Origin of the sequence: Vibrio sp. 1CM8B, from assembly GCF_023161685.1 — a bacterium.
GTDB classification, from domain to species: Bacteria; Pseudomonadota; Gammaproteobacteria; order Enterobacterales; family Vibrionaceae; genus Vibrio; species Vibrio coralliirubri.
On the sequence record NZ_JALNTU010000005.1, the window covers coordinates 344,517 to 402,187 of the forward strand.

The 57,671-nt window shown below is 44.7% G+C and carries 39 protein-coding genes (2 of these 39 cut by a window edge); 12 read left to right on the top strand and 27 right to left on the bottom strand.

What is annotated here, in order from left to right; translation table 11 throughout:
• The 3 genes from MSG36_RS12960 to MSG36_RS12970 all read right to left on the bottom strand — a co-directional run.
• A protein-coding gene (locus tag MSG36_RS12960; RefSeq protein ID WP_193842244.1) for an acyl-CoA dehydrogenase crosses the window boundary here: on the bottom strand, positions 1-1,439 show its 5' portion. Its footprint begins 844 nt before the window's first position; 1,439 of the gene's 2,283 nt are visible here — the first part of the coding sequence; it begins with the start codon at positions 1,437-1,439; the stop codon falls past the left edge of the window.
• A 55-nt stretch (positions 1,440-1,494) separates the two neighbouring features.
• On the bottom strand, positions 1,495-2,124 hold the full coding sequence (locus tag MSG36_RS12965; RefSeq protein WP_017065403.1) for a TetR/AcrR family transcriptional regulator: 630 nt from the start codon (positions 2,122-2,124) through the stop codon (positions 1,495-1,497).
• 445 nt (positions 2,125-2,569) lie between these two features.
• Positions 2,570-6,379 carry a VCBS domain-containing protein gene (locus MSG36_RS12970; RefSeq protein ID WP_248368359.1) on the bottom strand — a complete coding sequence of 1,270 codons (3,810 nt, stop codon included), beginning with the start codon at positions 6,377-6,379 and terminating at the stop codon, positions 2,570-2,572.
• Positions 6,380-6,680: 301 nt separating this feature from the next.
• Between MSG36_RS12970 and MSG36_RS12975 the strand changes: the two genes are divergently transcribed.
• Complete coding sequence (locus tag MSG36_RS12975) at positions 6,681-7,988, top strand: TolC family outer membrane protein (RefSeq protein WP_048609222.1); 1,308 nt, start codon at positions 6,681-6,683, stop codon at positions 7,986-7,988.
• Positions 7,988-8,599 carry an OmpA family protein gene (locus tag MSG36_RS12980; protein WP_248368215.1) on the top strand — a complete coding sequence of 204 codons (612 nt, stop codon included), beginning with the start codon at positions 7,988-7,990 and terminating at the stop codon, positions 8,597-8,599. Before MSG36_RS12975 ends, MSG36_RS12980 begins: the two co-directional genes overlap by 1 nt.
• 220 nt (positions 8,600-8,819) lie before the next feature.
• Here MSG36_RS12980 and nhaA read toward each other — a convergent pair whose 3' ends face one another.
• From nhaA to MSG36_RS13005, 5 genes are all read right to left on the bottom strand, one after another.
• On the bottom strand, positions 8,820-9,983 hold the full coding sequence (gene nhaA / locus MSG36_RS12985; protein ID WP_048609224.1) for a Na+/H+ antiporter NhaA: 1,164 nt from the start codon (positions 9,981-9,983) through the stop codon (positions 8,820-8,822).
• A gap of 274 nt (positions 9,984-10,257) precedes the next feature.
• On the bottom strand, positions 10,258-11,406 hold the full coding sequence (locus MSG36_RS12990) for a lipocalin-like domain-containing protein (protein WP_248368216.1): 1,149 nt from the start codon (positions 11,404-11,406) through the stop codon (positions 10,258-10,260).
• Complete coding sequence (locus tag MSG36_RS12995) at positions 11,396-13,849, bottom strand: ABC transporter permease (protein WP_248368217.1); 2,454 nt, start codon at positions 13,847-13,849, stop codon at positions 11,396-11,398. The genes MSG36_RS12990 and MSG36_RS12995 overlap by 11 nt, the downstream gene beginning before the upstream one ends.
• Positions 13,830-14,501 carry an ABC transporter ATP-binding protein gene (locus tag MSG36_RS13000; protein WP_017060385.1) on the bottom strand — a complete coding sequence of 224 codons (672 nt, stop codon included), beginning with the start codon at positions 14,499-14,501 and terminating at the stop codon, positions 13,830-13,832. Before MSG36_RS13000 ends, MSG36_RS12995 begins: the two co-directional genes overlap by 20 nt.
• 122 nt (positions 14,502-14,623) lie before the next feature.
• Positions 14,624-15,997 (bottom strand): MATE family efflux transporter, encoded by a 1,374-nt coding sequence (locus MSG36_RS13005; protein WP_059019298.1) that lies wholly within the window; start codon positions 15,995-15,997, stop codon positions 14,624-14,626.
• Positions 15,998-16,095: 98 nt separating this feature from the next.
• On the opposite strand from MSG36_RS13005, the gene MSG36_RS13010 reads away from it, so the two are divergent.
• Positions 16,096-17,526 carry a DUF2867 domain-containing protein gene (locus MSG36_RS13010; protein WP_050052985.1) on the top strand — a complete coding sequence of 477 codons (1,431 nt, stop codon included), beginning with the start codon at positions 16,096-16,098 and terminating at the stop codon, positions 17,524-17,526.
• Positions 17,527-17,812: 286 nt separating this feature from the next.
• Here MSG36_RS13010 and MSG36_RS13015 read toward each other — a convergent pair whose 3' ends face one another.
• The 3 genes from MSG36_RS13015 to rsuA all read right to left on the bottom strand — a co-directional run bounded on the left by MSG36_RS13015 (position 17,813) and on the right by rsuA (position 20,585).
• Positions 17,813-18,472: a DUF2913 family protein gene (locus MSG36_RS13015; protein WP_010441495.1), complete on the bottom strand. Its 660-nt coding sequence runs from the start codon at positions 18,470-18,472 to the stop codon at positions 17,813-17,815.
• Positions 18,472-19,689, bottom strand: coding sequence for a Bcr/CflA family multidrug efflux MFS transporter (locus MSG36_RS13020; protein ID WP_050645746.1), 1,218 nt, complete (start codon positions 19,687-19,689; stop codon positions 18,472-18,474). The genes MSG36_RS13015 and MSG36_RS13020 overlap by 1 nt, the downstream gene beginning before the upstream one ends.
• 200 nt (positions 19,690-19,889) lie before the next feature.
• Complete coding sequence (gene rsuA, locus MSG36_RS13025) at positions 19,890-20,585, bottom strand: 16S rRNA pseudouridine(516) synthase RsuA (RefSeq protein ID WP_017060380.1); 696 nt, start codon at positions 20,583-20,585, stop codon at positions 19,890-19,892.
• A 97-nt stretch (positions 20,586-20,682) separates the two neighbouring features.
• On the opposite strand from rsuA, the gene MSG36_RS13030 reads away from it, so the two are divergent.
• The 4 genes from MSG36_RS13030 to MSG36_RS13045 all read left to right on the top strand — a co-directional run bounded on the left by MSG36_RS13030 (position 20,683) and on the right by MSG36_RS13045 (position 25,176).
• Positions 20,683-22,425 carry a DEAD/DEAH box helicase gene (locus MSG36_RS13030; protein ID WP_050052987.1) on the top strand — a complete coding sequence of 581 codons (1,743 nt, stop codon included), beginning with the start codon at positions 20,683-20,685 and terminating at the stop codon, positions 22,423-22,425.
• 180 nt (positions 22,426-22,605) lie between these two features.
• A complete protein-coding gene (locus MSG36_RS13035) occupies positions 22,606-23,004 on the top strand; it encodes a hypothetical protein (protein WP_122082466.1) in 399 nt (132 codons plus the stop codon).
• A 61-nt stretch (positions 23,005-23,065) separates the two neighbouring features.
• Positions 23,066-23,725, top strand: coding sequence for a response regulator transcription factor (locus MSG36_RS13040; protein WP_017060377.1), 660 nt, complete (start codon positions 23,066-23,068; stop codon positions 23,723-23,725).
• A 104-nt stretch (positions 23,726-23,829) separates the two neighbouring features.
• On the top strand, positions 23,830-25,176 hold the full coding sequence (locus MSG36_RS13045; RefSeq protein WP_248368218.1) for an ATP-binding protein: 1,347 nt from the start codon (positions 23,830-23,832) through the stop codon (positions 25,174-25,176).
• A gap of 122 nt (positions 25,177-25,298) precedes the next feature.
• On the opposite strand, the gene MSG36_RS13050 is transcribed toward MSG36_RS13045, so the two are convergent.
• Positions 25,299-26,336 (bottom strand): alkene reductase, encoded by a 1,038-nt coding sequence (locus MSG36_RS13050; protein ID WP_248368219.1) that lies wholly within the window; start codon positions 26,334-26,336, stop codon positions 25,299-25,301.
• Between the two features lie 156 nt (positions 26,337-26,492).
• On the opposite strand from MSG36_RS13050, the gene MSG36_RS13055 reads away from it, so the two are divergent.
• Positions 26,493-27,389, top strand: a complete 897-nt coding sequence (locus tag MSG36_RS13055) for a LysR family transcriptional regulator (RefSeq protein WP_248368221.1) — start codon at positions 26,493-26,495, stop codon at positions 27,387-27,389.
• Positions 27,390-27,446: 57 nt separating this feature from the next.
• On the opposite strand, the gene MSG36_RS13060 is transcribed toward MSG36_RS13055, so the two are convergent.
• Both MSG36_RS13060 and MSG36_RS13065 read right to left on the bottom strand, forming a co-directional pair.
• Positions 27,447-28,703: an LssY C-terminal domain-containing protein gene (locus tag MSG36_RS13060; protein WP_248368223.1), complete on the bottom strand. Its 1,257-nt coding sequence runs from the start codon at positions 28,701-28,703 to the stop codon at positions 27,447-27,449.
• A gap of 14 nt (positions 28,704-28,717) precedes the next feature.
• Complete coding sequence (locus tag MSG36_RS13065) at positions 28,718-29,446, bottom strand: glycosyltransferase (RefSeq protein ID WP_017079049.1); 729 nt, start codon at positions 29,444-29,446, stop codon at positions 28,718-28,720.
• Positions 29,447-29,813: 367 nt separating this feature from the next.
• On the opposite strand from MSG36_RS13065, the gene rplY reads away from it, so the two are divergent.
• Positions 29,814-30,092 (top strand): 50S ribosomal protein L25, encoded by a 279-nt coding sequence (rplY, locus tag MSG36_RS13070; RefSeq protein ID WP_017060373.1) that lies wholly within the window; start codon positions 29,814-29,816, stop codon positions 30,090-30,092.
• 274 nt (positions 30,093-30,366) lie between these two features.
• Here the strand turns inward: rplY and MSG36_RS13075 are convergent, their stop codons facing one another.
• The 6 genes from MSG36_RS13075 to MSG36_RS13100 form a co-directional block, all read right to left on the bottom strand.
• Positions 30,367-31,128, bottom strand: a complete 762-nt coding sequence (locus MSG36_RS13075) for a nucleotidyltransferase domain-containing protein (RefSeq protein WP_248368361.1) — start codon at positions 31,126-31,128, stop codon at positions 30,367-30,369.
• A 14-nt stretch (positions 31,129-31,142) separates the two neighbouring features.
• Positions 31,143-31,679, bottom strand: coding sequence for a GNAT family protein (locus MSG36_RS13080; RefSeq protein WP_248368225.1), 537 nt, complete (start codon positions 31,677-31,679; stop codon positions 31,143-31,145).
• Between the two features lie 40 nt (positions 31,680-31,719).
• Positions 31,720-32,115 (bottom strand): DUF3465 domain-containing protein, encoded by a 396-nt coding sequence (locus MSG36_RS13085; protein ID WP_248368228.1) that lies wholly within the window; start codon positions 32,113-32,115, stop codon positions 31,720-31,722.
• A gap of 67 nt (positions 32,116-32,182) precedes the next feature.
• Positions 32,183-32,431, bottom strand: a complete 249-nt coding sequence (locus MSG36_RS13090) for a TIGR03643 family protein (RefSeq protein ID WP_172380205.1) — start codon at positions 32,429-32,431, stop codon at positions 32,183-32,185.
• 126 nt (positions 32,432-32,557) lie between these two features.
• Entirely contained in the window at positions 32,558-33,370 is an 813-nt protein-coding gene (locus MSG36_RS13095; RefSeq protein WP_248368231.1) for a hypothetical protein, read from the bottom strand.
• A gap of 218 nt (positions 33,371-33,588) precedes the next feature.
• Complete coding sequence (locus MSG36_RS13100) at positions 33,589-34,014, bottom strand: hypothetical protein (protein WP_248368234.1); 426 nt, start codon at positions 34,012-34,014, stop codon at positions 33,589-33,591.
• A gap of 527 nt (positions 34,015-34,541) precedes the next feature.
• Here MSG36_RS13100 and MSG36_RS13105 point away from each other — a divergent pair.
• Positions 34,542-34,733 carry a hypothetical protein gene (locus tag MSG36_RS13105; RefSeq protein WP_231624734.1) on the top strand — a complete coding sequence of 64 codons (192 nt, stop codon included), beginning with the start codon at positions 34,542-34,544 and terminating at the stop codon, positions 34,731-34,733.
• A 337-nt stretch (positions 34,734-35,070) separates the two neighbouring features.
• Complete coding sequence (locus MSG36_RS13110; protein WP_048614428.1) at positions 35,071-35,490, top strand: BLUF domain-containing protein; 420 nt, start codon at positions 35,071-35,073, stop codon at positions 35,488-35,490.
• 99 nt (positions 35,491-35,589) lie between these two features.
• On the opposite strand, the gene MSG36_RS13115 is transcribed toward MSG36_RS13110, so the two are convergent.
• The 3 genes from MSG36_RS13115 to MSG36_RS13125 all read right to left on the bottom strand — a co-directional run bounded on the left by MSG36_RS13115 (position 35,590) and on the right by MSG36_RS13125 (position 50,543).
• Positions 35,590-36,540 carry an OmpA family protein gene (locus tag MSG36_RS13115; protein ID WP_248368237.1) on the bottom strand — a complete coding sequence of 317 codons (951 nt, stop codon included), beginning with the start codon at positions 36,538-36,540 and terminating at the stop codon, positions 35,590-35,592.
• 62 nt (positions 36,541-36,602) lie between these two features.
• Positions 36,603-40,118, bottom strand: coding sequence for a hypothetical protein (locus MSG36_RS13120; RefSeq protein WP_248368239.1), 3,516 nt, complete (start codon positions 40,116-40,118; stop codon positions 36,603-36,605).
• A gap of 27 nt (positions 40,119-40,145) precedes the next feature.
• Positions 40,146-50,543, bottom strand: a complete 10,398-nt coding sequence (locus MSG36_RS13125) for a DUF11 domain-containing protein (protein ID WP_248368242.1) — start codon at positions 50,541-50,543, stop codon at positions 40,146-40,148.
• 306 nt (positions 50,544-50,849) lie between these two features.
• Here MSG36_RS13125 and MSG36_RS13130 point away from each other — a divergent pair, with 306 nt between their 5' ends.
• On the top strand, positions 50,850-52,709 hold the full coding sequence (locus MSG36_RS13130) for a helix-turn-helix transcriptional regulator (protein WP_248368243.1): 1,860 nt from the start codon (positions 50,850-50,852) through the stop codon (positions 52,707-52,709).
• A gap of 136 nt (positions 52,710-52,845) precedes the next feature.
• Here MSG36_RS13130 and MSG36_RS13135 read toward each other — a convergent pair whose 3' ends face one another.
• From MSG36_RS13135 to MSG36_RS13150, 4 genes are all read right to left on the bottom strand, one after another.
• Positions 52,846-53,349, bottom strand: a complete 504-nt coding sequence (locus MSG36_RS13135) for an ABC-type transport auxiliary lipoprotein family protein (protein ID WP_248368244.1) — start codon at positions 53,347-53,349, stop codon at positions 52,846-52,848.
• On the bottom strand, positions 53,349-54,974 hold the full coding sequence (gene pqiB / locus MSG36_RS13140; protein WP_248368245.1) for an intermembrane transport protein PqiB: 1,626 nt from the start codon (positions 54,972-54,974) through the stop codon (positions 53,349-53,351). The genes MSG36_RS13135 and pqiB overlap by 1 nt, the downstream gene beginning before the upstream one ends.
• Before the next feature lie 24 nt (positions 54,975-54,998).
• On the bottom strand, positions 54,999-56,246 hold the full coding sequence (locus tag MSG36_RS13145) for a paraquat-inducible protein A (RefSeq protein WP_248368246.1): 1,248 nt from the start codon (positions 56,244-56,246) through the stop codon (positions 54,999-55,001).
• Between the two features lie 227 nt (positions 56,247-56,473).
• Positions 56,474-57,671 carry the 3' portion of a polysaccharide lyase family 7 protein gene (locus tag MSG36_RS13150; RefSeq protein WP_248368247.1) on the bottom strand. Its footprint extends 197 nt past the window's final position, so the window shows 1,198 of its 1,395 coding nt (coding positions 198-1,395); its start codon lies off the right edge, out of view — the gene reads right to left on this strand; its stop codon occupies positions 56,474-56,476.

Below are 57,671 nucleotides of genomic sequence, written 5' to 3' on the forward strand. Positions count from 1 at the left end.
AAGTCTTTCGCACCTTGCTTCTCATCTGGGTTTGCTGCCGCTTCCATTTCGCTTAACACGTATGGGTGACAACGTGTCGCACCTTGGCCAAAGATCATCAGGTTACGAGTCAGTATGTTCGCACCTTCTACTGTGATAGCAACCGGAATACCTAGGTAAGGCGCAGCCAAGTAGTTCATTGGACCATCTTGAATTGCACGACCAGAGTGGATATCCATTGAATCATTAAGGATAGTACGTGCCATCTCTGTCATGTGATATTTCGCGATAGCCGTAACGATACCCGGCTTCTCTTTCATATCAAGTGAGGTAGTTGTCAGTGTACGAGTCGCTTCTAGTAGATACGTTAAGCCACCAATACGGCCTAAACTCTCAGCAACACCTTCAAACTTACCAATAGACATACCAAACTGCTTACGAACATACGCGTATGCCCCAGTTGTTCTCGCAGTTAGGTGGCCCATTGCTGTACCTAGTGCTGGTAGTGAAATACCACGACCTGCAGACAGACATTCCACCAGCATACGCCAGCCTTTACCTGCGTAATCTGCGCCACCGATTAGCCATTCCATTGGGATAAACACATCGTGACCGCGTGTTGGGCCATTCATGAATGCAAGACCAAGTGGGTCATGACGTTCGCCAATCACAACACCTTCGTGATCAGCCGGGATTAGCGCACAGGTGATACCGATGTCTTCTTTGTCACCCAGTAGCTTTTCTGGATCGTGCAGTTTGAAAGCCAGACCAAGTACCGTCGCTACTGGTGCTAGTGTAATGTAGCGTTTGTTCCAGTTAAGCTTGATACCTAGTGTCTCTTTACCTTCGTGCATTCCCATACACACAGTACCGACATCAGGGATACCACCCGCATCGGAACCCGCTTCTGGGCCTGTTAGTGCGAAACATGGGATATCTGTACCGTCAGCAAGGCGAGGCAGCCAGTAGTCTTTCTGGTCTTGAGTTCCGTAGTGAGACAGCAGCTCACCAGGACCAAGAGAGTTTGGAACCATTACTGAAACCGCAGTACTGATACTACGCGTCGCAATCTTAGTTACGATAGTTGAGTTGGCGTGTGCTGAGAATTCACGACCACCATACTCCTTCGCAATAATTAGCGAAAAGAAACGCTCTTTACGTAAGAAGTTCCACACCTCTTCAGGAAGGTCTCGATCTTCTTTTACAATTTGGTGGTCATCAAGCATAGCGAGCAAGGTTTCAAGCTCATTATCCATGAACGATTGCTCTTCTGCTGTCAGCTGAGGTTTTGGGTATTGGTGCAGCTTAGTGAAATCTGGTTTACCAGAAAACAGCTCTCCGTCCCACCACACGCTACCCGCTTCCATCGCTTCTTTCTCGGTGCTAGATAGTGGTGGTAGTACTTTTTTAAAGAGTTTAAAAGCTGGGTCACTTACCCATTTTTGTCTTAGAGAGCTCATAGTTCAGATCCTTTTGTTCACTATATTGGTTGTGAATGTTTCGCTTTTTATTGTTTTATTCTTCTGCTGACATGCCAGCGGCTAAATATGGAATAAGAATATCGACCACTGCTTTAGCATCTATCTTTCTGTCATAGTCATTCTCTGCAATTTCTACCAGAGCCTGACTTGATGCCATGGTGAATACACAAGTCCCTAGGGTGAAGTGTAATCGCCAAAATAACTGTTCTTGAGTGAGGTTCGGATTCGCCTTCATTACTGACGTCGTAAACAAAGAAAGTACTTCGCTATAACGAGTGGTAATGAACCAACGCAAGTGCCCTTGTACATCCGTATAGCCTCTGCCGATAAGTAACATGAATCGGCTGGTACCATTTGGCCTAACATCATTAAGTGCTCTTAGTGGCTGTCTCAACGACTCAAACACGTCACTCATAGAATACGTTTCGTTCAAGTTTAAGTTCACTAATGCATCTTGCAGTGCTGGCATAAATGCTTCTAAGTAACGATTGAGTACCGCACGAACCAGAGTCTTCTTATCGCCAAAGTGATAGTTCACTGAAGCTAAGTTGACATTCGCTTTACTCGTAATCGTACGTAAAGAGGTGTCATTAAAACCGTGCTCAGCAAATAAGCCTTCAGCCACATCTAAGATTTTGTCTTTGGTTGTACTTCTTGGTGCCATTTCAATCACTCGTATTAAACAACTGTTTGAAATATACGCTTAGTACATTTATTTAACAAGCAAGCAACATCACATTTTCACAAATTGGTCGTACCAGTTAATAAAACTCAGCACTAACCGATTGAATCACTGTGTGTTTACAAAAAAAGAAAAAAATAATGAATTTTCTTGGAACTGAAATAGAAATGGAGAGTCATAAATTAGGTAGAAAACAGCGTATTTAGAAGTTTAACAGGCCGTCAAACTTGTTCTTCTCACTGCTTTCTTAATTACTGCATTTTCCTTATTAACTCCTATACTTGTATCCGCCCTAACCACGTTGGTTTGGGCTTTTTTTTTGTGTGTTGTTCCGATACCTTTTCTTTAGCGGGTACTCGACACAAAAAAGCCCCCGAAATCGAGGGCTTTTCTTACGTTAAGCGTTAGAACCTTTCACATTATCTAATTAAGCAGCATCATTTTTTATCAGCTCTCCCAGCACGGCTAGGTCATTACCTAGGTCAACCGAACCACCCAGTTCAGTCGCAATCCCCTCAACAACGATAGTTTGGACATCATCCCCTCCATTGATTGGAATGGACAACGCGATATCTTCTCCGTCGACAGAGACCTCAATCGCATCAAGTAGCTCGGCCATTTGAGTCTCATCTTGAGGGTCTTCGACCAAATCATTGAGGTCAATCAGATCCCCAGAACCACCTGTATAAAGCTCGAAATCTTTAATAATATCAGTACCGTTGTCGAGCGCAGAGTCTAGCCAAGTGAAGATGTTGTCTCCGCTATCTCCAATAAGCAGATCGTTGCCTGACTCGGCATACAAAGGTTCATTACTCGCAGCACTAATAACGTTATATTGCTGCGGTTCTTCGATATCTATGGTGACCGTCTCTACCGCGCTTTCTGCACCATTAGAGTCGACCGCGACATAATCAAACTGCGGGTCTTCAGTTACCGCCTCGTTACCTTGGACATAGCGTAACTCCCAACTGCCCCCTGTCGATGACAGCTCCATCCCAACAATCGGATTGTCTGGTGAAGAATAACTAAAATCATACAGAATTTGGCTATTCCCTGTATCTCCTGGATCTTTTTGATATTGCTCCGTCTGAGTAGTGCCATCAGCAAAGGTATAGAGCACTTCAACATAAACATTACTATCAGTGTTAAATGAACCACCCAACCCATCTAAACCAAAATCAACAACCTCTAATGGATTATTAGTAAAGTCGAGGACCAAGGTCTCCTGTTTGTTCATACCTCTACCATCAGTATCACCAATACCAAAGCCAACATGAGGTTGTTCACCTTGATACTGTTTCAACGGTTTATTATTGTTATCTTCGATCGTTAGTGTAATCGTATTACCGTTATCTAGCGTAATAAGTCTCTCTGTTGGTGAAACTTCCACACCCCAATTATAGAAACCATCAACAAGCTCTGGCATGTCCTCAGGATCGCCACTAAAGCCCATTTCAAACATTTCTCCAGGCCCAGCTACAAAACTGATATTGTTCGGAACAAACAACTCACCGTTATCAACATCAGACTGCACAATTTCTCTCGTGACGCCATTTTCATCGGTATACAAAAGGCTGCCGTTGGTTGGCAAACTTTCGATTCGAATATTAAGTGGAATGTCGTCATGGTCATCTTCTATATCCGAGATATAATCTGGCATGCCGCCATCTTCAGAATCGAAGAGAATAGGTATAATCGCGTCCTCATCATTAACGACCGTAAAGCTGGTCGCTTCAGGTGCGTCATTGACACCATTGATTGTTATCTCGATAACATGCTCTACACCATCGATCGCGGTTACCACATATCTTTCAATAACCGTGTCATCATCATTCAAGTATTGAACCGCATCGTTATCAACGACATAACTCCATGCGCCCTCTGGAGTAATCGTTAACATCCCCAAAGCAAATGCATAAGTAGACCCAATAGGGGTAAACACACCATTAGGTTTAAAGGCGGGCATGTCACTCGTGTCGACATCAGTAATCGTTAAAGTACCTGACGCTGAAAGTTCGTTGGTATCAGGATCGACATTAACATCTTCCGTCACCTCACCCAGGTCAGAATCACCTTCACCAACGGTAATCTCAGATGGATCATCGGCACCATTGATGGTGATGGTCACTTCGCTTGTAGTTCCGTCAATCGCAGTAACTGTGTAAACCTCAGTAACGAACTCATCGTCATCAAGATATTGCACATCATCGTTATCTACAACGTACGTCCATTCGCCATCATCGGTTATGGTCAACATACCTAACGCGGTATCATTGGTCGAACCTTCTGGATTAAACGTTCCGTTGGGTTCAAAAGCAGCGACATCGTTAGCATCAACATCAGTAATCGTCAGTGTTCCCGTCGCCATCAAGTCGTTGCTTTCTGGATCGACATCGACATCTTCCGTCACCTCACCCATATCAGAGTCACCTTCACCAACGGTAATCTCGGATGGATCATCGGCACCGTTGATGGTGATGGTCACTTCACTTGTGGTTCCGTCAATAGCAGTAACCGTGTAAACCTCAGTGACGACCTCATCGTCGTCAAGGTATTGCACATCATCGTTGTCCACGACGTAAGTCCATGCTCCATCATCGGTTATGGTCAACATACCCAACGCGGTATCATTGGTCGAACCTTCCGGATTAAACGTTCCGTTGGGTTCAAAAGCAGCGACATCATTGGCATCAACATCAGTGATCGTCAATGTTCCTGTCGCCATCAAGTCATTGCTTTCAGGATCGACATCGACATCTTCCGTCACTTCACCCATGTCAGAATCACCTTCACCAACAGTAATCTCTGACGGATCATCGGCACCGTTGATGGTGATGGTCACTTCACTTGTGGTTCCGTCAATCGCAGTAACTGTATAAACCTCGGTAACGAACTCATCGTCATCAAGATATTGCACTTCATCGTTATCTACAACGTACGTCCATTCACCATCGTCGGTAATGGTCAACATACCCAACGCGGTATCATTGGTTGATCCTTCAGGATTAAACACACCGTTTGGTTGAAAAGCAGCGACATCGTTATCGTCGACATCGGTGATCGTTAGTGTCCCAGAAGTAATTAAGTTGTTGCTCTCTAGGTCTACATCCACATCTTCAGTCACTTCACCAGTATCTGAATCACCTTCACCTACGGTTATATCAGATGGGTCATCGGCACCGTTAATAGTGATGATCACCTCACTCGTAGTACCGTCACTTGCTGTCACAGTATAAACTTCAGTAACGAACTCATCGTCATCCAAGTACTGAACGTCATCGTTGTTAACTACGTAAGTCCAAGCACCATCAGGGTCGATGCTCAATACACCTAGCTGTGATTCGTTTGTTGAACCTACGAGGTTAAACTCACCGTCAGCTAAAAAGGTAGGAGTGTCGCTGTCTACATCTGTAATCACAATCTGACCAGACGTCACTAATTGATTGGTGATTTCATCTACATCAATGTCCTCAGTCACACTGCCCGAGTCATCAGTAGCCACAGCCGCATCATCAGTACCAATTATCGTTACTGTAATGACTTGTTCGCCTCCATCGGAGGTTTGTACTGTCGTCGAATCTTGAATTTGCTCACCATCCGCAAGCTCATCATAAGGACTGTTGGCCACGAAGGTCCAAGTACCATCGTCGTTTATAACAAAAGTACCGAGATCATTATCCCCAGCGACCTCTTTAACAATAAAGGTAACGTCTGGGTCTTCACTCGTTAAAGCTCCCCCAGTTTCAATAGGTTCATCCTGCTCAAACTCAATAACATTAGTTTCACCTGAAATAAGCGCAAAAGCGATGATATCAAAAAGAGCAAGACTTTGAGTTTCGGACAAACCTTGAGACTCAAACCCATCAGTTTCAAAATTTGTGGCAGCTTGAGTTTCGGCGCCGGTACGTTCAATCCTACCGCTGTTGGTCAAACTAGAGCCTTGCTCACCAGCTGCAGTATCAAACTCATCTCCTAATTCCGTTGGATCAAATCCTTCTTCAATAGCACGCTGAACTTGAGCGATCGCATCATCAGTATCTAGTGCATTTTGTTGGCCTTGGTTATCTACAAAACGTGCAGATACGCTTGGCACGCTCTCTTCACTAGTCCCAAAACTGATAATTACGTCACTAGCAGCTGGTTGTTCGCCCGGAGACAAACGTCTAACTTGCCCTTGAGCGTCGAGTACTACACTCCCGCTAACAAGGCCTAGTATACTTAGGTTGATATTTCCCATATCCATATTCCCACTTCTGCCCAGAACACGCCAAACGCGGAACCAATCCCACCCTGCGCTGTGGCTATTTCCTACAATAAATCTAGTAGTGGCGCTATTGATAATCAACTCACTAAAAGTTGGTAAATCTGGTGCTTTTTAAATTAGTCAATAGCAATAGCGACTTACATTCAAAAAAAAACCTACAAACTTCGCATTTTTTTGCAAATGTCCTAAGCTTCGTTTAATACCCTTCTCTCAATTCAGCGATAAACGTAGGTTGGGAAACGGATGAGACATTGAAAGTAGAAGGAGAGCTACTTTGAAATTGTTTAAATTATCCATCTTATGCTGCTTAGTTGCTGCAACACCACTCGCCGCTCAGACTCTGGAACAGTCTGTTGCTATTACCTTGGCAACGAATCCAGAGATAAAAAGCATCTTCAACGAATATGTGAGCGTGCGAAAACGTAACGATGCCTCAGGAGGAGCATACAAGCCAAGTATCGACCTTGACGCCGGTATTGGTTACGAAGGTATAAACCCTGCACCAAACAACGGTCCCGATACCGATCTAACAAGAAAGGAAGCGACGATTTCCCTCACTCAATTGCTGTGGGATGGTTCCGCGACTCTGTACGACATTGATCGTACCGCCGCAGAAGCTGAGTCGGTTCGCTTGCAATTGATCGCAGACGCCGAAGACAAAGCCTTGGAGGTGACCCAAATCTATCTAGATGCAGTGAAGGCCACTGAAGTGCTGGCACTGTCTGAAAGTAACCTTTCAATACACAAAAAAATCTATAAAGACATTAAGAAACGGGCTAACTCCGGAATAGGTTCAACTGCGGATGTGTCGCAAGTTGAAGCTAGGATAGCAAAAGCTCACGGTAACTTATTGGCCGCACAGAATAATTTGATCGATACACACACCCAATTTAGACGAGTGGTTGGTCAAGAACCTTTAGGCTTGATTTACCCAAGAGCCGATATTTCTCAAATTCCTTTGTCGTTAACGGACGCCATTGTTGATGCATTAGACCAACACCCAGTGATCAAAGTTGCAAACGCAGATGTCGATTCAGCCCACTTCCAATACAAACAGTCAAAGGGCGTGAACTACCCTACCTTCTCTATTGAAGCATCTCAGTCATGGCGTGATGATGCAGGTGGCGATGAAGGCTCTAGTCAAGAGACCCTCGCGATGCTTCGCATGAGATATAACTTGTACAACGGCGGAACAGACAGTGCTAATTCAGAAGCTGCGGCATACCAACTGAACAAAGCAAAAGATCTGAGAGATCGAGCTTATCGTCAGGTGGAAGAAGGTCTTCGCCTCTCGTGGAGTGCATTGGATCTAACGTTACAACAAAAGAACTTTCTATCCGACCATGTTGACTCAGCTTCGGAAACTGTTATCGCATATGAAAAACAATACCGAATAGGCAAACGTACTTTGCTTGACTTACTCAACACTGAGAACGAACTATTTGAAGCCCGTAAAGATTACCTAGATGCCCACTATTCAGAGCAGTACGCTAAGTACCGTGTGATGAACGCTACAGGTTCTTTATTGAACGCTCTACTGGTCGACATTCCAGAAGAGTGGACTACGCCCGTGGAGTATTAATGATGAAAATACCTTACTTATTACTTCCCGTGTTAACGATGACTTTATTTGCCTGTTCAAACCAGCAGGAAGAGGCCTATATCGAGACACCTGAAGCAGAACAGATTGCAGACCTGCAAGACGATGATAGAGATGGTGTGGTGAACGCTCGTGATATCTGTCCAGGTACGCCTGAGACATCACAAGTCGACAATGATGGTTGTGGAGAAACGATTCGTGCGGAAGAAGTCAGACAGCTAAAAATACTCTTTGCTCATGACTCATTTGAAGTGAACCCGATCTTCTCAGACCAGATCAGCACGATGGCAGAGTTTCTTGAAACCTACAAAAGTGCCTCGATTGAAATACAAGGCTACGCGAGTAAAGTGGGTTCTAACGAGTACAACTTAGACCTATCAAAGAGACGAGCAAACAATGTTCAAGACGAGTTACTGTCGAATGGTATCGAACCAGAGCGAGTGCGAATTGTCGGCTATGGTGAAGAGCGCCTAGAAAGCGATGGCGACGACCCTACTTCACACGCATTGAACCGTAAGGTAACAGCGACTGTGGTAGGGTTAAGTGAACAAATCGTCGAGGAGTGGACCATATTTACCACGCTTGAAAAATAGCGTGACATTGTCACTGTGGTTCTAGGTGTGACGTAGAGCGAGTGTCGAAAAACAGCAGCTTAGTTATAAGATCAGTAAAGCCGTGATAGGGTTGCCCATCACGGCTTTTTTGTTCTTTGTCGTCACATGAGTCGAGGGAGACTCTGTGACTCTTCTTGCTACTCAGAAGTTGACTTGTTACTCAGTGAGTAGGCTCCCTATTAAGCGAGCCTACTACCGATTATAGTTTTACTTCTTGATGCTTAGTTTTCGGTAGAGAAATACTTAGCAGGAAGTAACCTAAGATAGCTGCCGTCGTTGAGCCCATCAGGATACCTAATCGAGCAAGCGTATCAAAATCTGCGTTCGTTGGACCAAATGCCAATGACGAGATAAAAATAGACATCGTAAAGCCAATACCACACAACACAGATACCGCGAAGATGTTCATGAAGTTCACACCTTCAGGAAGCTTAGCTACGCCGGTTTTCACAGCACCCCAGCTGAATAGGAAGATACCCAGTGGCTTACCAACCAATAGACCCATAGCAATACCAAGCGGTAGCATACCTGTAAGGTTTGAAATTGAGATGCCTTCTAGTGAGATACCTGCGTTTGCAAATGCGAAGATTGGCAAAATTGCAAAAGCGACGTATGGGTGCAGAGCATGCTCTAGGTGTTTCAGCGGAGAACGCTCCCCTTTATTGCCTTTCAGTGGGATAGCAAAACCGATTACTACACCTGCTAATGTTGCGTGAACACCAGACTTCAATACTGCGAACCACAGAATTGCACCAACAATGAGATAAACGCTCAGCTTAGTCACATGCTTGTTGTTTAGCATGAACAACACACCAGTCGCGATGAAGCCAACTGTAAGTGCAAGCGTTGATAGGTCGCCTGAGTAGAACAGAGCAATGATAACAACAACACCTAGGTCATCGATAATTGCCAGTGCTAGCAGGAATACCTTCAAGCTTACCGGTACACGGTTACCAAGAAGAGCCATGATACCCAATGCGAATGCGATATCAGTCGCAGCTGGGATAGCCCAACCTTGAAGCGCTTCAGGGTTACTTGAGTTAAATAGCACGTAAATAAGTGCAGGAGCTAGCATACCACCCACAGCTGCGATAGCTGGGAAGATTGCTGTCTCTTTGGACTTTAATGCGCCTTCTAAAAGTTCGCGCTTAACTTCTAAGCCGATTAGAAGGAAGAAGACAGCCATTAAGCCATCGTTAATCCAGTGAGACACAGACATACCAAGAACGTAACTATGTAGTACACCTTGGTACATTTCGTTCAGTGGTGAGTTTGCTACAAACATTGCGATCGCCGCAGCGATGACTAGTATGATGCCGCCAGCAGATTCCATTTTAAAGAAGTCACGGATGACGTCGGTCATGATTTCGCCCTTATATTTATTATTTAAATAAACGAATAACAAAGAATAACCACGAGTTTATATCCAAGTTTAATTGATAGATAATCACTTCTTCAGATGTTTAACTTCGGTTTTTCCTACAAATACTAAACAATACGTCGTATATTCCATAATGTTGTTATGCTCCATGAATTAAGTATAGATGAGATCATAGAACCTGTATGCACAATTCATTGGGGGGGCTAAAAGTCGCAGGCATAAAAAAAGGCTATCAAATGATAGCCTTAGGTGTTTTTTAGTAGCCAGTTAACTGCATAAAGCCTGTCGCTTCATGGCTGCCGCTCGCCTTAATCGGCCCTTCCCAATATGGTATGACAAAAGGAAGCCACATATCCCTGCGTATAATACGCGTTGTGAGGTTGATATCATGCTTAGGGACGTTAATGATCCACTGCAAAGGCATCCGTCTTCCATTCATCAACGTTGTATTTTGCAATGGTTGAATGGAAATATCGGATTCCGTTAAATGGTAAACTTTGCCTGAGCGTGTTGCTAATGTACCGAATACGTAAGGCAGTTGTTGGTTATGACGATAACGGTTAATGCTCAGCGCAGTGCCGTCATCGAGGTTAAATACAAACCAATCCCAACCTTGTTGGCCCACTCCAAGTAAGCCACTGCCCCACTCTTTATGTACCCACGCTGTGCCTTCCACTTCCTTGGTAACGCCGTCTAGGTTCAACACACCACTCAACGATAAAAATGGAGCGCTGAAGTTATAAGACGCGACAGGTAATAAGTCGTGCTTTTTCTGATAACCGTTATCGCCGTTGAGCACATAGGGCCCTTTTGCAATGGTGTCGAGTTCAAGTCCAAACGTGTCTGTTTGCACTTGAAGGCGTCCTGGGAATGGGGTGTTGCCGAGTGCACGCCAGTTCCAGTTATCAATCCAAAGCCTGAATGGACGATTAGTCATTCCCGCTTGGCCAATGCCGCCACGAGCCATGCGCTGTTCTTTCCATACTTTGGACTTAGAAGAGACCACTACATTTGAGATATAGACTTGAGGGCTTTGCCACCCTGGTGTTTCACGTTCGTCCGTTGCGATACGGAAAAAGCTCCACTGGACCGAATAGTCTTTACCATCATCACCTTTCAAAGATGCAAAGTAATGCCACCACTCGTGCTGAAACTCTGGGTGGAACTTAAAATCTTGTGGTAGCGAAACATTACGGTCTGGCAAAACAGGTTCGAACACATTGAAGTGTTCATTGACCAATATTGAGTTAACTTCATTCACGCCCTTTTCACCAGGATCGATGAAATAGGAGTAATAACCCCAAACACTTAAAAAGATGCCGAAGAAACTGATTAATAGCAGAGAAGACAGAATTCGTTGTCTTAACTTAGTTGAAGTATTCCGTAAAAACATACTAAAGCGCATCCCTCAGTGACTTCATCGGAGTGTTCCGAATCATTCTCATCACTGGTAAAGCACCAGCTAGCATCAATGCTGCCATGGCCCATGCAAATGTCTGCAAATAGTCCCAAGGAATCACTTGTAACTCGAGTGACCACCCAAAAGACTGCTTTATCACGATATCAACAATTAGGCTCGCTAACGCCAATCCGAGCGGAATCGCAATTAAGGAGGAAATAAGCCCAAACACAAACAACTGCAAACTACCTGTCAGGATCAGCTCTTTCGCCGAGACACCCAAACAGCGCTGCAAGGAAATATGCCTTTGGCGAGACACTTCTCCCGCAACCGTCGCGAAGAAGATACCGAAGACGGCGATAACCAAGGTGATGTTCCCTAGTGTATCTGCAATCGCGAACGTCCTATCGAACACCCGCATTGCTTGACTGTGAATATTGTTGTTATCGAACACACGCTCAGAACCAAGTCTAAATACGCTTTCCAATCGACTGCGAAGCCCTAATGAATTCACATCGTCTTTGAGTATTACGCCAAGTCCGACATTACCCCGCCCTGCAAACCCATACAGCCAGTTTCGATGCGACATCATGACTTGATGGTAAGGGTTACCATAATCGTAATAAACACCGACAACCTGCCAACCAGAGCCGAGACTGTCATAGAGGTCGATGTAATCGCCAGGGCGAATCCCCAGCTTGAGAGACATCGATTCACTGATCAACACACCTTTAGAGTGATGCAAGTGATACCAGTAATTCGGAATACCTAATTTAATTGTCAGCGCTTCTAGCTCACCTTCAGAAGGACCTGTACTGACCACCTGAATGCTACCAACTGGAGACGCAACATCTTTCTCCCAACGCCACCAAACCGAATCCACTTCAGGTTGGTCAGATAACCAATTACTCATACGAGCAGCGGCATTGTTGGTTGGGTAGATATAAAGATCGGCAGCCAAACGCTGCGTTAGCCATTTATCAGTGGTATCTCTAAAGCTGCCCACCATGGTTTCTACACCAATATTGGCTGTTAAGGCCAACATAAAGGCCATGGTCGCTACGCCACGGTAACTCATACTTGACGCTGCATCAGCAAAGAACCAGCGAGCACGAACCCAGCGCAATGAATAAGAGAGGCCGTTAAATAACTTCCACATCAAAAACGGGGTAAATAGAGCCACACTGATCAGCATTAGCGCGATAATCGCAAAACCCGTTTCTTGAGTCTGAGGGGCTTGATACACAGCGACAGCGGCAACCAAGAAACCACAGCCAATCAATGCTTGCCAAGTAAACTCAGTACCCGCAAAGCGCATCAAAGATAAGCGAGAAGTCAAACGAATCGGTTGTGATCTAAGCAAACGCACCAATGGCCAAGCACACGCTAAGAACGCACCAAGTAACGCCATCAATAAGCTGTAGCCGCTCCATCGCCAATTCCAGTCGATCGTTAAGCCAACGTTGGCGTCGTATAAGTCGCCTAAGCTTGAAGATACCGCTGGTAATAATTGGTTGGCTAACATGACCCCAAATACATTACCGCAGATCCAGCTCAGTACGACCAATATCAGCAATTCTAAGCACAGCGCTTTAGCCAGCTGCCAGCCAGATACACCTGTTTGTCTTAAGATTCCGACTAACGGTTGGCGCTGAATAAATGACAACGACATCGCTTGATAGAAAATGAATAAGCCAACCACAAACGACAGCATACCCATCGCTTTTAGGTTTAAGTGGAACGCACTGGTTAGCGACTCAAGCTCTGCCTTAGAGCTACGAGAGATCGTCAAACCATTAGGTAGCATGTTTTTGAGACGTTCAAACTTCTCAGTGGACATGTCTGAACACGCAATTACAGAAAGCCCCGCACTGCGTTTAAGCATCCTAAGCAAGGATATATCCGCAATCAGCCTTGTACCATTAATCAGGTTATTTTGATCAACAACCACAGGGCCAAGCTCAGAACCATCCATCAAAGGGATGTAATCACCGTTGTGCCATTCCATGTGTTCAGCAAGATCATCACTGACAAGAATTGGATATGGTGGCTTCATGAGATTCAAAGCGGTGAGATCTTTTAACGCAATACCAGGTTGTAGCTGAAGCATAGAAACAGGGTCTATGCCGACAAGCATGAAGTTTGCGCCATTTTCATCAGTGATACGATGGTGATCAAGAGGAGAACACTGTTGAAAGCCTTCACGGCGAAGGTGGATATAAAAGCCTTGCGGGATTTTATTGGCGTTGTGTTTTGGTCGAATACGGTAAGGGAGAGGATTCGAAAAGAGTTTTTCGCCATGCGCGTAGCTTTGCTTGGCGTGTTGGTTGATAGCAGTAACACCAACCAAAAGTGATACGCCGAGGGTTAAACCAAGCCATACCAAAATAATCTGCAGTGGGTAACGTCGATAGTGACCGAGTAGCGCCTTAACTACGGGCCATAACATGCAGTTGCCCTCCTTGTAGACGGATCCTGCCATCCATATGCAGAGCTACTTTTTCACTGTGCGTTACCAACAGCAACGTACATTCTAATTGACGAGCCAAAGAGGTCAGCAAACGCATTACCGCTTCTGCATTACGCTCATCTAAACTTCCGGTCGGCTCATCGGCCAACAAGATTTTTGGTTCCATATACAGCGCACGCGCTATTGCCGCACGTTGTTGTTGGCCACCAGACGCTTCTTCAGGGTAACGGCCAAGTAAAGGCATAAGGTCTAAAGCAGAGAGAATCTGCCTCCAGAGACCTTTGTCTTCAGGCAAGCCTTTTAACTGACGGCAAAAGCGGATGTTATCGGCAATATTTAGCGTTGGCAGTAAGTTGAACTGCTGAAAAATATGGCCAATGTTGTTTCTGCGATAAGCGGTACGATCACGCTCGGTTGAGTCGTGCATATTGAAGTGAGGGAAAGCAATTTCACCTGAATCCGCTAGGTCTAAGCCCGCGATAAGATTCAGTAACGTACTTTTACCTGAACCGCTTTCTCCCATTAATGCCAGCTGGTCACCTTGGTTTAATGTTAATTCAGCACCTTGCAAAACAGGGTGAAACTCCCCCCCATCGACATAGCCTTTACATAGGTCTGACAGCTTTAACATTAAACAGCTCGCATTAGTTAGAATTTGGAAGGAGAATCTACACTAATTCCCTGTTAGGAGGAAGTATTTTGAAAGATAGATCACACGCCAACGATAAAGTGATGCGATTGGTGCGCCCTACTTCAACTTCCTATCAAGTTTTTAATCCATTTTCTTGTTTTCATGCGATAGAGCGACCCGCCCCACTTGAGAACTTCTTCCGTTAGGAAAAGCAGATATACCCACTCCGGTGGGAACTTTAAATAAATAGCCGCGATGGCTGCCAATGGTATACCGATCACCCACTGAGCAATCAAATCTTGATAGAGGCAGAACTTCACATCACCACCCGCTCTCAACACCCCAACGATCACAGTCAATGGCACCGAGCGAATGACAATACCCACACTGAGTATCAGAATGAATTTCTCTGAGAGGGCTCTGGTTTCTTCCGTCAATGCGCTGAAGGCATTGAGTATTGGCGTTTGAACGAAATAGAGAAAAACGGCCACAACGATACTGGTTAAGAAACACAGAATTGTTAAGCCAAGTGCTTGATAGTAAACCGCTTCATTATTTTTCGCGCCAAGCTGGTTACCCACTAGAACCGCTGCCGCATTCGATAGACCAATCAATAAACTCAATGAGATAGATTCAACCGGCGTCATTACTGAAAGCGCAGCCAGCCCCTGAACGCCCGATTGCCCCATGATCGCGTGATAAGCAAACAAGCCACCTGCCCATGCTAAGAAATTAAACGTGGTCGGCAGAGACAGCTTCAAGAAGCGAATCACTTTATCGATCGAAGCTGCTGCTTTAATATCGCAGAACTTAAAAGCTAATAAATGCTTAGAGAAATAGAGATAACCAAACAAAGTCGCGACTTCAATCGCACCACTCAGTACCGTCGCAATCGCCGCACCTTTGATTCCAAGCGCAGGAAAGCCTAAGTTACCGAAGATCAGCACCCAGTTTAAGAACACATTAGACAGGATGCCGATACCGCTAAAGAAGGTACTTAGCCCAGGTTTATGCATCGCTCTCAAACCTACAGCCATACTGCTGACGCACGATACCGCTAGCATGCTAAAAGAGGTAATTACGATGTATTCAACGCCTAAGTTGATGACCTCTTGAGAGTCGGTCGTCACGCCCATGATTTGTGCAGGAAATGAAACAAAAAACGCAATGGTCAGTAACGCAAACAGTGTCGAAACTAGCCATGTCAGCGCGGTACTTTCTCTCACACCTTGTCTGTTACCCGCGCCCCAATATTGAGCAGTCAGAAGAGCACCGCCCGTGGTAACACCCACCAGCATAATAGTCGTCACGAACATCGCTCGGCTCGCCACACCCACAGCTGCAATGTCTGCTTCGCCAAGTTGGCCCAACATCAACACATCCACCAAGCCTCGGCTTGAAAACATAATGCTCTGCAAGGTGATAGGCAGTGCAATCGCAATAAGCCTGCGAACAAAATCACCTCGTGTGTGATGAATAATTGAAGAGAGCAACATAGAGAGAGACCTAAACGGAACGTATTGATGAATAAAGATAAATATCGCGCTATTATATCAATGTTCGGTTTTTAACCACAGATATAAATGGAGTAACAATGAAGAAAGTACTGGTTTTAGGCGCTTCTGGATATGTTGGTTCGCAACTCCTCCCTCTCCTGCTTGAGCAAGGATATCAAGTCACGGCAGCAGCAAGGCATATCGACTATTTAAAGGCACGAACCGAGCCTCACGAAAACTTATCACTTGAGTATCTTGATCTGGCCGATCAAGCTGCGACACAAGCCTTAGTCCCCGACTTTGATCTTATCTTCTTTCTCGTCCATGGCATGGCAGAAGGCCACGACTTTATCGATTATGAGCTGAACTTAGCCCGTAACTTTGTTTCTGCTCTTGGTCCAAAGAATCAACACGTCATCTACCTGAGCTCTTTACAGCCTCAGACAGGTGATTCGGAGCACCTTCAAGCGAGAAAGAAAACCGGCGAACTGCTTCGTAAAGGACCCGTTCCAGTTACCGAGCTTCAAGCGGGCGTGATCATTGGCCCAGGATCTGCGGCATTCGAGATCATGCGAGATTTCGTGTACAACTTACCTATCATGATTGCGCCAAAGTGGGTTGACTCTAAAGCCAACCCAATTGCCTTGCAGAACCTAAACCACTACCTACTGAAACTTGCACAAGACACGCCAAACGAAAGCCAAACCTTTGAGGTTGGTGGGCCGGATATTGTCTCTTACCGAAACCAGTTTGCTCATATTGCCAAAACTGCCGATCGTCCACTCAGGCTGTGGGCGACATCGCTACTGACACCAAAGATTGCTTCATATTGGTTAGGCGTGGTGACTTCTGTACCGTCCAACATAGGCAGAGCACTGCTTGCAGGCTTAAAGCACGACTTCATCGCCAGTTCGACCACCATCAGAGAAAAGTACCCTCAGAAGCTCGTCTCGTTTGAGAGCATGGTTGAACAAGCCATTCACGCTGAAGGAAACTTTGTCAAAAGCAATGTGTGGGGCTTTGATAAAACCGCATTCAAACGCTGGCAAGCGGGATACGGTTATTACCCGAAGAAAACAGGCGCAAGTATCACTTCAAGCGCTTCACTTGAATCGCTCTGGCACGTGGCTCAACAAATCGGAAGCCCGAAGCAAGGTTACTTCTTCGCCAACGCTTTATGGCGCACACGCGAATGGTTGGATGTTCTTTTCGGTGGCGGTGTACCAGTTCGACAAATGCCAGAAGGACCCAATCTAAAAGTCGGTGACAAAATCGATTCGTGGAAAGTCATTCGTTGTGAAGAAAACCAGTTTTTATCTCTGCTTTTCGGTATGAAAGGCCCCGGTTTAGGGCGACTCGAGATTACCGTCTCTGACCACGGTGACTCTCGCGAGCTGAATATCTCGGCTTGGTGGCATCCAAAGGGGTTTCTAGGGTTACTGTATTGGTTTGCGATGATGCCAGCTCACCTGTTTATCTTTAAAGGCATGGTAAAGGCGATTGAGAAGCAAGCTAAAGAACAGGATTAAAAGCAGATACGAGATTCGAGTGTCGAGATGCGAAAAGATTAAAAGCAGATGCGGGATTCGAGTAACAAGATGCGAAAAGACTAAAAGCAGATGCGAGATTCGGGTGACAGGATGCGGAAAGATTAAAAGCGGATGCGGGATTCGAGTGTCGAGATGAGAAAAGATTAAAAGCAGATGCGGGATTCGAGTAACGGGATGCGAAAAGACTTAACAGCAAATTAGCGACACGCGCTATGAGAGGCAAAAAAGAGCGGATAATTCCGCTCTTCGTATCTCGAATCCGCTATTAGCCGATAACGCTAATCGGGATCTCAGCCAGTTGGTTGCCTTGGTTAGCAGGGTAAACGATGTATTCACCGTGATACTTCACTGCAGACTTATAGTCCGTTACTTTGTGAAGCATGAAACCCGCTTCCATCGCCGCTTGGATGAACTCAGCGTGGTTACCACGAACAAACCAGTTCATTGGCTTAACCATCAACTCACCGTCGAAAGAGTCGTCACACTGTTTGCCACACAAAGCAAAAGAGTGCTCGCCATCGGTGAAGAATTGAATCTTGCCGCCAGTCGTTAGCTCGTCTTCACTCGATACGCTCCAACCCATCTCGTACATTTTGTCCATGAACGCTTCAACATCACTGTCTTTTAGCGCTTTAGGCTCTTCGCCTTCAGGGAAAAAACGTCCGTAAAACGCAGAAATGCGTTTAAAGGTAAAAGTTAAATCAGAGTTGTTGCCTTTTGAGCGACCCTGTTTCTGCCAGCGAACTAAGTCAGGCACAATCACGCGATCATAAGCTTGAGATTTAATCGCTTTTGTTACCCAACGAACAAGATAAAGGTTGTTCGCGATAGGTGCGTCGATCGCTTTACCAGACTTATGTAGAGCATACAACTCGCCCAACGCATCGTTCACTAACTTCTGAATTTCAATATAGTATTTTGACATTATGCCTTCTTTCCTAATGTCCAATATAGTAATGCTGACAGTATTGCACATGCTGCCATCATCATAGCCATTGGCCCTGCAGTGTCACTCGGTAGCATGGCAACAATTGCCCCCACTACAGAACCAGTACCAAATCTTAACGTGCCCGCAAGCGAAGAAGCTGTGCCGGCCATATTCGGGTATCCGCTTAAAAGCAGCGCCATTGAGTTACTACCAATGGTAGACAGTGTGCCGATAAACAGCATCACGAATGGCACAATACCCCACAAACCGATATCTAACATCCAACCAACTAACAGGCCTAAGCCCGCAAACAGTTGAATGGTTAAGCCGACTCTAAGCATAGCGTGAGAGCCCACTTTCTTAACGATTCGGCCATTGATGCTCGTCATCAAGATCATAGCAACAATATTCAAGCCGAACAGGTAGCCAAACAGATCAGGGCGAACGCCATAGATATCGATGTAAACGAATGAACCTGCCGTTAAGAACGCAAACATCCCTGAAAAAGAGAATGCACCAGAGAAAATCAGGCCCATCGCTGTTGGGTTCTTACACAGTCGAGCGTAGTTACGAATCGTTGTTTTAAAGCGCAGTGGTTGTCGGTTTTCTGCAGGTAGCGTTTCTGGGATCTTCATCGATACCGCTAGAATCACGATCACCGCAAAGATAGCCAAAACCCAGAAAATTGAGCGCCAACCGAACCACAACGCTAAGTAGCCGCCAATCATCGGAGCAACCAATGGCGCAACTGTCATCACCAAAGTAACGAAAGACATGGTTCTTGCGAAATCTTCACGATCGAACATGTCTCTTACCACCGCTTGGATGATAACGGCCGCCGCAGCACCTGCAAAACCTTGAGCGGTACGGATGTAAGTCAGCGCTTCAATACCGTGTGTTGTCGCACTCACCATCGAAGCGATAGCAAACAAGAACACACCAATAAGCAGTACAGGCTTGCGACCATAGCTATCCGCCAACGGGCCATGCAGCAACTGCCCCAACGCGAAACCTGCGGTATAAGCTGTTAGCGTGATTTGTACTTCACCCGCCGTCACACCAAGATCTTTAGCAATGGTCGGCATCGCTGGCAGATACATATCAATGGCTAGCGGAGTAAGTGCACCAATCGCGCCTAGAATCAAAAACAGCACTAAGCCTAATTGAGGGGTTTCTGGTTGGGAGCTTGGGCTCTGTGAGGTCGATGTTTGCATGGTTCTCCGAATGTTCAACTGATAGAGCTAGGGACTAGCGTGAGTACGCGAGTCAAAGATTGGCTGAGACTTTCCTAGTACCAGTCAACATCATCAGCCGACGCTATCCATGGTCGGCTTTACAACGAAAGGGTTATTTCCAGCAAAAGTTGTTTCTTGCTAAGAACAATTTCTTGTTAAGAGCAACTTCTAGCTAAGGACTACTTCCAGATTGAATCGACTTCTTCTTGCGTTAGGTAACGGTATTCACCTAACTCTAAAGATTCGTCCATCTCAATTTCGCCAATACGTTCACGGTGTAGTGCTTCTACCTTGTTACCAAGTGCAGCAAACATACGTTTAACTTGGTGGTATTTGCCTTCGTGAATCGTTAGCAGCACTTCACGCTCTGCTCGAACTTCTAGGTGTGCAGGAAGTGTTAGGCCATCTTCGCTCTTAAGCTGGATGCCCTCTTTGAATTTTTCAACGTAATCGTCTTCAACAGGTTCAACCAACCACACACGGTACGTCTTCTCGCACTTGTGCTTTGGCGAAGTGATACGGTGAGACCACTTACCATCGTCGGTAATCAACACAAGACCTGTTGTATCAATATCTAGACGGCCAGCAAAGTGCAGCTTGTCCATTTTGATTTCATCAAGTAATTCAAACGCGATACGATTTGCGCCATCTTCATGCGAACAAACAAAGCCTTCTGGCTTATAAAGCATGATGTAACGTGGGCCGTGAACATTCAGTTCATTGCCTTGCCATTCCACAACGCACTCTTCAGTTACCTTGAGTGAACCGCTTTTTTGAATGACATCATTTACTGTCACTGCCTTGGATTTTAATAAGTGTGTTGCTTCTCTTCGAGTGACGCCTAATGCATCGCACAGAAATTTATCTAAACGCATGAATACCTCAACTAATCTAAGTCGGGTATTATAGTCACCTTTGCTCAATTAGTTGAGCTATTTCACACTATTTGTTTTCTACCCTACAAGACGCGATATGTATACACTCCGCCCGTACCAAGCTGATTCTGTAAAATCAGTGATTCATTACTTCAGAAAACACCAAACTCCGGCTGTGCTTGTGCTTCCAACAGGTGCAGGAAAAAGCCTTGTGATTGCAGAATTAGCAAGGCTTGCGAAAGGTCGAGTGTTGGTACTTGCTCACGTAAAAGAGTTGGTTGAACAGAACCATGAAAAGTATGAAGGTTACGGGCTGAAAGGCTCGATTTTCTCTGCGGGTTTAGGACGCAAAGAAACCGACCAACAAGTCGTGTTTGCTTCGGTGCAATCTGTGGTGCGAAATCTCGATTCATTCTCTAACCAGTTTTCGCTGTTGGTTATCGACGAATGCCACCGTGTTCCCGATGAAAAGACCAGTAGCTATCAGAAAGTCATCACTCACTTACGCGAGAATAATTCGGGCATCAAGGTGCTTGGATTAACAGCGACCCCATATCGTCTTGGGATGGGTTGGATTTATCAATACCACACTCGCGGTCAAGTGCGTTCAGATGAGCCACGCTTCTTCCGCGACTGTATTTTTGAGCTGCCGATTCGTTATCTGCTCGACGAAGGCTTCTTAACTCCTGCACGCATGATCGATGCTCCTGTACTGAGCTATGACTTTTCGCAGTTAAAGCCAGCGAGCACCGGTCGCTACAAAGAAGCAGAACTCGACATGGTTATCGAGCAATCGAAACGCGCAACCCCGCAAATTGTCGACCAGATTATTCATCTAGCCCAAGACAAACTCGGCATCATGGTATTCGCTGCCACTGTTCGACACGCGCAAGAGATCCTCGGCTTATTGCCAGCAGGTGAAGCTTCAATTGTGATTGGTGATACACCAACTCTCGAACGTGACCAAATTATCAGCGACTTCAAAGAGCGTAAAATCAAGTTCTTGGTTAACGTATCGGTTTTAACCACAGGTTTTGATGCGCCACACGTCGATTTAATCGCGATTTTGCGCCCAACAGAGTCCATCAGTTTGTATCAACAAATCGTTGGCCGTGGCTTACGCCTATCGCCGGGTAAGAAAGAGTGTTTGGTGCTCGACTATGCGGGCAACAGTTACGACCTTTACCAACCTGAGGTCGGCGACCCTAAACCCGATTCAGACAGTGAAATCATCACCATCCCTTGCCCGGCGTGCGGCTTCAACAATAACTTTTGGGGTAAGCTAGACAGCAATGGCTTCTTACTTGAGCACTTTGGTCGTAAATGCCAAGGCTACTTTACCGATGAAGACACGGGCGAACGCGAACACTGTAATTATCGCTTCCGAGCGAAATATTGCGGTGAATGTGGTGCGGACAACGACATTGCCGCACGCATTTGCCATGAGTGCGATGCCACCTTAGTTGACCCAGACAAAAAACTAAAAGAAGCACTGAATCTAAAAGATGCCTTGGTATTTGAATGTTTAGAAATGGACCTCAACGTGCTTAAAGACGAGAAGGGGAAATCGCAACTTAAGGTCACCTATCGTGGTGAAAACCAAGCGCAAGTGCATGAGTTTTGGTCATTAACCACCAAAAAGCAGAAGCAAAACTTCAAAGACCAGTTTGTTCGCCCTCACCTTGCAGACAGACATCGCCCTTTTGAAGAAGCCTCACCGACGAAAGTGGTTGCTCACCAACACAGATTCCGCCCACCTCAATTCGTGATTGCACGTAAGGTCGGACGCTTTTGGAAAATGAGAGACAAGATATTCGAAGACGAACTACAGCAGCGTTAAGGTTAAGAATTAAGGTAAGTCTTACGTTCTTAACACTCGGCGGTTAGTGTTATGTATTAAGGCCTTCGCCATTTGAGCGTTAAGTTTTTCGGTATCAAATTCTCATTATTAATCAGGTTCACTTTCTGTTCAGAATTACTTTTTTATACTGAACGCTATCAACCTTCTCTAGGATTCGCTATGTTTAGTAAAGCTATGATTTCTTTGTTTTCTATAAGCTTAGGCTTATTTGTTTCTGCTGACGCATGGGCTGACTCACATCATAATGGTCATGAATTAGTGCAGGACGTTCACAAAGCAGGAACCAGCATCGAATTTGAAGAAGACCAAGACGAAGTCTACGAAGCCGTACGAGAAGGCTACATTCGCCCTTTCTCAGAAATGTATGCAGCGGTTGAAAACGATCTTCATGGCAGAATCATTAAAGTCGAACTAGAAGAAGATGACGACATTTGGGTGTATGAACTAAAAATCAATTACCAAAACAACATCATCAAAGTCGAATACAACGCTGAGACGTTAGAAATGCTTATGATTAAAGGCCGCAACTTTAAAGACGCAATTAAACACGGCGACTAACTAAGCACGACGAATAGTTAAGCACGACGAACCGTCATTACAAGAATTAAGAAGAACAATTATGAAAATTTTAGTCGTTGAAGATGAGCCTCGTTTGGGCCAACAAATTATTGAAACACTTGAGGGAGCCGACTGGGTTCCAGAGCTTTCTCAAGATGGTATCGATGCACTCTACCGCGCAACGTCAGAAGAATGGGACGCGATTGTCCTCGATTTAGGTTTACCTAAGCTTGACGGCCTAACGGTATTAAAAGGCATTCGAGACGAAAACATCAACACGCCAGTGATTATCTTAAGTGCTCGTGACACGCTAACTCAACGTGTTGAGGGCTTGAACGCAGGTGCTGATGACTACCTAACTAAGCCATTTGAGATGGTCGAGCTCATTGCCCGTATCCGTGCTCAACTGCGCCGAGCGTCAGGCAGTGCTGCTCCGATACTTCAAATCGGCGATCTAAGCCTAGACACACGCAGTTCTAAAGTATTGTGGCAAGGCCAAGCGGTTAGCCTAACCGCGCTAGAATATAAAGTTGTCGCGTACTTCATGCATAACCAAAACAAGGTTATCTCGCGTACAGAGCTGGTTGAACACATCTATAAACAAGACTTCGATCGCGACTCAAACACGGTTGAGGTGTTCATTGGTCGTATTCGCAAAAAAATCGCACCAAAGATCATCAAAACCGTTCGTGGCCTTGGCTATCAACTGAATGCTGAATAGCTCAGTCATCAATCACGCCAAGAGCAACCATCAATTAAGTGGACAGCCTGTTCTGATCATCGCAATACGATAAGTCACGATGAGCAAAGGCAGGCTGGAAATGCATGAATCTGAAGAAACGAACACTTAAAAACATCAGTCTAAAAAGCCGCTTGCTCCTTGCTGCGGCTTTTTGGCTAGGTGCGATGATATTAGCGGCTGGTGTCGGGATTCCGAAGCTGGTTAACGACTACCTCGTCGATGACATGAAGCAGCAGCTTGGCTTAACCATGGATGAGTTAACCGCCAATATCGAAACCAATGACAGTGGTAACCTGATCATGGCAGAGCGTCTGTCTGATCCTAGGTTCAACCAACCCTACAGTGGTATTTATTGGCGCGCCGCTACCCAAGAGCAGATCATTCGTTCTCGCTCGCTATGGGATAAAGACCTCACCATCAAGCGTTCGCCGATTCACACATCAGTCAAAGGGCCAGAGAAAGAAAAGCTGATTTACATCGAGCAAGATATCTACCTGCCTGAACTGAACGACCCTGTCACGATCACCATTGGTATCGATGAAGATCCATTAGAATCCACACTGACCGAACTGACTGGTCAAGTCTGGTTGATCCTAATGCTGCTGTTTGTTGGCGTGCTGATGTTGATCGGTATTCAAGTCAGTTGGTCGCTATTACCGCTCAGCAAGATGCAACGCGAACTGGCGATGCTAAGAAACGGCGAGCAACAAGGGTTAAGCGACAACTACCCGAAAGAAGTTTCTCCATTAGTTTCTGACCTCAATGCCCTACTCTTCCACTATCAAGAGTTATTGGAGCGAGCGCGTAACCACGCTGGAAACTTATCTCACGCTTTGAAAACACCGCTGTCGGTTTTGAAAAATGAGATAGAGCGACTTCCAGACGATGACAAAACATTGTTACAACAACCCATTCATCAGATTCAGAACCAGATAGATTATCACCTTGGCCGTGCGCGCATGGCTGGTGCAATGAACATTCTATCGGTGAAATCTTCACCTTGTGAGCGTGTTGAAGCTATCTCAATGGCGTTTGATAAAGTGTATGCCGCCAACGAAGTCACCATGATTAACGAGCTAGACTCTGAGATTGAAGTGGCGGTAGAGAAAACCGACCTTGATGAAATGGTCGGCAACCTACTCGAGAACAGTTACAAATGGGCGAGCAGCATTATCCGAGTCCATGCAAATGAACTCAACGATGGCAACATAGAGTTGGTGATTGAAGATGATGGCCAAGGCATTCCTGAAGAGAAGCTTGAGCAAGTGACCAAACGTGGCGTTCGACTCGATGAAACCACACCAGGAACAGGCTTAGGGCTTAACATCGTGAATGAAATGGCGCACAGCTACCGAGGCAGCCTAACGCTCAGTAAGAGCTCAATGGGCGGCTTAAAAGCTTCTCTGGTGCTTAAAGTAAGTAAAGGCTGAACAAGCTAAGAACAGTTAAACAACAATAAGCCCTAGCGTAATACTAGGGCTTAGTTTTATTCTGGCTTAACCGAATTTGAAATATCCACTACGGCTCATACTGATAACCCCACTCATTACATTTACACCAATTCAGCTAACATCTCATTACTGTACGGTTTTATTTCCTGTTGAGCCTTCACTCTTTCGATATAGTCTGGGTTTGCAATCAATGGACGACCGATAGCCACTAAATCAGCATCTCCTCTGGAAAGCATTTCACGCGCACTCTCTGCACTATATCCTCCACTCGCGATAACGATCCCTTGATACAAGCTTCGGATATATTGAGTAACCGAACCATCAATATGCTGGTAAGGCTTGTCATCAATCGAGCCGTTATGAACATAGGTGAGCTCGTACTGATTGAGCTGCTTCAAGTAATAATCTGAAATCACCTTGTCTTCTTCGTTTTCCTCTAAATGCAGATACCCGACCGGAGATAAACGAACGCCTACGTGTTCAACTTCTTGTTTTACAGCCTCAATAATCTTGAATAGAAATTGACTCATTTTCTCAGGAGTTCCGCCCCATGCGTCAGTTCGTTGGTTTGTCTCCCAGTGAAGAAATTGATCGATCAAATAACCGTTCGCACCATGAATCTCAACACCGTCAAACCCAGCCTTACGAGCGTTAGCCGCGGCTTGTTTAAACTCTCCTATCACAGAAAAAATGACCTCTTCGCTCATTTCACTTGGCATGCCATATTCCAAATCTTTGCCTCGTGGCACTTTACCCTGTAAAGGAACAGCCGAAGGTGCTAGCGGCAACTTCCCTTCAAGGTAAAAAGGATGCGAGACACGGCCACAATGCCAAAGTTGAGCAAAGATCTTGCCTCCACTCTGATGAACTTTGTCCGTTACCTTTTTCCAGCCTTCAATCTGTTCCTCATTATATAAACCGGGACTATTTGGGTAACCTTGCGCCATCGGCGAGACGATCGTGCCTTCAACGATAATTAACCCGGTATCGGCTCTACGAGCGTAATAATCAGCCATAGCGTCCGTCGGTATCAAATCATCACTCGCTTTTGAGCGACTCATTGGAGGCATAACAATACGGTTTTCAAGATTCAGCCCATTACCTAATTCAATGTTTTCAAACAAAATATCTTCTTTCATGTTGCCTCTCTTCCTACCCTAGTTTCGTCATTTTCAATTAATTCAAACTCAGTCTTGTTACTACTTTCGTTTGCTGGAGAGAATCTTAACCACAAACAAAAGTGACTAGAAGTATGCTAAATTAACTACCAAGTATGCGTTTTTGGAATATTTAAGATGGATCAATTAGGTGCAATGCGAGCCTTTGTCAGAGTTGTTGAAACAGGCAGTTTCTCTGCTACAGGGAAAGAGATGAACACGACTCAAACCACCATTAGTAAAAAGGTGGCGGCACTGGAAAAGAAGGTTGGTGTGAAACTATTAACTCGAAGTAGCAGAGAGCACTCACTGACTTCTGCAGGGGCACAATACTATGAGACATGCGTTGCCATTTTGAGTGAGCTTGATGAGGCGGAAGCAAAAGCTCGCTTGGAGGTATCCTCCCCTCAAGGAGTGGTGAGTGTTGCTGCGCCTATTGCATTTGGTCGACTTATCATTGCGCCGTTAATTACCAAATTCTTTAAACTGTACCCAAATATAAAAATCAATTTGCTCCTCAATGACAAGCATATCGATTTGATCAGTGAGGGCGTTGATGTTGCTATCCGAGCAAAAGAGTTGGAAGACTCGTCTCTTGTTGCAAGACACCTTTTCGACGATCCAATGTTAACGTTAGCGTCCCCAATCTACTTAGCCAAGCACGGAGAACCAAAGCAACCCGAGGACTTAAAAAATCACAACTGTCTGGTTTATTCTAGGTTGAAATCACCTAACCTTTGGCATTTCACCAGCGAAGAGAAAACGATGTCGACAACTGTATCTGGCAATTTTCAATGTGATAATGGAGATACGCTGCTTGAAGCTGCTTTGGTGGGTGCAGGCCTAGTTCAACTGCCTCTTTGGATGGTAAATAACGAGCTCTCGTCTAACCAACTAAAGATTGTTCTAGATAACTATTCTAGCCAAAGCCTGCCCTTTAATGCCATTTATCCACGAAACAGATACACGCCTTTGAAAGTTCGTTGTTTTGTCGACTTTTTAAAAGCAGCGCTCTCTAAAGAGAGCATTACGTGAGAGCAATGCATGCTACAAACAGAGGTATCAAAAGCAGAAAAATTAACTTAGCGAGTCTTAAGAGCCGATAACCAAAATCCTGCCATCAGTGTAATAATCATGATCGTCATTGATCACTTCCACCGTTGCCAATGGGTACTTGTCTAACTCGATGTCTGGTAGTGACGTCCGTATCTGATTAGCAAGCCTATCTCGCTCTTCATCAACATTAGGGTCAATGTTATGAAGTACGGTCACAATGCCTGAGTAAGGCGTGACTTTAAGGCCATCATCATAGCTAATCGCACCTAACCACTGAGGCTGGCTAGTTTTAATATCAACACCTGCGCGCCACCAGCGAATATGGCTGCGCTTCATCAAATTACCCGGCAATTGAAACGCCATATCTTGCGGCTTGTCTCGCCAATACAAATCAGATACAGGTGGCGTTTTGTCTCTAAGCAATGCGAGATAGCCAGCCCATTCAATCTCATTTCGAGAGAAGGTTTGATTCTCTATCCAGCCTAATTGCTTCATTAAATCTCTTGGGGTTGCTCCAACATAAATCACGTTGATCGCTTGTGCTGAATAGAATGACGATTTCCCTGGGAATGCTTTATAGGTAACCGAATTCCAGTCTACTTTGTTTATTTGAGCCGTCTCTTGTTGAGTCTGAAAATCATCCGCTTTCCAGAAAAAGTGTGCGTAGTTCGCAAACAATACCCACGCCAACAGCAACGCACTGGATTTAAGCACCAAGCGTCGCCACTTCATTCGATAACCAATAATGGTGAAGACCAATACCGCAAACACACCGACGATCAAGCTATTATGCTCAGAGATAAATATCTTAAAGCTATTAAGCCACGGAAAGTTTTCAACGCCGTGCGCCAATAACATGCCCCAAGCAATGAACTGTCCTCCACCAAGAGCCAAGCCGAACAACGCCAACACACTGAAATTGCGCCACGGTACACGATGCGAACCCGCTATAAATGGCACTACCCAAGCGATAGGCCCTAATAAGCGAGCAAAAAGAATGATGTATGTACCTTTACGAGCAATCAGATAGCGGCATCGCGCGATTAACCTTTTGGTTTTGGGACGAAACTTAATGAGCCTTCGTTGCGCCTTAGCGCCGTATTTATAACCAATGAAATAACTGAGTTGGTCACCAAGTAAACCACCTAGCATTACCAAAACCAACGCCATCCATGCACCTGAATACAGTTGAAAGCCCGCAGCGATAAAAAAGGGCTCTCCCGGTACAAATAGGTTTGGGCCAATGAGAGCATCACCCAATGCTCCCAGAAACAGCCCTAGTCCATCAAACATAACAACCTCGATGCTTACTGTTCTTTGTAGTGACCAAACTTGTAGTTCATCTCGTTGTTACGCATTTCGCCTTTAAAGAAGCGTCTTACATTGGCTTTAAGATAAGTAGAGCCTGTTTTCACAACGCCATCTTGGTCTAAACGACGCGGGTCAAAACCAAAAGTCATATTTAAGAATCTAAATCGCCATGTTTTGCTCGCACGTTTTACGTAGTCACAGTCTTCACACAGTACGATCTCTTCATCGAAACCGCCGATCTCATCATGCGCTCGTTTCGTCGAGAAAATACATGCGCCAATCGCCGTCGGGAAAAAGAACTGAGTAGTAAACAAGCCTGCGTTAAATAGCCCGTAACCAAACTTGTGTACAAGCGGCAAACCTTTCGAGCTCATGTACACACCCGCCACTTCAAGCTTCTTCTCTTCTAGTTCATAAAGCGCTTTCGCAAGGAAGTTTCGAGGCAAGCTCACATCGGCATCTAGGAAAAGGATTCGGTTGTATTGCGCTAATGACGCACCTGTATTTCGGCCAAGGCTCACACCACGGTTTTCCATATGATGAACAGTTAATTTTGGCAAAGCGTTTTCATAAGCTTGTGCCACTTCTCTGGTGTTGTCTTCACTGTTCGAGTCGACAACAATCACTTCAAACTCTTGGTGGGTTTGCACGCTCAACTCTTCCATTAAGCGGCTAATGCGTTTCTCTTCGTTTAGCGTAATTACGACAATGCTTACCGGTTCCATATTTTCACCTATTCATTCTGCTGTTTAATTAACACTAAGATTAACGAACTAAGCCTTAACCAAGTCTTAGGCAAACATTCATTTTCCGTTCATTAACTTGATGATTTAGCGGTGATATAAATAGATAAGAAAGGCGATGTAAAAGAGGCTAAAATGCGATAAACAAGCGTTAGCGAACGTTTTATCTCCAAACGAACCCATTATCGAAGGAAATTCACTTTGAGATGGGCTTCTGACTTGCTCATATTGGAATGTGATGTTAGTATCCGCGCTCGCTTAAGCATGAACTTTTATGTTTAAGCATTACCACACACTCAAGGTCGCATTGAGGTGTGAAGTTAATTTTTACTAATTTGAGAGTAAAACTATGAAATTTGAAGCAGTAGTACGTACTGAACTAGGTAAAGGTGCGAGCCGCCGCCTACGTCACGCTGGTAAATTCCCAGCTGTAATCTACGGTGGCGAAGCTGAAGCTGTAGCTATCGAACTTGTTCACGCTGACGTGATCAACCAAATGGACAAGCCTGAATTCTACGAAGCAATCACTCTATTGATTGACGGCGCAGAAGTTAAGGTTAAGCCACAAGACGTTCAACGTCACGCGTTCAAGCCAAAAGTTGAGCACATGGACTTCATCCGTATCTAATTCCCTACCAAGGAATAAGATTGGATTAATCCAGCCTTCTGCATAGAAAAGATAATCGATCTTACCAGTCGAGAAGTCTAGAAATTCGAAACCCCGATGCTACCAACATCGGGGTTTCACCGTTTTTGTGCCCTCAAAAACGTCGTAAACAGGTTATCGAATCCAAACTAAAGATACCTACCCACGTGCTCTACTTCTTTCAAAGCAATACCACGTAACATCATAAGCTTCTTGAGCGGTGATACCTCCTTCATCCATTGACTAGCCGATTCACCTACTCTCGAATCAGCTCTTTGCTCAGCCTTTTATACAATTCAAAAGCTTCTGTTTTAGATATCAAGTTTCCAAGAGCATATTGATACGCTAGCTCAATATCGTCGCTTTGATTAGGGTAATAACGCTTGGCTACGGCAGTACACTGGCTCAGGTTGGTGTACCAACTTCCGTCTTGCTCAGCCACAAAGTAATACGCAGCTCGAACCAACTTCTTTCCAATCACCTTAGCGACATCCCCACCAGCCATTGTTTGAAAAGACGGACTCATTTGCTCAAGAAAAGTAGACAAGTCGCCATTAAGCGCTTGAGCGATCTCAATGCTTGGTTTGTATAGTGGGAACTCATTAGATAAATCATTCCCCCAAACACAACAGCAGCAATGCTTGATCCAAAAGTGCCAGTGATACTTTTCCGTGGGTTGCAGAACATCCCGCAGGAAGCCAGGATCGATATCAAGCTTGGTCACTTGCGGATATGATTTGGGAATGGTGTCAGAAAGTAGCTTAAATACTTCCTGCTCTCTCTGACCAATTGCCGTAGAAAGCACGATAGAAACATCCAAATCAGAGCGACCAATTATGGCAGTCCCTCTTGGCACGCTACCGTACAAGTAGATACCATCTATTTGTCCTGGGAGCTCTCTTGGCAGCGAATCAACGACTGCTGACACCACTTCTTGAAATTCAGGCGCAATATTCTTTGGCGAATAAATGTTTTGAATAAATCCGTCTTTATCGAGCCCTTTATCTAGCTTCTGCATGCCACTTTCCATCACTAAGCCTTTTTCCAATCAGATCCAACAACTGCCAACCTCACAGTATCCCACCACTTACCTTTGAAAAATCGATGATTCTCAAAGCGCACTTCTTGTTTCATTCCCAATGACTGACACAATTTGATGGCCGCTAAGTTCTTACTGATGGTTTCGGCGTAAATGCGTTGCACTCCCAGCTCTGAAAATCCGAAATTAGCGAGCGCTTTAGCCGCTTCTGTAGAAAGCCCTTTTCCCTGCGTCTCCCTTGAGAAAGCGCAGCCCATTGAAGCTTGTAGGTTGCCTTCAAGACGTAAACAAACGCTTCCAATAAACTTCCCTGAATCTTTGCTTTCAACCGCAAGCTGGTAGGACTGTCGCGGAACTTCCGAAGCCTGCGTAACAAACAACTGGGTTAGCTCTCGATATTTGTTAGGTTCACAATCACTTTCATCATAGAAACGCTGATACTTTACGTCTTGAGACATGCCAACAAACGCAGACTCATCTTGAGGCGTCATATCTCGAAGAATCAATCTGCTGGTTTCGAGTTTGAACATCAAATTTCCTTTTTCACGTTAAAACAAAACGAGGTGTCGCTTACTCGTATACTTTCCCATTATGCTTTAACCAACCATGAGCATGATGATTGCGAGGATCTTTGTGCGTCCAGTGCATTACGCCACCTTTTTTGTTCCATTCATATTCACCATAAAACTCAACTCGGTCGCCCTTTCCCAGGTCCTGAACACGAGGAGCTAAGTCAATATTATGTGCGACTAACAAGGTTTGTCCGCTATCGAGTCGCAAAATGAACTTCTGATGTCGAGAACCTTTATCATCATCTGGCAGTACTCGATACACCGTACCCGACCCACGCACTTGAACATCACTTTGATGGTTTTCGTAAGCTTGCTTAAGTCGCGTATCATTCGCTTGAACATGACTGATGCCGAAGCTAAGCAGCACCAAAAGTAGAGTGCAAAATTGTTTCATTCCCTTCATTTCTTTCGTTTCCCATATCTGAGTGTTGAGTTGGGATACTGGCTGGTCATCCCCTCTTCTAACGATGTTTGTACTGAGTTGGGCAATAACCTCTCGATACATCGGCACTACGCAACTTTACATGTTTAGTCGAGCGCCCCGAAACACGAGAGCGCCACAGCTTAAAACTACCGAGCTTAAGATGACTACGCATAAAACGAATCACTTGCGATTCATTCAAACCAAATTGCTGTTCTATTGCTTCAAACGGCGTTCTGTCTTCCCACGCCATTTCGATAATTCTTGATTCATTTTCTTTAGATAACATTGGGCATACTCTTCCTTAATAAACTGGGATAAATACGCCCGTTCTAAATTTAAAGATCACAGGACAAATACTTTGAATTGAACGTGTTATAACGTTCAATAAAACAACAGGCTAGCCGCAAGGCAATCATGGGGTTAAATAAGCTTGTGCAAACTCTCTAAGCACTCTCGCATTGTTGTGGTATTTGCTATCCCCGCACTTTATGCCATCCACTCTGATGTCTGGGCTAGAATAAGCGGGTATAATATCTCGCTCATAAGACATCACAGTTCCTCTGTCAGCACAAATTATGCCGAAGGAATATTGAGGAGCTCTTGGATACGTGCCAGAAATGTAACTTTCAATACTATCAAAGCCTTTCAATAACGTTTTGTAGTCATGATGCGCACCACTTAAATGGCCAATTTCATGCTCCATTAGGTGATCAGGGCAGTTTATCGCTAAAGAGAAAAAATAGGATACTGGAGATGAGACGCCGCAATAATCAGACTCGAAGCTAGAATTATAGTTAGAAAATACTATCCCTGTAAAAATGGGAACGCCGCCTTCTGTTGTTTCTGGGATCGGTTCTTCCAACGAGAGTTTTAATAACCTCTCTGCAGTGCTCAAATCTTGAAACCAAAGGCTGTCAATTTCCGGCGTGTAAGTCACCTTGGTAACTTTTCTCGTGATAGGGATACAGGAGTTATTCAATACCAGATTCGAATAACTTTCCCATGTCGCTATTTTAGCGGCAACAAATGCTTTGGAATATTCAGATAACAGCGATTCATCAACATATAGATGGATCTCTGTATTCAATATCTCACTCTGTGCACAAGTAGGAAACTCGACACTTTGAGCATTGGAGAGTCGGCTATGGCTCAACACGATAATCAAAACATAGCCAACTAACTGGATGAGCCTTTTAAAGGAACCCTCTCTGACTAATGTATTCATCTCCACCCTCTTCCTATATTCAAAGCCGCAAAGATCACCAAAAATGCCGTGACTTAAGATTCATGCAGATAACTATTACACATATAAGCGCTGGTCCCTCAAAGTAACCGGCTCTATCGATGTTTTTCAGAAAACAAAAAGCTCGCCATACAATGACGAGCCTTATTGATTATGGGAGCTTAACGGTTATAAGACCCAAGCATTAACCGATCTAGCCATTAAGACACTTGCTCGCGTAAAGCCAATTCAACGTTTTTCAACACTTTGAACTCTTCTCGAGTACAACCGCGTGCCACGGAAACCCAATGGTCGCCAGTTTCATCGGCCCCTTTAAACTCTGCACGCAACTCATATCTTCGCCATGTAACAAACGCCAAAATAAAGGTCAGTGCAAGCATCGGCAAACCGAACTGAGGAACGAATGCCCAAGTCGCTGCCGAGAGGACTAAAGCCAACGAAACGATATTGATTGCGTTTTCTTTAAGACCCAATTGACGAATTTCTAACTGTTTGATTTTACGTAAGCTATACACATCTTTCTTAACTCGGAGTTCGTTAGAGCTCACCAGAAAGTCTGATGCTTTGTATGACCTACGAAGTCGCACTAAATTCGCTAACCTGTTGCGTGTTTGATTCTTTTTCATCGCCTTTCTCCATGTCATTAAAGGTCAGTAAAAACCAATACAATCATGAAGTTAATGAAGGAATGCTTATTTTATAAATCAAACCAATATTAAAATCAAGCCTATGCAATTAATAACAATTATAACAACACCATTTAGCATACAAATTTCAAATGAAAAGAAGGTTTATTGAGGAGTCTACTCATCGTAAATCGATGTAATTTAATTAAGTGAGATATAGGCCGATAATATTTCCAATAACCGACCAAACATACCAAACGGCGGGCATAATTCCTCCTGCTTTGTAACCACTTATTTCAACGCGATTTTTGCGACAAACTTCGTGTTCAAGGAATGCTGAACAGTGGTCACATAACGCCCCACTTGTCATAGGTAGCGTAACTTCTTCACCAGTTATACATTCGGATTTTAAATATATGAATCACTCAATTGAACATATCAACATAGCTTATCGATTAAGCAATTGATCTCATAATGTAGAGCCTGTACGCTTACACTATGCACACGGTTACCTAATGGAGATCACGATGAACGAACTACTGACATGCGCTATGGAACAGAAACAACGAACAACGGTAACGAGTTTATTCGCAAGAAATGGGTTTAAGATTGCAACGACTGACTTTGATGATGTGACTTTCGAACGTGAAAGTGTGTTGGTCAACGTTCGATTTGATTCCTCTTCTAACGTCGAATCGATTTCGGTTTTAAGCGAGTAGGATTTATCACCTCAAACGTTAGCGTAAAGCAGGTAATGGCACTCAACTGAAGGTGTGGCGAAGCATCAGCTCTCTTCATTGACCAAATACAATTGTAAAATAGAGCTTATTGCCTGCTTTTCACGCCATTCTTAAAGTGCGCTAACTGCCAACGCTCGAATAATTCCACCTTGTTTCTGAGCTCCCTTCCTTCTTATGATTAATTCTTCTCCACTTGTTCACCATTCTCACTTTCCTCAAAAAAACGTATTAATGACAATTCTACCAATAATTAGCAATTCCATGAGCTTGGCTTATATTTGTTAGTACCCTTTGAACAAAAATCGAAGTGATACCTATGCTCCTAACTCGGTTAATTTATGTCAGTACGCTCTGTGAAAGTTGCGATTCTCAGGCTTTGAACGACATTCTTCAGATTTCACACGACCGCAATAAGCAAAGCCATTTAACTGGCCTTCTAAGCCACAATGATAAGTATTTCCTGCAATGCATTGAAGGTTCGAGAACCGCAGTGAACCATACTTACAATCATATTTTGAATGACAAGCGACACAAAAACGTCATGATTTTATATTTCAAAGAGATCGATTGTAGGCAGTTTGGTGATTGGTCTATGGGTGATATTCCACAATCTAGTCTAACCGAACTGGTCAATTTACAGTTTTCAACATCAGATCAGTTCAACCCGTATGAGATGTCAGGAGAAAGTGCTTATCGAATGCTTCTGGAATTGAAACAGAATTTGCCATCAGAATAGGTCTTCGACCCAACTTAATCCGTAGAGCAAGCAACAAAAAGCCCCAACGTATGGGGCGTTTTGTTATAGAGACATCTATTCGTTATTCTTCGGTGAACTCTACTCGCTCTCGCTGCTCACCGCTTCTTGTTCACTGCCAGCAAGAGCTTGCTGTTCGGCGGTAATATCAGATTCTTTGAACACAATGAACGCGCGGCGGTTTAATGCATCGGCTTTTTCAGAGCGTTCATTAATCGCAGGCTGCAACTTACCAAATGACTTCACTTCCCAGATGAACTGCTTAGGGTCGAGTTTGGTTTTGAGGTATTCAACCACCGTTTCTGCGCGGCGCTCTGCCAGCTTTTCATTGTAAGAAAGTGAACCCGATTGGTCGGTGTGCCCTGCCACCATAATACTACCTTGCAGGCCGCTCAATTTAGTTGTGAAGTCATCTAACTGAGTTAGATCTTCTTGCTTAAGCAGTGATTTGTCGAAATCGAAGTGTGGCGTCATTGCCATATAAACTTTACGTTCTGGTTTTGGTGGCTCACAGAAAGGCATCTCTTCGTACTTCTGAGCTTCTTCAAACACAATAAATGCACGGCGGTTCTCCGCTCGGTCTTTATCCGTCTTACCAAACAGAAGAGGTTGAGTCTCACCAAGGTGTTTCACTTCCCAGTCATATTGCGTTGGGTCTAGTTGCCCTTTCAAATAATCTGCGACCGATTTAGCACGGCGCTGTGAAAGACGTTCGTTGTATTCCAGAGAACCTTTGTAATCAGTATGGCCGACAATCGTGATACGCCCTTTGAGGCCTCTGATCTCTTTAACAAAGGTATCCAAGTTGATCTTATCGAGGTCGCGTAATTGGTATTTATCAAACGCAAAATGCTCTGCGATGGCGATGTGCACCTCACGCTCTGGCGCCAAACACTCGCTGATTAAAAACTTAGACACATCGATGCCTGCGAACTTGTCTCGGTTCTCCTGGCTCACGTACGTGTCGGTTGCACAGCCGGATAGCAGCAAGGTACTCATCACTGCGCTTATTAGGAAAATAATTGTTTTCATCTTACTCTTAACTGTCACTTTGAATTCTCAACTCTTAACTTTCAACCCACTTTGGGGCATGCTTAGATCTTACCGACTAAGTTAATAAACACGCCGGATGCGTCGTAGTCGTCATCATTGGTTAAGTCACTATCAAACGCAGAGAAGTTATAACCAATCCCCATTTTGAAGTTCTCTCCAATGTGCTTGTTCACCGAAACTAACGCACCGTGTTCTAACTCATCGTTGAGTGTGTCTGTTTTCCAGTGGTATTCACCCGTCACATCCCACTCTTTCATCACGCGGTAAGAAGCGCTTAACCCGTATAGGTCGATATCGCTTTTAACCAGCTCATTCGAACCAGACGCTCGTTCAAAAGCTTGCTGTTTGTCTTTATGCGCGTACTTAGTACCGACATCCCAGTGTTGGTCGATCGAATAGATCGCTTCAACTTCAATGATCTGACTGGTTTCGTCTTGATAATCCACATCGCGATCCAGTTGGTCAAAATCTGCAATATAGGTGTAGCGGCTCAGTAAATTGAGTCGATCGTTGTAGATCGGACGATACGCGAGGCCGCCAGTGGCTTCGGTAAATTGCGCCATGGTTTCGCCCGTAGTCTCGCTTTCGGTAATGGAGTAGTTGTACTTGCCGAACAATGTGTACTCTTCCGTTAAGTGATGCGTGTACCGGTTGGTCGTCACGATTTGTTGTAGCTCTCGTTGAGCGATGTCAGGGTCGTCTTCACTCTTATCCACTCGATATTCAAATTTGTGACTTAAGGTGATGTCATCTAGGTCAATTGAAGCATTGAAGCTAATAGATTCACGCTCTGTGGTGATGTTCTCGTCATCTTCAACTTCCCCAAGTTGATAACCGATCCCCATCTCGACATCTTCCGTCACATCGTAACCAAAGCCGTACGAGTCGATACGACCATGACCGTCGTTTTCATCAACAAACTGGTTCTCTTGGTAAAAGTCGACACTGCTGGTGAGGTCTGCACGCTGACCAACAATCACGTTGTTTTGACCTTCGTAGTTATCATCAACATAAGTTACGTAGGTTGAGTGGTCATCGGATACATCGTAAGTCACAGTCGCTTCTGCTACTTGGCCTCGGTCGCCATCGGTGTATTCGCCACCAAGAGACAAGTCTTCCAACACTTGGAATTCAGCACCAATCGACGCGCTGTCGTTTTCATCATAGTCATCCGACTGGTCGACGGTCTTTTGCCCTTTGACGTAAACGCTGTTCTCACTGTCCCACATGTATTCCAAACGCACACCTGCTAAGGTCGCATCGCTGTGCTCGTCGTTTTGGTTAAGCTCTTCAGTTTGTTGTCCTGCCGCCGAAACTTTGATGTGCTCGGTGATTTTAACTTGAGTCTCGATCTCTATCGTTTCAGTATCTGTTTCTAGATTACCATCGACATCACGCTCTTCATTAGTAGAGAAACGAGATAGAACCGCTAAGCGATCAGTAGCCTGCAAACGAAGCTCTGCACCGTAAGCTTCTTGTTCAAGGTCATCACTGCTGCTTGCGTAACTGTATCCTGCATCTTTGTCTCGATACCAAAGCTTCAGATCATTACCTACAGCACCAAAGACGGTTGGAGCAAGATCATAAAGGCTGGTGACAGCTGTGATTTGGACACTATCACCCTCGCGGTCTTCCAACGTGTCGCCAATGGGCGTAAAGGTTAAACCACCATCAGTAGAGACGAAATTCGACTCGGTTTGCCTACCTTCACTATGCGCAAACTCAGCCTTAATGTAGGTCCCTTCAGTGGCACGTAGCGTTAAGTCCGTACCGTAAGACTCGTAGTCTTGGTTGTCCTTTTCTTGAGTCGCATACGTCACGCCAACACCAACGTAATCGTTGATCCAACCTTTAGCACGACCACCGTAAGACATCGCATCTAATGAATCTGAACCTTGTGGAACATACTCATAATCGACAACCAGAAAGTTTTCGTAATCATCGCCGTTTTCAATCACGCTACCAAAGCTATCGGATAGGATGTTGTCGAGCGGCTTAGTCAGAATGATTCGACCTTGGTACGGGTCAAAGTCATAGTCGACGCCAGGCTCAAGTGGGATTTCATTCTGCACTAGGCCAGATTCATCTTTTACTTTGACGTAAACTTTGTCACTTCCCGGTACTGCTTCACCATGACGAAGGAAGTATAGAGAACCGCCAGTGCCCAAGAACTCATCGTGTGCATACAACGAATCTGCTTCTGCGGTAAAACCGACCACGTTCAAACGATCTTCACCGTATTGTGTGGTATCGCGAGTACGATAATCAGCTTTGAAACCATAGAGGCTACGGTTGTAATCGTTGTTCTCGGTGCCTGTTAAACCCGTGTTGTAGTTACCCCACAAGTATTGAGACTTATCGTATTCAACATTGAGGTAAACCTTGCCTTTGGTGTTGACCACTTTTTCGATGTTTGAGCTATCGCCATAGTTGCCGTAATAAAGCTCATCGTCGTCTTCGAGGATATCGAACACATCCGAATCGTCCGAGGCGAACGGATGTTTGAACATGTCTTTGATTTCACTTTCTCGCGTATCAAAGTGAGTCGTTACACGAAGTTTGTCGCCAAATTTACCCTGACCAAAGTACGCTAAACGACCTTGGTTATAGATGTCATCTTGGTACTGGTTATCGACACTTAATGCATCGCTATTACCAGACACATTATTCTTACCAACATAAAGATCAGCCAAGCCGGTTTGTGCGTAGTACGTATCTGGAATACGAACGTAAAGCTTGTAACGACGTTCATCACCGTTATCAAACACAACCTTTGTTGGGAAAATGTAGGAGTCTGTTGGTAAGTACTGCTCTGCGTATAAATTGCCATCTTCGACATCAAATTCATCTTCACCGATGATGACTTTATCAACGCCCTTTAAACCGGTACCAATGAACTTGGCTAAGCCCGCATTGGTCGGGATGTTGTGACGCATCAACTTAGCTTGGCCGTAACTTTTGTCTTTGCTCTCTTCATCGTCGTTATCGTTTCGATCGATCTCGACTTCAGAGTCTGGCTTCACCAAATCCGTCACACCAACGGTGGTCACGTCCATGTTGCCATCTTTGTCCCACGCTTTTAGACGGAACATCAGCTGCTCACCCACCTCAAACTGGTAGTCGACATCGGTTTGACCATCCCAGTTAATATCAGAATCGTTCGCCAGTTTATCGCCTTCAAGCACAGCGATTGGCTCAGACAAGCCAAAGTCACCCACGCGGTACACTTCTAGCTGATACTTCTTGATGTAATAACCATAGTTAGTCGTGATGGTGAAACCTACGCTATCGCGCAGTGTACCTTGTTCGACTTCCAGCTCGTCACTGACACTGACATCTAGAACAGGGTCAAAGCGAGTGATATCACGGCTTGCCCAAATAGCACCTTGTTCAAGGTAAATACGCGAGCTGTCTTGGTCTTGGTTCGGCTTAGTGATTTCAATGCCCGTTGTCTCAGAACCAAGTTTTTCAAGCTTACCTGTGTCTTTCGCTACCGCCATCACTGGGATGGCAGCTAACACACACGTCGCTAAACGAGACTTACTAAATACTTTCATACAATTTCCAGATACGGTTCCAATGGCCTACTGCTGTTCACTTTCTTGGTCTTTGCGATGCACGCTAAAGTTGAACTTGGTGAGCTTGTTCGGGGTAATTCGCAACACTTTCGGGTTCTCGCTCACCACTTCCATGGAGGTGGATAGCGAGTCAGTGTCCAACTTCACGAGGAAGTTCTTACCTTTCTTATTGAGTACCCATTGGTCGGGCACGTGGTAACGACCGTACTGGTCTGTGTAAATAACGATTCCCTCAACCGTCATCAACTTAACGCCCGGAATACCATCTTCGTAAATGCCTTTGTTCTCGATAACGATTTCCCACAGGTAATCCTCGCCATCGCGATACAGGTTTCTTGTTACGTTGAGGTTTTCCGCGCTCAGTCCCTTCTTCTTATCGGATTCATGCTTAAACTGAATCTGACCTTCTGCATCAAACTCGATACGAGAGCCCGCATCGGTCGTGACATAGAAATCAAAGCTCTGCTGTGTTCGAGTCCTGAATTGAATCACCACTTTGCTGGTTTCTGGCAATGTTCGGTTCACTGAGTGCCCCCAAAGGTCGCCAAGATCCAACCCTTGCTCAAGTGCAGTGGTTATTGCACCATCTTCGACAGCAACGTCTTGCCCATCACGAATGATGTGCGTCGAATCAGCGATGTAGCCTTGTGTTGCTAAGTTCGCAGTTAGCTCTACATCAAACGCGGTTGCATCAGCTTGGAATCCATCTTTGTTGTGATCTTCAAACACTTTGCCAATGATTGACGAGGTATCGAACACCTTGTCCGGTTCTACGGTCACTTTGGCGGTGTCTTCATTAGAAACCGCTGAGCCATCCACCTTCGCGACTGCGGTGTTGATGTAGTCACCAAAGGTCGCACCTACCGATACTCGCAATAAGTAACGAATACGCAGTTTCTCGCCCGGGTCAAAGTTCAACGAAGTGAACATAAGCTTGCCTGTGTCCGATGGCTCTTGAGAAAGAACCTGATCGTCTTCCGTACCAAACTCACCATCAATACCACTCAACACGATTTCTGACGTGTCCACGATGTATTTCAAGCCACCTGGGTAACGGTCTTCTACCGTCACGTTCTTAAAGTAAGATTCATTGTTGTTCTCAACGATGATCTCGTATTCAACCGCATCGCCCACTTGGGCCGTGTCTTGTAACGCAGATTTCGTTAACTCAAGTACCCCAGAGTTATCTGGAATTTTCTTAATGTGATTAGTGACGCTGTCGCTGGTTTCGGTACCATCCGATTCCGTCGCCGTGAAGGTATTGGTAATGTCATCATCTAAGCCCTTACCTAGCGTGCCCACCACTTCAAACGCGTAGACATTACGTTTGTTGGATTTCAGATTAACCGTAGTATCTAAGTCTTTGCTCGACGGGAAAGTATGACGCTGAATAACTGCGCCCGAGTCGTCGACTTCCACACCTTCAATTGTCCAATCGGTAAAGACTTTATTACCTGTGCTGTTTTGGAGTTCACTGATCTCATCGGTTAGACGAACATTAGCCGCGTTACCTTGACCGTTGTTGGTCACGGCTAAGTAATAAGTGACACTGTCGTCATCTTCGGTGTATTCAGGCTTATCCGAACGCTTTTCGACAACAAGATCAGCACCCACTGGCGGTAGATCCAAAGTAGACACTTGATCTGCTATCACCTGCATTGACGTCTCAGATGCCAACATGTTTTTGGAGCGTGCACGCATCGTTGGGCTACCGGTTAAATCAAGGTAATAACCAAGCACATCGATGTTAGTCAGCATGTCTTCGTTGACCGTCAATGTGAACGTGTAATCAATCTTTCCTCCAGGCGCGATGTCGACCAACGTGAAGATATCTTTATCGTTATCAAAAGTACCCGGTTGAGTTTCAGCTCCTTCTGATGATGCAGTTAGTGTCCAATCATCAAAGGCATGGCTGTGTGAACCATCGATATGGTCACCCATGGATTCAGAGAACTGAGTATAAAGCGCGACATCTTTGGCTATACCACGGCCAATGTTCTGCACCACTAAGTGATACTCAACTTGCTCACCCGGAACGTAATACGGGGCATCGGTAAACAGCTCGGCTTGAACCACAGCCGCCACAGTGTGAACTGGAGGACTAATAACATCACCGCCGTCTACTTGCGCGGTATTAACAATGTGTCCAGTCGCGGTATCGACTACGGTGCCTTTTGAGCGGAACACAACTGTGCCGTGCGGTGCGATATCTACGTTGTATTCCGTCGGGCTAACTTGCTCGGTGGTAGTGCCTATTGTGGTTGAATCGACCACCAAAGAGGTGGAACCAGCCACAAAAGCAGGCCCCGTCGAACCGTCGTAATACGACACCTCAATAGATTCCATGTCATCAACAACACTTAAGTCATTGATGTAGTTGTTCGAGGTGTTTTCTACGGTGATCAGGAACTCTAGCTCACCACCCGGCTCATACTCGGTTTGGACATTGGTTTTGGTCGCAACAAACTCAGAGTCTTTCGGCGTCATGACTACCGTCGAGTCTTGTGGCGTACCGTTGTAAGTGATGGTTGCCGTATTGCTGATATAACCAATCGCTGTCGTGCGAATTAACGCCTTAACATGGAAAGTCACAGTGCTCTGTGGCGCAACATCCATACTCACATCGATGTCTTCACTCAAGTCGAACGTCTTTGGAGTGACAACAGATCGATCATCCGAGGCATCAAAGCTCACTTCCCATAATAGAAATGCCGACTCTTGTTTATCCGCGGTAGTGTCGACTTGAATGTCACTGATGATGTCTTGAAGTTGAACACCAGATGCAAACGCATCAGAGCTGTTGGTTACGGTGATGTCGTAGTTAATCAGGTTGGTTACTTCATACGATGGCGTATCAACCGTCTTCTTTACCGAAACCGTCGCCAACACTGGTGTGCTGGTAGCACTGTCATCAAATGTTGTACCGTCAAAGGTCGCTGACGCGATGTTAGTAATATCGCCTGTCGCCAACCGATTAGTCGTCACTAGAATCGTGAAAACAATGCTGTCTTGAGGCGCAATATCGAGTGTCTCATTAAGGTCTTCACCACTGGTTGCATCCGGTACTGGGGTTTCACCGGTTGTCGATACCGCAGATATTTGGATTGAAGCAGGGTCAAAAGCTTGCTCAGTGGCGCCGCCTGCAATCGTGGTTTCAACCAACTTCAGCGCATCTTGAATAGCAACATCTTCAGCCCAACCTAAGCCGTTATTCTTAACGGTTACCGTATACTGAAGCGCCTCTCCCGGAAGATACTCTGCTTTATCAACCTCTTTAATGATCTCAACTTGCGCGTCTTCAGGAAGGTAAGTCGCGTCAGCAGAGTGCTCACCATCGTCACCCTCAACTTTAACGACGTTAGTGATCTCGCCTTTGGCCTTATCATTAACAGTGTTGGTCACGACAAATGAATAACTGTCACCCGGGTGAATGCTGTAAGTCGCACCATAACCTTGCGGGGTACTAATCACATCTTTGCGTACGTTCAGTGTTGGATCGCCACTACCATCAAGCTGTTCGTTACTAATGACCCAGTTGCCTGTCAACGCTTGTTCTTGATCTGGGCTGTTAGCCACCTCTGTCATGATGGTGTCGATACGATCGGTTAGGACTTGATCGACAAGGTAACCTTCACCCGTGTTAGCCACGGTGATCTTGTATGATATTGGTTGACCCGGTTGATACTTAGCATCAGGTTCTGCAATTGGCGTCGTTTCTTTGGTTAACACCAATTGACCCGGTTTCGGAGTGATATAACCTTCTCTCAAGCGAGCAATCTTCGAATTATCTAATCCATGTCGCAGGTAAGCCGTATTGGTAAAGCGCCCAATCGCGTCATCACGAACCTTGCCTTCTACGTGAATACGGACAACGGTGTACTTATCACCACCACCAGTGCCAGCATCATCTCGCCCTGCCATCTTTATCGACTCCAAAGGCAAGTCGATGTCTGGGCTGTTTTGACCTACTAGCTTGTCGAGCTCAGAGAAATCATTAGCGTTAGGATCTGATGGCGCGGAGTTATAAAGCACATCATAATCAACCGTCCACTCCGTGAGTGCGGGTTTCATTGAGCCATCGACAGTTTCGACTTCAAAGCTGCTGATGATGTCACGAATCGAAAACAGGCCAGTGTCCACATCGTTATTGGTTATATCGATGTAGTAATTAACCATTCCGCCCGGCACGTACTCAGGCGTATCTGTCCATTTATCTATCAGGATATTCGAGCGACCCGGATCAAGTATGATGTCGTTGGTGTTGCCGTTATTCACTTGTGCCGTGTTGGTGATTGTACCTGTCGCTGATGCCGAGACCGTACCTCTCACATCAAAAACGATACGCTCACCAGGGCGAAGGTCGACAGTTGCATCCAATGGTACGCTGCCGCTGTAACTACCTTGCACGTCATAGGTACCAGCAGGTTCAACCGCAATAGCCGTTGCCCAGTCAGAGAACGCATGATCACCATCTTCGGTTTTAATTGCGTGAATAGCGTCAATAACAGGTACATCACCGGCGATACTGTCTCCGATATTCTCTAACGTAACTTGATACTCAACATCACCTCGTGGTGCATAAGTACAACCGCTACCATCGTTTGAAGGAACAGAACACCCTGCCGATTCACCATCGGTATACACCAAGGTTTTGAAGTAATCGAGCTCGGCATCTTTAGGAGGAATCTCTTGCGACGTCGCTGAGTCACTTCCTGCTGTCACTCGGTTGGCATCAATCGTGCCTAAAGCATCGTCGCGAACAATACCCGTTAAGTTAAACGTCAGCACTTCTCTCGCGGCAATATCGGTTTCAATATCAAGGTTGCCACTTGTGTTGTAGCTTGGTACATAGGTATCAATATTGGCATCAATACCATTACTAATTTCATGAGATATATCACTGGAAACAAAAGCTGGCATTCTCTTATTATTACCAATAACCTCGACTTCAATATCCGTTATTGTGTCTTTGATCTGAACATCGTTCGCCCAACCGTTTTCTTGGTTAGTCACAACAAATTCATACTCAACCTCATCGCCCGGCAGATAGGTATCACCATCGGTAAACAGGTTACCGTTGATCGACACCACACGTTTTTCAACACTGGTATTATTTTCAAGCGGCATTAAAGTCGCAGTGCGAACACTACCGTCATAGCTCGCTTTGTTTTTAATATCACCCAATGCATCTTCACGGATCAAAGCATGAATAGTGAACGTTAAGCTTTCTTGAGCTGCGATAACAATTTCGTTATCTATATCGATGTTATTGCCCGATACAAAGTCAATCGCGTCGGTAATAGAACCCGTCGCAGCTGTTTTATCTAAACTCACTTCCCAGCCAGCTAAAAATGGTTGGCCGACAGGATCACCACCAGAAGTGATGCTGTCTTCTGCAATACGAGTTTGAATCGCCGAAATAGCATCTTCAAGACGAGAACCATATTCAGTACCATCACCCGTATTCTTAATCTCAACGCGGTAGTAAACCTCACTCTCGTCAGAAGCTTGAGAATATTCAGTTTTTTGCGAAGAGAACCCTGCATCATAAAATGCTTTTTTAGAGAACGTGACTTCAGGATCCGCCATCGTTGATGGTGGTGATACCGCGATCAACTCATTACCATTGTCTTCATCGATGTAAGCTTTATTAGTAAAAGAGCCTACCGCTTTCGGACTAATTTTGGCTTTAATGACATAGCGTACAAACGCCGACGACATAGCTCGGCTAAAGTTGTTTGCCGAAATATCGAAGTGCGTATCAATAGGTCTATTGTCTTGAATTGAGCTGTCTACATCCGGGTTGGAAATCCCCGAGCTATCTGCAGAGATTTCAATCGTCCAACTATCAAATGCAGGGCCACGCGTTCCATCAAAGTACTGAGTGTTAATTTGGTCAATGTCATCACGCAAGCTCATGTCATCAACATGGGCGCTTGAGATGTTCTCAATTAGGATTTCATATTCAACGTAGCCCCCTGGCATGTAATTGGTTGCGCCAACCAGTTCGTTACCATTCGTGTCGTAGTACGCCAGAATGTTTTTCTCAAAATCGACTTTACGCGCTTCTTGCTGAATAGCATGAGAAATGGTGTCACCATCGACCGTTAAAACGTTAACCACGTCTCCATTGGCTTTGTCATTAATGGTCGCTACAACTTGGTACTCAAGCTTAGCGCCCATCGGGATATCGGCTTCAACATCTAGGTTACTGTTGGTTGATGTGTAAACATTGCCAGCACCTGCGCCCGCATCCACATACTCAGAATCGGTTCCGGTTGCGATCGATGTAATGGTCCAATCTGAATACGCTGGTCCTGTATTACCGTCCACTAAGCTGACCGTAATATCTTCGAGGTTATCGACGATTGGAATATCGTGAGCGTTACCTTCACCATCATTCTCAATCACCAAGTGATAGGTCACGGTTTTAGCTGGCTCGTACACCACTTCATCGGTCGTTTTGTCAAAATCTAGATGGTAGTCATCGGGAATAACGACGGTATCTCGGTAATGAATATCACCGACCGCATCCGGTCTTACTGTACCTGTTACTGTGTAAGTCACGTCTTCGCCAGCATCGATATCAATCGAGGTTACGATGTCAGTGTCGTTCGCAACATCACCGTCTTTGGTACCATCTGTTGTACCCGCATTCGCAGGGACACTCTTAGCAACTGCCACCGTAAACTTGTTTGAACCTACCGAATCATCAAAAAATGGATTGCCTGAACGGCCATCCTGTAGCTCCACTGATATCTCATTAATCAGTTCGTTAACGTCAACGTTGTTTCGATAACCGTGCCCGTCTTGAGAGTTGTACTTGATGGTATAAGTCAACTCATCACCCGGAGAATAACGGTTAATATTGGTTGTACGAACAACGCCACCGTTATTGTGTACCTGATGGTTTTCAGCCACAGCACGTTTCGCATACTCACAATCGTCAGTACAGCCGGCATTATCGTCATGAATCAGCACTGCTTCGTTGCGGATTATGCCGCCGTCTCTGTCAGCGACACCGTTAGATACTGCATTGTCTTTGACATGCGCCTTAATACGCACCGTGACAAAGTCTTTGGCCGGAATTGAAACTGGGAACTCCACATCTTCAGTCGTTTGAGGGCCAAAACCAGAGCCAGTATCAACAGACCAATAGTCAAACGGGTTTTGATTAAGAACATCTTCTACTTCACCATCTTTATCATTAGCAAGCGTGGTGGTGATCTCACTCAATCGATCCATGAAGATAAGGTCAGTTTCGTCGGTATCACCGTTGTTACCAATTACGATGGTGTAAGTAAGGTCTTCACCCGGTGTGTAACGAACCGCATCGGTTGTTTTCGACAGAGACACATTGATGTCGTAAGCACTGTTCGAGTTGTCTATTTGTGCAGAAGAGCTGTGGTCACGGTCTGTAATAGGATCGTAAACATCAACACGGTTCGATACTTGTTCTTCTTCATAGTCAGACTTAACAATGCCGCTCACCTCATAGTGAACCCAGCCTCCGGGAGTAATATCAACGTCGGTATCGATATCAGTGTCGTTAGCAATGTCACCGTAACGAGAACCCGGTTTATCTGTATTGGTCGAACCTACAATTGACCAGCTATTAAAGAAGTTAAGCGCTGAAATGCTATCTTGTACCGTTGCGTCATTTGCATAGCCAATGCCGCGGTTATAGATATAAATATCGAATGTAGCGCGCTCACGTACAACAAAGTCGGTATTTTGAGCGGTCTTAGTGACTACAAGATTCGGTTCGCTAGGATAGGTACGTACCGTATCCGATAGATTAGTATCGGGTCCCGTCACTGTTGCGGTATTGGTGAATTCTCCCCAAAGAATCTCACTGTCGACACTGCGATCGAGCGTCCCAACAATGGTATAGGTAATCGTCGCACCTGGTGGGATCTGAGCTATTGCATCCAGGTTGTCATTATCTTTGAAAAGGCCAGGGTTAGTGAAGGCTTTCACTAAAGGAGATGTCGCTTCCCTTTCAGCACTGATCGTCCACGAAGAGAACACAGGCTTGGTTTCACCCGGCTCATGAAGTAACTCAGCTTTTATAGCTTTAATTTCATCTTTAACATTGATATTCGATGCGAAACCATTCCCTTCTGGGTTGGTAATACGGATCGTATAGGTAATGGTCTTTGTTGTATCTGTGTATGCGTTTTGTTCGTTATTACCATCAACACGTTTATCTAAAACAAGGTAATAGTCTCTCGGGTATGAGCCTATATCGGAATAAAGTACACTATCGACCGTCACTTCATTACGAATCTCATCATCAGCAATTGGGTTTACGATCGCGGCAATGCTATAAACGATCTTGTCGTGTGGAGCTAGCTTGGCCTTCACATCTAAGATCTTTTGATTCTTCTGATTACCTTCTATGTCATCAGTAAAGCCGGGCTCGCTGTTTGTCGAGATAGAGCCATCAGAAGCATAAGATTTCGCGGTTATCACCCAGCTAAAGTACGCTTTGGTTTGCGTTCCATTGATTGAGGTGGTCATGACAGAGACTAAATCATCATAAACCGGTACATCAATCGCGTAGCCGTCACCGTTATTCTCTACCGTGATGTCGTAGTTCAGGGTACCGCCAGCTGAGTAGTAACGAGAATCCACTTCCTTTTGGACTTTTAATTTCGAGTTTGGCATTTGAACGCCAGAGCCCGACTCGCCTAAGTTATCCCCTAAGCACAAGCCCGCATCGGTACCATCATCAACAATTTGACCTACACTTGTATCAGCCACTTTTGCGGTCAACTTATAATGAACAAAGCCCTCTGGCGCGAGGTCGACTTTTAAATCGATGTCGTTTTTAGTCCAAGCCCCATAGTTAAATGAACCGTAATTAGAGCCATCACCACTTCTATCAGCGACTTCTAATTTCCATTCAGAAAACGCAGAAGCAGTGCTACCATCAGCTTGCTGTGTAACGATACAAGCAAATTTATCGACAACTTCAACATCGTTCGCGAAAAATTCAGCGTCCTTGTTTGAAATAACAATGTCATAGACCACTTCATTATCACCGACTATCCCCGGGACATACGTAGTATCTGTTGTGTTCTTATTACGGGTAATTTGGCTTGATGAAGAGTTCAATACTTGTTGTGTATCTAGAGGAGCCGTTAACACATCAGTAGAACCTGATGTGCCTTCTGCATTCACTACTCGTGCAATAACTTGAGGAATGACGCCAATTGATACTGGGCTTACATCAACCTCCACCGAATACAGGACTTGTTCGCCAGGATAAATAGAAACTGTGTCGTTCAACGACTTGTTGGATTCAATCCCAGTATCGTTCAGTTCAGAAATGCTGTTAGAACCAATAGTAATAACCTGATTGGTCCAAGACTCATATGGGTTGCCCATTGTATCGTCAGCATTCTTGTTATTGCTGATATCATTACCTAAGTCGGTTTCAAGGTCAGCGAGAAACTGCTGAACTGAGTAGTGATAAGCGATACCCGTATCTGCTTGGTTGCTTACCGTCACCGTGTAGGAAAACTTGTCATCAACCAAGTAGCTATCTGACTGGTTCAAGGTGTGTGTCAGAGCGATATTTGGCTGAGTTGGCGGCGTAGTCAGCTCGTCTCCCACGACCAATGCGTCGCGAGTTTCTGCCGTTATGTTGTCATTAACAATATCGCCGACTAAATTGTCGGCAACGGTCGTTTGAATTTCGTAGGTAACAGACCCGCCGATATCAATCGACGCATCACTTACTGATAAGTCCCCTGATTCGGCGAAGGTGCCTGGATCGCTTTTGCTTCCTTCAACCTTGGTGGCAGAGTTAACGTTGTCAGTAAAAGCTTGTTGCAAAGCCCCTTCAATATTGAGTGCCTTTATGTCTGAAATGACATCTTGAACGTCGAGCGCCTGAATAAACGTATCGCCAGTGTTCGAAACCTTAATCTTATAGGTGAGCTTGTTATTGAGTTGATAGTTCGTCTTATCGACCGAAACAACAACATCATGTTGGTACACACCACGCTGAATAGATTTTGTATTTGATTCAACAGCATCCAACAGTCCAGTGCTCGCACTTGCGACGTTATCAATCGTACCGGCTGCGTCAGCAGAGATGGTAGCAACCATGGTGTAGGTCACTGACCCACCAGCCGCAATACGCACATCTGATGCATCTAAGTTTCCGAAGCGACTGTAATCACCTGGAGATGAAAGGAAGGAGGATTGCGCTTGAGTCGAGACTTGCGAGAACGCGCTGACATTATTTCCTTGCTCATCTGTCGTTAAGATATTTAACAGCTCGTCTTTAACGTCCAACTCAGCAATGGTTTTATCCGACTCATTCGTTAAAACGAGCGTATAAGCTACCTGTTGATCATTGTCGTAAGACGCGCTGTCAACAGACAGATCCATAACAAGACCCGTTGTATCCGCATAGGAGGCAAATGGAAACAGCAGAATGGATAAGAAAAAGACAAGATTGTATCTGAACATTAACGCGCACTTCACAGTAGATTGACAAGTCTCTAGGCGAATTGCCATAGATTTGACGTCACTAATTTGGCTTTTCGCCTTCTAGGGACATGCGCAGCATACAGTTCAAATAATCCGAACAATTAACATCCGTAAAAAACAAATTACTAAAGATGTTAAATAGAGAGTCTGATGTCTAAATTAGAATCAAGACATTGAGTTAATTATCAGAAGGTTAATGTTTTAATGAGTGAGTTTTCACAGTTGTTACGTAACTTCAGAAAGGAACTTCAATTTACACAAACAGAGTTTGCAACCTACTTAAATCAGCTGGACGATGACTTTAATGCGGTTGACGTCGTAACAATAAATCGTTGGGAAAACAGTAAGGTAAAGCCTAGTGCATACAAAGCACTCAAGATATTACAATACCTTGGTGGAGATTTATTTGAGACAATAAAGAGCTTTAAGTCCGAACAAAAAGACACACTAATCGAGTCGTTTTTTAACGAATCCTATGGTTCATTTCAAAGTAGAATTTCAGCTCTAGCAGGCCTGAATCAACAACAAGGCGAACGCAATTTTAAGTCACAGCCTTTAATGTCAGAGCCGTGTGACACTAGCGTTATCGACAGAATCAAACTACTGTCTAAATTCACAAAAGTCGATATTTCGCCACTGGACCAAATTGATTTATATCTCTATTACTGTGAGAACAAAGCTCACGGCCACAAGCTCATCAATACAGATGGCGACATTGTGAGTCACAATGTAGGCTTTTTCTTTGAAGACCATCAATTCGAGAATTTAAAGACTCAAGAGCTAGATCTAAGAATGGCTTGCTCTTTAAATTCAAGCAAAAGCATAAATTATTTTAATATAAGCTCACACTCAGAGACAAAAAATCATGTTATTGAGCATATAGTTTCAGATATAAAGTTACTTTCTCAGAACAAAAACATTAAAAAATACTCTGTTTTAGTAAAAGATCCAAACATGTTGAAACTATTAAAAAGAATAGGATTTGAAGTATTCAAATTTTCAGAACCTTCCGCTAAAAAATGTAATATCACATTCAAAAACAAACATTATAGCTACTGTATATTAACGATTGATAAAATAGACTATCTGACGAATCGGAACGTAATGTCACTAATCAAAGATGAATATTCTACCATGATGAAATTTCCGCAATTACTGCGCGAAGCGCGCAAGAAATTGAAGTTAACGCAAAAGGATTTTGCGGCATACATTAATCACTTAGATGATGAATTCAGCTCTGTAGATGTCGTAACGATAAATCGATGGGAAAATAGCAAAGTAAAGCCAAACAATTACAAGGCTCTAAAACTATTGGACTGCCTTGGCCTGGACTTGTATACAACGTTGAAATCCTTTGATTCAGAAGATAACGAAGACAGTGCACTACTTGAAGACTTCCTTCGTGAGAGGTTCTTTTCGTTTCAAAGCCGAATATCGTCTATCACTAAAGGGGAAATAGAAGAAGGCTGCGACTGTCAGATCATGCCACTAATGACAGATCAGAATGACAAAGCAGTAATAGATAGAATAAAGCTGATTTCACAATATACAAAGATGGATCCTTCAGCCCTTGATACTATCGATCTGTTTCTCTATTGCAGTGAAAAAAAGGCGCATGGCAGAAAAATGGTCGATGTAAATGGTGATATCGTTAGTCATAGCCTAGGTTTTTTCTTCAACGAAGAGGTTTTCGAGCAATACCAAAATAAGCATCTACATATTAAGCAAGCTTGCTCTTTAGATTCTAACCAGAACTTAAATTACATTGTGGTTAGCGGTCACTCTGAGAAGCGCGAACAATCTGTTGCGAACTTGATTTCCGATATGAAGCTTCTTGCAAGAAATACTAAGATTAAAAAGTATTCCATGATCATAAAGAACCCAAGTGCATTGGAACTTATGAAGAACATCGGATTTGAAATATGGAAGTTTTCAGAACCAACAGAAGAAAAGTCGAACATTACCTTCAAAAACAAAAACTACCGCTATTGCGTACTGACTATCGACAAGATCGAATTACTGAGTAACAAGAATGTTATCGCATTTATTAATAAATATGGTTAACGACTCAGGTTTACTGGATCTAAACAGCCACCAAACAATAGGTGGCTTTTTAATCCTCCGAGAGCTACCCATTAGCAATAGGGTGAATCAGTCAATTAGCCAGATATACGACTAACGGTATTAATCAGACAAACACCTAAGGCAATTGCGTCTGAATCTCAGATAGCACCTCATCTAACCCCTCACCTAGTGCTTCAACGAGTGCTTCATAACCTGCTTCTTTCAAGGGTACTTTTGATTCGAAATCGGCACGCGCGAGCTCTGAGCTTTGATCGCTTAATACCCAAGTTCCTTTCACTTCTGCGTTTCCGGTATAAGAGCCATTGAACTGCTCAAAGGTTATCGTCAACTCTCTTTCGGGCTCTCCTGATGTATCAGAAGTATTGACCCGCTCTTCAAGCAGCCCTTCAAGGTTTTCAGCCCAAACGTGTTTACGCGCAGACACCAATTCATTTTCAGACTTGCGATACGCAATCCCTATTGTGTCGAGATAGTCTGGTAACTCCACTCTCGTTTTAATCTTAAAGATCGGTTTATCTAGCGTACTTTCTGGCAAGAGATACGCGTTAGTGCCATCAGTAGGCGTTGAACACCCTAAAAGCCCGAAGAGCACGATAAGTGATATAAATAGCTTTCTCATTATTCCACTCCCTTAACTGGAATCGGGTCTTCTTCTACTTCGCTACCAAACACCAGCGCATTCGGTTTATCGTTCAGCACTTTAATCAGCGGACGAAGCTCTTTTAACACATGTTCTAACTCTTCAGATGCACTGATCAATTGCTTGTAGGCATCTGAATCATCGTCGTAGCTCTCTAATGTCGTCTCAAGTTGCTTCATCGTTTCACTGACATCCTTTGGTAACGCTTTTGCGCCCTCACTATCCAGCAGTTCATCCATACTCTTTAAGGTGCTATCTAACGAGGCAAGTGAGCCATTTAAGTTAGCCACAGTCGCATCTAGCGGTAACTCGTTAATCTTGGTTAGGAAGTCTGTGATCTGCTTTTGAATCTCGGTCAAGCCACCAGCCACAACAGGGAAGACAGGATAACCATCAAACTCTCTTGGCTCGTACGGGTCTTCGTCTTCATAGAAGTTTATGTCGACAAACAATGCGCCTGTAAGCAAGTTACCCGTCTTCAGAGTCGCTCTTAAACCTTCTCCCATTTGAAGGTCGACTCGTTTGGCAAAGCTTTCAGCATTCACAGCCTTAAAGACTTCTGAAACTCGTTCTATCTCCAGCTTGATTAAGATGGGAATGCGGTTCGAGACCTTGCCGTCTTTATCCATGCGAATCTGTAACGGCACAGTATCCACTGTACCAATTCGAACGCCACGATACTCGACGGGAGCGTCCTTCTTTAGACCTCTGACTGACTCTTCAAACAACAATACGTAATAAATAGAAGTGGTGTATTTACCTTGTAAAACTGCGTCGTAATTATCGTAAAGTGTATATTCTTGTAAGTTCTCTTTGATCTGCTGTCCCGGCTGAATACTCTCTGCCACATCAAAACTCACGCCGCCCGTTATTATGCTTTCTATCGATGCGAAGTTAACGTCGAGGCCATTCGCACCAAACTTCACATCAATCCCAGAGGACAACCAAAACTGAGTTTTCTCGAAGATCAGCCCGTCGTAAGGAGCAAAGATAAACAGTTGGTACTTACCCACTTTATTCTCGTAATCGAAACTTGTTTTCTCGACACGCCCAACAACAAAGCCATGATGCAATACAGGTTCGCCAACGTTCAGTTGATTCGCTTTATGGTGCGATAACACCACACGAATGCCTTTGGTGTCTGGCCCTGCGACGGGTGGCGTGTCTAACACATCAAACTTCAATTGAGATTCACTGGATTTCCCTGGCTTCAACTCAATGTATGAGCCTGACAAAATGGTTTCCAATCCGCTGATTCCATCAGTACCAATGTGTGGCTCAACCACCCAAAATTGAGTCTCAGTATTGATCATGCGAGAGGCTTTCTTGTCTATTTGAGCTTTGGCGATGATGTATTCATAGTCTTCGCTTAACGCCACGTCAGTGATTGTCCCAACGTGCACGTTCTTAGATTTGATCGCCGTTTTTCCTGCTTCTATCCCAGAAGCATCTGGCAAGATCAGGGTGATCTCAGGTCCACGATTGTTGAAATATTGGAACAGCATCCAACACCCCACCAGTACCGCAATGATCGGCACAATCCAGACCGGAGACAGTTCGCTTTTTTTTGATACTTTCGCATCTGAAGTAGTTTGCTTTTCCATATGTCCCACACCTCTTTGGGGAGATTACTTCCATATAATCCGAGAATCGAAAATCATCGCCGACAACATCGTAAAGATAACAACCGACGCAAATGACAGTGCCGCAGGCCCAGGGTAAATAGCCATCACACCATCGAGCTGAACCAAGGCAACAAGAATCGCGACGACAAAAATATCTATCATCGACCAACGGCCAATAAATTCGGTGATACGGTAGAGCTTAAGATAGCGACTCGCCCTTTGATTGGTGAGCCCATGTACCCTTTTTGCATTCCAGTACAGATAAGCCAAGGCAAACATCTTTGCCATTGGGATGAAAACACTCGCGATAAGAATAATAAGTGCCACGGGGTATGAACCCATATTCCAAAGCAAGATCACCCCTTCCATGATGGTGGATCCTTCACTCGTCCCGAAGGCAGACGTATACATCATTGGGTATAGGTTTGCTGGAATATAGAAAACGACAGAGGTGAACAACAGCGCCCACGCTATTTGCAGATTTTTTATTGGTTCAAATCGATGTAAATGTGTGTGGCAGCGTGAGCAATGATGAGTAGCCTCACTGTAGCGATGCACTTGACCGCAAATATGGCAAGCAAGGTGCTGCTTGTTCTGAAAGGTACTACCAACCGTTTGTTCTTGTGCGTTTTTAGTCGGAACTAAGCGATCCCATAACCAATCAAAATCAACCAAAGAAATCGTCTTCACCACCAACATGGCGTAGATACAAAATGCCCAAAATGATGTCCCCATCGATACATCGGCTAATGCTGCGATCTTGATTAAGCTGACCAATACGCCGATCAAAAACACATCGACCATCAACCAAGGCTTTGCCCAACTTAATGACTTCAACGCCAAAAAGGTGAGTCGGTTATCCGCATAATGAATGTGCTTCTTTCTGTCTACCAGTAGATAAAACCAGAGAGAAAGCACCAAAAAATAGGCAGGCAAAAGAATCACGGCCAGAAAAAGTAATATAGCAATCAGGCTGTTATCCATTCGGTTCATCATATCAACAGCTTGATACAGGGTGATTTGCTGGCTAATTCCTTGAACGCTGAACGACATATACGGGAATGTCAGGCTCATGATTAAAGCAATAAGGCTAGCCGACGCATAAGCCATCACACCTTGCTCTTTATGATGCCCGAGGCTCGATAAGGTGTGAGAACATCTCGGGCAAGAAGCTTCACTGCCCGCAGACAGTTCTTCAAACTGACTAACCAGCCCGCATTCGTGACATGACTTGGTAAAGCGCTCTGGCAATGACGTCCCCTTTTAGTCTTTATAAGCAACTAGACACTCTAGGTAAATATAAGTAAGGGTTGGATTTTTTGCCAATATGCACCGAATTAAACGCGCACGATATACTAGAAATGAGAGATAGAAAGTAGAAGGGGATGACCCATCGCCATCCCCTTTTCAATCATTGAACAAATACAAGCCGCAACGAGTAAACTCGCTGCCGTAGCGACGCACTATTTATAGCGTGATCAGTTGTGATTGTTGTCTAACTGATAGAAAGTCACTTGCGCATAATCGCTATCGTCACTTGAGTTGTCTTGCAAGTAGATACCCGCTTTAAAGTACATGTAGTTATCCGCATCGTCATAACCGCTGTTACTCATATCCACTTCTTTTGCCGCCAACTCTGAGCCATTTTGACTAATAGTCGTAATCAACTTATCACCTTCAACAACAATGGAATACGAGAAGGTTTCATCGAGTGCAATACCGTCACTTGGGTTGCTAGTGCTGTTTAAGTCACCGTCAGACGTCACCATGTTACCTAAAAGGTTATGCCAAGTTTCATCGCCACCGCTCGAGTTCGAGGTTTCATGAGCAAAGTAGATTGCACCTTTGTCGTTGCCTGGCAGTTTATGGTAGTACAGGCGAATGGGTTCGTTTTTCTCAGCGTGAATTTGGCCAATCACGATTCGACCCACTTGTTCAGTGTTCGAAGTCGTTGTTGTCACGTGATTGATAGCTAACGTCGCATTTAACGTCCCGTCGATACCACCAAAGTCGGACTGGTCACTCGATGGAATAGACGAAAACGCCCAGTTATTGTCTTTACCCGAAGTGGAGTAAGAGGTATCACCGCGACGAAGCATCTCTCTTAATTCAGTACGAACATATTTTGTTCCGCTAGATGTAGTCACGCCTTCGACTGGTGTGTAGAACACCAAGCCACCATCACTACCGGTATAGAAGAACTGGTCTTCATAACCCGCATCTAGCGTGTTCTCTTTGATAGAAGTCGCGTAGCCGTCACCTTCATCAACGGGAATACTCACATACCAGTCCAGTAAGTCGAAGTTACCTGACGGCGGTAGGTTTGGATCGAGTCCATAGTCAGGGCTATCATTGCCACTGATTTCGACTTCTGTAATATTCGTCCAAACACTTTCTGCACTGTTTTCAAAGACTTTGATACGAACCCAACGAGCTTGAACATCCGTCACATCGTAGGTTTCAAAACCAGATGTGCTGCCTCTACTATATCCATAGTAAACCTTGTCCCAGCTGCTTGAACTTTCATCAGCTAGCGCTCTGATCTCGAACTTATAAGTTTGCTCTTCGCCTTTACCCCAAGCTATCGCGACGTCTTGAACATTTTGTACCGAGCCTAGGTCGAGCACTAAATTGACAGGCGCATTCTGAGCAGCCCAACGTGATGACCAATCAGTA

Bases quoted from the DNA above. Each gene is read 5' to 3' on its own strand.
- MSG36_RS12965 (WP_017065403.1), bottom strand. From the start codon at position 2,124: ATGGCACCAAGAAGTACAACCAAAGACAAAATCTTAGATGTGGCTGAA.
- MSG36_RS12970 (WP_248368359.1), bottom strand. From the start codon at position 6,379: ATGGGAAATATCAACCTAAGTATACTAGGCCTTGTTAGCGGGAGTGTA.
- MSG36_RS12980 (WP_248368215.1), top strand. From the start codon at position 7,988: ATGATGAAAATACCTTACTTATTACTTCCCGTGTTAACGATGACTTTA.
- nhaA (WP_048609224.1), bottom strand. From the start codon at position 9,983: ATGACCGACGTCATCCGTGACTTCTTTAAAATGGAATCTGCTGGCGGC.
- MSG36_RS12990 (WP_248368216.1), bottom strand. From the start codon at position 11,406: ATGCGCTTTAGTATGTTTTTACGGAATACTTCAACTAAGTTAAGACAA.
- MSG36_RS12995 (WP_248368217.1), bottom strand. From the start codon at position 13,849: ATGTTATGGCCCGTAGTTAAGGCGCTACTCGGTCACTATCGACGTTAC.
- MSG36_RS13000 (WP_017060385.1), bottom strand. From the start codon at position 14,501: ATGTTAAAGCTGTCAGACCTATGTAAAGGCTATGTCGATGGGGGGGAG.
- MSG36_RS13005 (WP_059019298.1), bottom strand. From the start codon at position 15,997: ATGTTGCTCTCTTCAATTATTCATCACACACGAGGTGATTTTGTTCGC.
- MSG36_RS13010 (WP_050052985.1), top strand. From the start codon at position 16,096: ATGAAGAAAGTACTGGTTTTAGGCGCTTCTGGATATGTTGGTTCGCAA.
- MSG36_RS13015 (WP_010441495.1), bottom strand. From the start codon at position 18,472: ATGTCAAAATACTATATTGAAATTCAGAAGTTAGTGAACGATGCGTTG.
- MSG36_RS13020 (WP_050645746.1), bottom strand. From the start codon at position 19,689: ATGCAAACATCGACCTCACAGAGCCCAAGCTCCCAACCAGAAACCCCT.
- rsuA (WP_017060380.1), bottom strand. From the start codon at position 20,585: ATGCGTTTAGATAAATTTCTGTGCGATGCATTAGGCGTCACTCGAAGA.
- MSG36_RS13030 (WP_050052987.1), top strand. From the start codon at position 20,683: ATGTATACACTCCGCCCGTACCAAGCTGATTCTGTAAAATCAGTGATT.
- MSG36_RS13035 (WP_122082466.1), top strand. From the start codon at position 22,606: ATGTTTAGTAAAGCTATGATTTCTTTGTTTTCTATAAGCTTAGGCTTA.
- MSG36_RS13040 (WP_017060377.1), top strand. From the start codon at position 23,066: ATGAAAATTTTAGTCGTTGAAGATGAGCCTCGTTTGGGCCAACAAATT.
- MSG36_RS13045 (WP_248368218.1), top strand. From the start codon at position 23,830: ATGAATCTGAAGAAACGAACACTTAAAAACATCAGTCTAAAAAGCCGC.
- MSG36_RS13050 (WP_248368219.1), bottom strand. From the start codon at position 26,336: ATGAAAGAAGATATTTTGTTTGAAAACATTGAATTAGGTAATGGGCTG.
- MSG36_RS13055 (WP_248368221.1), top strand. From the start codon at position 26,493: ATGGATCAATTAGGTGCAATGCGAGCCTTTGTCAGAGTTGTTGAAACA.
- MSG36_RS13060 (WP_248368223.1), bottom strand. From the start codon at position 28,703: ATGTTTGATGGACTAGGGCTGTTTCTGGGAGCATTGGGTGATGCTCTC.
- MSG36_RS13065 (WP_017079049.1), bottom strand. From the start codon at position 29,446: ATGGAACCGGTAAGCATTGTCGTAATTACGCTAAACGAAGAGAAACGC.
- rplY (WP_017060373.1), top strand. From the start codon at position 29,814: ATGAAATTTGAAGCAGTAGTACGTACTGAACTAGGTAAAGGTGCGAGC.
- MSG36_RS13075 (WP_248368361.1), bottom strand. From the start codon at position 31,128: ATGCAGAAGCTAGATAAAGGGCTCGATAAAGACGGATTTATTCAAAAC.
- MSG36_RS13080 (WP_248368225.1), bottom strand. From the start codon at position 31,679: ATGTTCAAACTCGAAACCAGCAGATTGATTCTTCGAGATATGACGCCT.
- MSG36_RS13085 (WP_248368228.1), bottom strand. From the start codon at position 32,115: ATGAAACAATTTTGCACTCTACTTTTGGTGCTGCTTAGCTTCGGCATC.
- MSG36_RS13090 (WP_172380205.1), bottom strand. From the start codon at position 32,431: ATGTTATCTAAAGAAAATGAATCAAGAATTATCGAAATGGCGTGGGAA.
- MSG36_RS13095 (WP_248368231.1), bottom strand. From the start codon at position 33,370: ATGAATACATTAGTCAGAGAGGGTTCCTTTAAAAGGCTCATCCAGTTA.
- MSG36_RS13100 (WP_248368234.1), bottom strand. From the start codon at position 34,014: ATGAAAAAGAATCAAACACGCAACAGGTTAGCGAATTTAGTGCGACTT.
- MSG36_RS13105 (WP_231624734.1), top strand. From the start codon at position 34,542: ATGAACGAACTACTGACATGCGCTATGGAACAGAAACAACGAACAACG.
- MSG36_RS13110 (WP_048614428.1), top strand. From the start codon at position 35,071: ATGCTCCTAACTCGGTTAATTTATGTCAGTACGCTCTGTGAAAGTTGC.
- MSG36_RS13115 (WP_248368237.1), bottom strand. From the start codon at position 36,540: ATGAAAACAATTATTTTCCTAATAAGCGCAGTGATGAGTACCTTGCTG.
- MSG36_RS13120 (WP_248368239.1), bottom strand. From the start codon at position 40,118: ATGAAAGTATTTAGTAAGTCTCGTTTAGCGACGTGTGTGTTAGCTGCC.
- MSG36_RS13125 (WP_248368242.1), bottom strand. From the start codon at position 50,543: ATGGATCTGTCTGTTGACAGCGCGTCTTACGACAATGATCAACAGGTA.
- MSG36_RS13130 (WP_248368243.1), top strand. From the start codon at position 50,850: ATGAGTGAGTTTTCACAGTTGTTACGTAACTTCAGAAAGGAACTTCAA.
- MSG36_RS13135 (WP_248368244.1), bottom strand. From the start codon at position 53,349: ATGAGAAAGCTATTTATATCACTTATCGTGCTCTTCGGGCTTTTAGGG.
- pqiB (WP_248368245.1), bottom strand. From the start codon at position 54,974: ATGGAAAAGCAAACTACTTCAGATGCGAAAGTATCAAAAAAAAGCGAA.